Here is a 56,600-nt window from a genome sequence, read left to right on the forward strand (position 1 = left end):
CGGCGACTTCGTCCCAGACCTCGGCAAACGGATCTGGGCGTGTACGCCAATCCCTCGACTTGCCGCCACCGACGGGCTCGCCGGCGTCAATCCGCCGGGCAGTGCGTTCAGAAATGCCGGCCTTGGCGGCCGCCGCCGTCTGCGTTGTGCCTTTGGATCGCTGTGTCATGAAGACTCTGACCTGTTGCTCGGTGACCGCCATCCCCGCCCCTTGTGGGTCGCATGGAAGAGCAGTCCAGCTTAGTGGCAACCGGCCAAAGTAGTTGTCGTCGACCGGCCAGAGTAATTGTCGTTAGATAATCCTGTTCAGTCGCCGTAGGGTGCGGTTGAGCGTAGCGAAACGCACCATGTCCCACGCCCTGTGTGACCCCCTGATGCGTTTCGCTGCGCTCAACGCATCCTACGAGCTCACGCCCTTCCCGCAGTCCCTGTGGCAGCGTGCCTGCGCGCGAATGTGGTGCCTGTGCCAGCGCCTACCGCCGGTTCGCGGCCAAGGCCGCTCCCACATGGTCTTCAGCGGGCGAGCCAGTGAGTGTTGAGGGGGGTGTGGAAGGTCTCCTCGATGCGGCGGAGGTAGTAGAGCATGTCGACGGGCAGGTTGATGCCGTCGTGCATCTGTAGCGGGTAGAGGTCGGCGGCGATTACGCAGTCGGCGATCGACGGCTGCCCGAGGTAGAAGCGGTTGGCGGCCAGGTGCTTGGCGAGTTCCGGCAGGTGACTCAGCTTGGCGAGCTGGTTGTAGCCGTCGTAGCGGTCGTTGGCGAGTTCCTCCAGCGACAGGCCGAAGCGGTGCTGCACATGCGCCTTGAAGTCGGCCAGAGCCTCGGCGCTCTCGCCGATGCCGTGAAAGCCCGGCGCCAGCGGGGCGTAGAGTCGGTCCAGCACGATCTCCACCTTGGCGCGCCAGTCCACCAGGGCCTGCCAGGCGTCCTCGGCGATGACGCCATCGGATAGTGGCTCGCCGGTCGGGAACAGGTGGTCGATATCGCGCAATGCGGTGACCGTGTCGGTGTGCAGCGTACCGTCGTCGGTTTGCAGGATCGGGGACTGGCGGGCCACGCCCAGTTCGAAGAAGGTCTCGTCGTCGAACCAGTCCAGCGCGCGGGTCTCCAGCGCGACACCCTTGTAGCCGCAGGCCAGGCGCAGGCGGTCGGCCTTCGCGTCGTGCGGGAAGTGGTAGAGCGTGGCCACGCGGTTACTTGCCGCGCTGGGCGTGGCTCAGGATGAAGTCCCACTGGTCCTGGGTGATGGGCATTACCGACAGGCGGTTGCCGCGGCGTACCAGCGGGCAGTCTTCGAGCTGTGGCTGCTGCTTCAGCCAGTCGAGGGTGATGATGTCGCCGAATTTTTCCTCGAAGGCAACGTCCACGCGCAGCCAGCGCGGGTTGTCCGGGTCGCTCTTTGGGTCGTAGTGCGGATCTTCGGGGTCGAAGGCGCAGGCGTCCGGGTAGGCCTCTTTCTCGATGCGCAGGATGCCGACGATGCCCGGGGGCTTGGCATTGGAGTGGTAGAAGAAGGCGAGATCACCCTTCTTCATCTCGTCTCGCATCATGTTGCGCACCTGGTAGTTGCGGATGCCGTCCCACGGCTCCACGCCGACGCGTTCCAGGTCGTCGATGCTGAACTCGTCGGGTTCGGACTTCATCAGCCAGTAGGCCATGCGGGCTCCTTCAGGGGTTTCAGTCGAGCGTATTGTGCCGCGCGCGGTCTGGAAGCGCATGCCAGCCCTGTTCTGTGACAACGCCATCCAGCGGGACGTCCCAGGGCTGGGTTGGCAGCGCCGGGACGCCCTGCAGCGAGTGGGCCACGCCGATCAGTTTCGGCCGGCGGGTGCCGAAGCGGCGCCGGGCGAAGTAGCGATCGTAGTAGCCCGCGCCCATGCCCATGCGGTTGCCGGCAGTGTCGAATGCCACCAGCGGCATCAGCACCACCTGCATCTCGCGGCGCCAGATGCGCGGGGCGTCCGGGCAGGGCTCGGCGATGCCGAAGCCGTTGTGGCAAAGCGGCTCATCCGGGGCCCAGGTGTGGAAATGCATGTGCCCGGGGCGTTTGTCGTCCATCACCGGCAGGGCGATGCGGGTGCCGCGCCGGGCCAGGGCGATGGTCAGTGGGGTCAGGTCGACCTCGCCGCGCAGGCCGCGATAGGCGCCGACACAATGCGGCTGCCAGCGCTCGAACCAGCGCAGCAGGTGTCCGCAAATGGCGGCAGAGTGGTGGTCGAGCTGGGCGTCCGACAAAGCCGCCCGCGCGCGGCGCAGGCGCAGACGCAGGGCACGCAGATCGTCGGGCGATAGCGAATCTTGAACGGAGTCGGTTTCCGCAGACATAGAAGGAAATCGGGATCAATAAAGAAGTGGACGCGCCCCGCAGGCGCCGGCGTGGCCCTTGACCTTGAACCTAGGGCTCAGGTGGGAGAAGTCTCCGGATCTTTAGGCTTTCCGCTCGAAGACGGACATGCACAGCGAAACGGAAGTACTCGGTCCCGTGGTGAAAAATTAAGGCTCAAGGGTACCACCGGGCCACAATCGAACGCCGCAGTGACGCGTCCGAGTTCATTATGAACCAAACCCCCCGGGGTGCGCGCAACCCCCGTGGCTGTAGGGGATCCGTCGCGGGCCTCAGCACTGCTCCCAGGGCAGGCCGTGGTAGCGCCAGCCGCTGCGGGTGGAGCGCTGGTGGTTCTCGTCCAGCGGCCCTTCAAAGCCCTCGTCCACCGAGAAGACATGCTCGATGCCGGCGTCCACCAGGGCCTGCCCGGCATCCAGCGTGCGCTTGCCGCTGCGGCAGATCAGGTACAGGGCCGGGGCTTCTTCGCTGTGATCGCTGACGCCGCCCAGCAGCAGCTTGCGCACCTGGGGCACGAACTGTGGGTTCACGGTCCAGTCGGGTTCGTCGATCCACGGGATGTGGATGGAGCCGGTCGGATGGCCGACGAACAGATACTCCATGGTCGAGCGGACGTCGATCAGCAGGTCGCGCGGTCGTGCCTGCAGACGCTCGTAGGTCTCCACCGGCGAGATGCGTTTCGGGGCGGGGCGGGGGGTGTCGGTCATGGTGTTTTCCTGGGGGCGGGCGCCGTTCCCTGGCACCCGCAATGCTTACATGGCGAAGTCGAGGCGTTCCTGGACCCGGTCGATCCCGGCCTGGGCGCATTCCTCGTCGAGATCGCCGCCGGGCGCACCGGACACGCCGACCGCTCCGAGCATGCTGCCGGCCGCTTCGATTGGCAGGCCGCCGGCCAGCATGATGATGCCATCCACGTGGTTCATCTCCATGCGGATGTCTTCGCGGTTGTCGCGGAAGTTGGCGGAGGTGGTGCCGGACATGGTCACGGCCCGGGCCTTGTCGCCGGCAATCTGGATGGTCTGCACGCCGGCCATGCGGTCGCGCAGGACCACCTGGTCGTTCCCGGCGCGATCAACCACGACCACCGCGGTCTGGTGGCCCATTTCGCGGCAGGCCTCGACGGCGCCCATGGCGATGTCGTTGGCCAGTTCCAGGGTCATGAAGCGCTGGGTGTAGACATCGGCCTGCGCGCTGCTGGCGAGGCCAAGGCACAGGGCCGCGGCGGTGCCGGTCACCAGGCGGGTCAGGGAATTCGTCATGGGTTCCTCCTTTCTGGTTATGGGTGCTGCACGTCGATCATGGCAGATAGGGGACGTGGTTGCCGAGCGTGCCATTCCGCCCGTCGCCGACCGGCCGCCGGGTGGGGGAACAGGCGACAGCCGGCGCGGCCGCGGATACACTACGCGCATGTCGGGAAACAGCTTTGGGCGACTGTTCGTCGTCAGTACCTTTGGTGAAAGTCACGGGCCGGCCCTGGGCGCGGTGGTGGACGGTTGTCCGCCCGGTCTGGAGCTTTGCGAGGCGGATCTGCAGTTTGACCTGTATCGCCGCCGGCCGGGCCAGTCGCGCCACACCACCCAGCGTCGCGAGCCGGATCAGGTCCGTATTCTGTCGGGGGTGTTCGAGGGGCGTACCACGGGTACGCCGATCGGGCTGCTGATCGAGAACGTCGATCAGCGCTCCAAGGATTACGGCGACATCCAGGACCGCTTCCGCCCGGGGCATGCGGACTACACCTATCACCAGAAATACGGCGTGCGTGATTACCGCGGCGGCGGGCGCAGTTCTGCGCGCGAGACCGCGCTGCGGGTGGCGGCCGGCGGCATCGCGCGGCGCTATCTCGAGCAGCGCTACGGGATCACCATCCGCGGTTGGTTGTCGCAGCTCGGCCCGATCGAGCTGGAGCCGAAGCAGCCGGAGATCGCGAACGACAACCCGTTCTTCTCCCCGGATCCGGACAAGGTCGCGGAACTGGAGGAGTACATGGACGCCCTGCGCAAGTCGGGCGATTCCATCGGGGCACGGGTGACGGTCGAGGCGACCGGGGTGCCGGCTGGCTGGGGCGAGCCGGTGTTCGACCGCCTGGACGCCGACCTGGCGCACGCGCTGATGAGCATCAACGCGGTGAAGGGCGTGGAGATCGGCGCAGGTTTCGAATCCGTGACCCAGCGCGGCACCGAGCACCGCGACGAGATCACCCCCGAGGGCTTTCTGTCCAACCACGCCGGCGGCGTGCTGGGCGGGATCAGCACCGGTCAGGCGGTGCAGGCCAGCATTGCCATGAAGCCGACGTCCAGCATCCGTCTGCCCGGGCGCAGCATCAACACCGCCGGCGAGCCGGTGGAGGTGGTCACCAAGGGGCGGCACGACCCCTGCGTGGGCATCCGCGCGACCCCGATCGCCGAGGCGATGATGGCGCTGGTGCTGATGGACCACGCCCTGCGTCACCGTGCGCAGAACGCCGATGTCCCGGACTCGGGGCTGGAGCTGCGCGACCATCCCGGCGAATGACGCGGCCTTCGGCCGTGTCGTCCTGATCGTGTAGCGGTCCCCTCATGGCAGTGACGCAGAACGCGCGCCTGTCCGCGGTCTACTTCTTCTATTTCGCCAGCCTCGGCGCCTTCATGCCGTTCTGGGGGCCGTACCTCTCCGAGGAGGGGTTCAGCGGCGCCCAGATCGGCGAGCTGATGGCGATCGTGCTGGCGACCAAGATCATTGCGCCCAACGTCTGGGGCTGGCTGGCGGATCGCGCCGGCGCGCACATGCCGATCGCCCGCTGGGGCGCGCTGGGCGGGGCGGTCGCCTTCACCGGCGTGCTGCTGTACACCGGTTACTGGTGGCTGGCCGTGGTGATGGCGGCCTACAGCTTTTTCTGGAACGCGATCCTGCCGCAGTTCGAGGCGGCCACCATGCGATCGCTGGGGCGGGATGCGCATCGGTATGCGCTGGTCCGGCTGTGGGGATCGGTCGGCTTTATCGTCGCGGTGGCGGTGCTGGGCTGGGCCTTCGACCGGATCGCCGTGGCCTGGCTGCCGTGGATCGTGTTGGCGGTGCTGATCGCGGTGGTGGCCGCGTCGCAGTTCGTGCGCGAGCCGGCGCGCAACCTCGACGAGGACAATAACGCCCCGCCCCTGCTAACCGTGCTGCGCCGCCCCGAGGTGATCGCGCTGTTTGTGGCCTGCTTCTTCATGCAGGCCAGCCATGGGCCGTACTACGCCTTCTTTACCCTGTACCTGGAACAGGCCGGCTACTCGCGCTCGGTGGCCGGGCAGTTGTGGGCGCTGGGGGTGGCCGCCGAGGTGGTGCTGTTCCTGTTGATGCCGCGGCTGATCCTGCGTTTTGGGGCCTGGTTGCTGGTGTCGGCGGCGCTGGTGCTGACCACGCTGCGCTGGGGGCTGCTGGCGGCGGTGCCGGATTCTCTGCCGATGCTGCTGTTCATCCAGATCCTGCATGCGGCCAGCTACGGGGTGTACCACGCGGCGGCGATCTCGCTGATCCACTATTTCTTCCCCGGGCGGTTGCAGGGGCGCGGGCAGGCCCTGTATTCGTCGCTGGCCTTCGGGTTGGGCGGTGCCTCGGGATCCCTGGTGGCCGGCTATCTGTGGGATGGCATCAGCCCAGCCTCGGTGTATGTGTTCGCGGCGTTCCTGGCCGCGGCCGGGGTGATCGCCTCGGTGTATGGCGAATGGCGTTTCCGCACCCCGGTGCGAACCCTGTAACTGGCGTGCCCGCGCAAAGCTTCGTAGGGTGCGCGTAACCCGATGGACCGATAGCACTGGATGGAACAAAGATGATTCGAATTGCGATTGCGGGCGCCGGCGGGCGCATGGGCCAGAACCTGGTGCAGGCGGTGGACGAACACCCCGATGCCCAGCTGGGGGCGGCCAGTGAGCGCCCCGGCAGCGAGACCATCGGTCAGGCGGTGGGCGCGGAGGGCCGGGTGCGCCTGGTCGAGGATCTGGCGACGGTTACCGACGATTTCGATGTGCTGATCGATTTCACCTCGCCGCAGGCGACCATGCAGCACCTGGAGCTGTGTGCGAACGCCGGAAAGGCACTGGTGATCGGCACCACCGGGCTGGATGCGGAGCAGGAGCAGCGCTTGCAGGCGGCGGCAGGGGATCTGCCGATCGTCTATGCGCCGAACATGAGTGTCGGGGTCAATCTGACCTTCAAGCTGGTGGAGCTGGCCGCGCGGGCGCTGGGCGACAGCGTGGATGTGGAGATCCTGGAGGCCCATCACCGGCACAAGGTGGACGCGCCCTCCGGTACCGCGCTGAAGCTCGGGCGTGTGGTCGCGGAGACCCTGGGCCGCGATCTGGAGCAGGACGCCGTCTACGGGCGCGAGGGCCAGACCGGAGCCCGTGACCGGCGCACCATCGGTTTTGCCACGGTGCGCGGCGGCGACATCGTCGGCGAGCACACGACCCTGTTTGCGGGTGATGGCGAGCGTGTGGAGATCACCCACAAGGCCTCCAGTCGCACGGTGTTTGCCTCCGGTGCAGTGCGTGCGGCGGTCTGGCTGGCCGGCGCTGGCAATGGGCTGTTCGACATGCAGGATGTGTTGGGGCTGCGCGACCTCTAGCCGGTTGGGGCTCCGTTTGGCGAAGGCTAGGCCTGGTTCGTCATCCGGTGTTTACGGTGCTTTCGTCGAGCCGCCTGCCAGGCGCTGACTCGCCAGCGCGCCGCGAGGTACTTTCTTGCTTGCCCAAGAAAGTACCCTTCGAGGCGCACCCGGATTCCGCCCGGGAACCTTGCTCCAGGGCCCTCGGGCCGGCGGCGCTGAACTCGCTGCGCCTTCGGCTTCGCTCAGACATCCAGCGCCTTCTCCCGGCCCGAGGACCCTTCCGCAAGGGGCTCCATACGGGGGGGGAGGTCAAAACAGAAAGTATCCCGTAGGGTGCGGTTGAGCGCAGGGAAACGCACCGTTCTCCACGCCGTGCGACACCCTGATGCGATTCGCTGCGCTCATCGGCATCCTACGAAAGCCCCCGGCGCCCGCTACGCGGGCGCGGCACGCCATGGCCGAAGGCCGAGCGTGCCGAAGATGTCCGAAAGCCTAGCCATCATCCACTGGCAACAACGCTGGGACAGCCGTTGTTTGGACCTGCCTCCCCGTTGTCGTCGCGCCGAGTGGAGAGGCTTTTCGCGGGATCAGAGGCGCTGGATGTCTGAGCGGAGCGAGCGGAGCCGCAGGCGCAGCGAGTTCAGCGCCGCCCGCGAAAAGCCTCGGAGCGAGGGAAACCCCGGCCAGCGCAGCGGGCCGGGGTCGCGGCAGTCGGGCGTGTTTCTTGGGCACTTCTTTGCACGAGCAAAGAAGTGCCTCGCGGCGCGCTGGCGAGACAGCGCCTGGCAGGCGGCCGGACGAAGCCACCGTAAACACCGAGCGATGAACCAGGGCCAGCCTGAAAAGGCCAGGCTAGCCACGGAGCATCGGCTTCATACCTCGGCTGGGTAGGCAGTGTTTGGGCCCCGGAAAGCGGGCGGCGAGCGGCGGGCGGAGACGCCGGGCGTGGGGATCTCGTTGGACGCCGCGCGCGGCGCTCGCGTACACTTGAAGGCGTAATCGTATCCGTCCTCCGAGCACCGAATCGTTGCCGAAAAAGGGGTTCACACCCCGGTAGAATGGTGCGGACGAGGGCGGGTCGCAGATCCCGAACGAATCGCAGTACCGCCGCCGGCGAATCGCCTGGCGGCCCCGACCCAGACCACCCGGAGGTCCCCCTGTGTCCGCGCCTGCTCTGCTCGTCCTGGAAGATGGCACTGTGTTTCATGGTCAGGCGATTGGCGCCCTGGGCCAGACGGTTGGCGAGGTGGTGTTCAACACCGCGATGACCGGGTACCAGGAGATCCTCACCGATCCGTCCTATCACCGGCAGATGGTCACGCTGACCTACCCGCATATCGGCAACACCGGAACGAACCCGGAGGACGACGAGTCCTCGCGGGCCCATGCCGCGGGCCTGATCATCCGTGATCTGCCGCCGCTGGTGTCCAATTGGCGCTCGCGCGAGTCGCTGCCAGACTACCTGCTGCGCCATGGGATCGTGGCGATCAGCGGGATCGATACCCGCAAGCTGACCCGCATCCTGCGCGAGAAGGGCGCGCTGAACGGCTGCATTCAGGCCGGCGACGTGGACGAGGCCTCGGCCCTGGCGGCCGCGCGCGAGTTCCCCGGGATCAAGGGCATGGATCTGGCGCGCGAGGTGACTACGCGCAGCCGCTACGAGTGGCTGGAAGGGACCTGGCAGCTGGGTGAAGAACCGGCGCGGGTCGATGCGAAGGCCGCCGACTATCACGTGGTCGCTTACGACTTTGGCATGAAGCAGAACATCCTGCGCATGCTGGCGGATCGCGGCTGCCGCGTGACCGTGGTCCCGGCCGAGACGCCGGTGGACGAGGTGATGGAACTGAAGCCCGACGGGGTGTTCCTGTCCAACGGGCCGGGCGATCCCGAGCCCTGCACCTATGCGATCGAGGCGATCCGGGATTTCTGCGAGCGCAAGCTGCCGCTGTTCGGGATCTGCCTGGGGCATCAGTTGCTGGGTATCGCCAGTGGCGGCAAGAGCGTGAAGATGAAGTTCGGCCACCACGGGGCGAACCACCCGATCCGGCACGAGGCCAGTGGGCGAGTGATGATCTCGTCGCAGAACCACGGCTTCGCGATCGACGAGGACAACCTGCCGGAGACGCTGACGCCGACGTACCGGTCGCTGTTCGACGGCACGCTGCAGGGCATCGCCCGCACCGACTGCCCGGCGTTCAGCCTGCAGGGTCACCCCGAGGCGAGCCCGGGGCCGCATGACGTGTCCCCGGCGTTCGACGACTTTGTCGAGATGATGCGCACGGCGCGCAGCTAACGCCTTCCCCCCCCCGATTTTTCGACCGAATTTCCGATTTCGACAGCCTGCGAGAGCCGTCACATGCCCAAGCGTACCGACATCCAGAGCATCCTGATCCTCGGGGCCGGCCCGATCGTGATCGGTCAGGCCTGCGAGTTCGATTACTCCGGCGCCCAGGCCTGCAAGGCCCTGCGCGAGGAGGGCTACCGGGTGATCCTGGTGAACTCCAACCCGGCGACCATCATGACCGACCCCGAGATGGCGGATGCCACCTACATCGAGCCGGTGGACTGGCAGACGGTCGCCCAGATCATCGAGAAGGAGCGCCCGGACGCGGTGCTGCCGACCATGGGCGGGCAGACCGCGCTGAACTGCGCGCTGGACCTGTCCCGGGAAGGCGTGCTGGAGAAGTTCGGAGTGGAGATGATCGGTGCCAACGAGGCGGCGATCGATATGGCCGAGGACCGCGACCACTTCAAGGCGGCGATGGCTGATATCGGTCTGGATACGCCGACCGCGATGCTCGCGCACTCCTGGGAGGAGGCGCAGGAGATCCAGCCGAAGATCGGCTTCCCGGTGATCATCCGGCCGTCGTTCACCCTCGGTGGTTCGGGCGGCGGCATCGCCTACAACCGCGAGGAGTTCGAGTACATCGTCAAGAACGGGATCGATCTCTCGCCGGTGAACCAGGTGCTGCTGGAGGAGTCCGCGCTCGGCTGGAAGGAGTTCGAGATGGAGGTGGTCCGTGACAAGGCGGACAATTGCATCATCATCTGCTCCATCGAGAACCTGGACCCGATGGGTATCCATACCGGGGACTCGATCACCGTGGCCCCGGCGCAGACCCTGACCGACAAGGAATACCAGATCATGCGCGACGCCTCGCTGGCGGTACTGCGCAAGATCGGCGTGGAGACCGGTGGTTCCAACGTGCAGTTCGCGATCAACCCGGAAAACGGGCGCATGATCGTGATCGAAATGAACCCGCGGGTGTCGCGTTCCTCCGCGCTGGCCTCCAAGGCGACTGGCTTCCCGATCGCCAAGGTCGCGGCCAAGCTGGCGGTGGGCTACACCCTCGACGAGCTGAAGAACGACATTACCGGCGGTCTGACCCCGGCCTCGTTCGAGCCGTCCATCGATTACGTGGTCACCAAGATCCCGCGCTTCACCTTCGAGAAGTTCCCGCAGGCGGATGCGCGCCTGACCACCCAGATGAAGGCGGTGGGCGAGGCCATGGCCATTGGCCGCACCTTCCAGGAGTCGTTCCAGAAGGCGCTGCGCTCGATGGAGACCGGCATGGACGGCCTCGACGAGCGCATCGATCTGACCGCCGATGACGTGACCGATCAGTTGCGCACGAAGCTCGCCAACCCCAGCCCCGAGCAGGTGCTGTACGTGGCCGATGCCTTCCGTGCGGGTTTCTCGATCCAGGATATCTTCGACCTGACCGCGATCGACCCCTGGTTCCTGGCCCAGATTCAGGAGCTGGTGGACGTCGAGAAGGGCGTGAAGGACCGCATCCTGGGCGAGATCAGCGCCGAGGAGATGTACCGTCTGAAACAGCGCGGATTCTCCGACCTGCGCCTGGCGAAGCTGGTGAACGATACCGAGAAGGCGGTGCGCAAACACCGCCATGGACTGGGCGTGCGCCCGGTGTACAAGCGGGTGGATACCTGTGCGGCCGAGTTCGCGACCACCACGGCCTACATGTACTCCTCGTACGAAGAGGAGAACGAGGCGGATCCCACCGACAAGCAGAAGATCATGGTGCTGGGCGGCGGGCCCAACCGCATCGGTCAGGGCATCGAGTTCGACTACTGCTGCGTGCATGCCGCGCTCGCGATGCGCGAGGACGGGTACGAGACCATCATGGTCAACTGCAACCCGGAGACCGTCTCCACCGACTATGACACCTCGGACCGGCTGTACTTCGAGCCGCTGACGCTGGAGGACGTGCTGGAGGTCGTGGCGACCGAGAAGCCGGCCGGCGTGATCGTGCAGTACGGTGGCCAGACGCCACTGAAGCTCGCGCGGGACCTGGAGGCCGCCGGCGTGCCGATCATCGGCACCAGCCCGGACTCCATCGACCTGGCCGAGGACCGCGAGCGCTTCCAGGCCCTGCTGAACAAGCTGGGGCTCAAGCAGCCGCCGAACCGCACCGCGCGCAGCGAGGAGGAGGCCGAGAAGCTGGCCGAGGAGATCGGCTACCCGCTGGTCGTACGTCCGTCCTACGTGCTCGGTGGGCGCGCGATGGAGATCGTGCGCGACCGCGAGGACCTGCGCAGCTACATGAAGAACGCGGTGTCCGTCTCCAATGATGCCCCGGTGCTGCTGGACCGCTTCCTGGATGACGCCATCGAGGTCGATGTGGACGCGATCTCGGATGGCGAGAACGTGATCATCGGCGGGATCATGGAGCACATCGAGCAGGCCGGCGTGCACTCGGGCGACTCCGCCTGTTCCCTGCCGCCGTTCTCGTTGTCCATGGAACTCCAGGACGAGATGGTCGAGCAGGTGCGCAAGATGGCACTGGGCCTGAAGGTCGTCGGCCTGATGAACACCCAGTTCGCGATCAAGGGCGACGATATCTACGTGCTGGAGGTGAATCCACGGGCCTCGCGCACCGTGCCGTACGTCTCCAAGAGCGTCGGACGGCCGCTGGCCAAGATTGCCGCGCGTTGCATGGTCGGGCAGACCCTGCCCGAGCAGGGCGTGGGCGATGCGGTCTATCCGGACTATTATTCGGTGAAGGAATCGGTGTTTCCGTTCGCCAAGTTCCAGGGCGTGGACCCGATCCTGGGGCCGGAGATGAAATCCACTGGCGAGGTGATGGGGGTCGGGCGCAGTTTTGCCGAGGCGTTCGCCAAGAGCCAGCTGGGAGCGGGCGTACTGTTGCCGTCCACCGGCAAGGCCTTCGTGTCGGTGCGCGAGATCGACAAGCCGCACGTGGCGGAAGTGGCCCGGCGCCTGGTGGAGTTGGGCTTCGAGGTCCTGGCGACGCGTGGCACGGCGAACGTGCTGGAGGAAGCCGGCATTCAGGTGACGCGCGTGAACAAGGTCACCGAGGGTCGCCCGCACATCGTGGACATGATCAAGAACGACGAGATCAGCTTCATCATCAATACCGTGGAGGGGAAGCAGTCGACCTCCGACTCCTACACCATTCGCCGCGAGGCGTTGATGCACAAGGTGGGCTATACCACCACGATCGCCGGGGCCAAGGCCACCGTACAGGCCCTGGATCACCTGGGGGCGAATGACGTCTTCCGGCTGCAGGACCTCCACCAGGAAAATCTCGGAGGGAAAAGCGCATGAACAAGACGCCCTTGACCGTGACTGGCGCGGAAAAGATGAAGGAAGAGCTGAAGAAGCTGAAGGGCGAGGATCGCCCGCGCGTGGTCAACGCGATCTCCGATGCGCGCGAGCACGGTGACCTCAAGGAGAATGCCGAGTACCACGCGGCACGCGAACAGCAGAGCTTCATCGAGGGCCGCATCCGCGAGCTGGAGTCGAAGCTCTCCAACGCCCAGATCATCGACGTGGCCACCCTGCCGCAGACCGGCAAGGTGGTGTTCGGGACCACCGTGGTGCTGGAGGCGACTGCGGACGGGCGCCAGGTCACCTACAAGATCGTTGGTGACGACGAGGCCGATATCAAGAACAACATGATCTCGGTGTCTTCGCCGATTGCGCGGGCGCTGATCGGCAAGGAAGAAGGCGACGTCGTGACCGTGCAGGCCCCGGGCGGGGAGACGGAATACGAGATCCTGGAGGTTCGCTACGTCAACTGATGACGCGGCGGGTCCCGGTCGCGCTCAGGGGCGCAACCGGGCGGTGGGGTCAGGCCGGGTCCAGGGAGACCTTCGGGTCATCCGGGTTGCGGCGGAACAGGGTGGCGACATAGCCGACGCGTTGCACTCGCGCGGCGCCGGTGCGTTCACAGAGCTCTTCCACGGTGCCGTTGCGGACCTCGCGGTCGCCGATGTTCACCTTGATCTTGACCAGCTCGTGGTGGGTCAGCGCCAGCTCCAGCTCCGCCAGTACGGCATCAGTCAGCCCATTGCGGCCAATGGTCACGATGGGCTTGCGCGGATGGGCGAGGCTGCGCAGATGGCGGCGTTGCGCGTCGGTCAGATTCACAGGAGGCCATTTTTCAGTGTTTAAACATCAAAATTGTAGCATGCCGTCCGCAGCTGCGAGGCCGCTCAATGCCCAAGCGTAGCCGCTCCAGTCAGCGCTGGTTGAAGGAGCATTTCGACGATCCCTACGTCCAGCGGGCCCAGCAGGAGGGTTACCGCGGGCGGGCGGTGTACAAGCTGCAGGAGATCGATGAGCGCGATCGGCTGCTGAAACCCGGCATGCGCGTGGTGGACCTCGGCGCGGCACCGGGCGGCTGGACGCAGTACGCCGCTCGGAAGATTGGCCGCAAGGGCGTGCTGATTGCCACGGACATCTTGCCGATGGACCCGGTGCCGGGCGCGGAGATCGTCACCGGCGACTTCCGCGAGGACGCCGTGCTGGACGCGATACTTGCCCTGGTGGGCGATGAGCGTGCCGATCTTGTGCTTTCCGACATGGCCCCCAACCTGACCGGGACGGGTGCGGTGGATCTGCCGCGTTCGATCCATCTTTGTGAACTGGCGCTGGACTTGGCGACACGCATTCTGAACCCCGGGGGCGCATTTCTGGTCAAGCTGTTTCAGGGTGAAGGTTCTGATGCCTATCTGGCCGAGGTGCGTCGGCGGTTCGGCTCGGTAAAGGTGCGCAAGCCGAAGGCATCGCGGCCACGGTCACGCGAAGTGTACGTATTGGCGCGTGAGCCCCGGGATGTGTAAAGCTGCCAAAAGCTAACGATTAAATGTTCTTCGAGGTGTCGTTTTGAACGGTCTGGCCAAGAATCTGATCATCTGGGCGGTAATTGCCGTCGTCCTGATGTCCGTCTTCAACAACTTCGGCCCGCAGCAGCAGACGCAGGATGTTCGGAGCATTACGTACTCCGAGTTCATCCGCGACGTGCAGGGCGGTCGCGTGGACAACGTGACCATCAAGGGCGAGAAGATCGAGGGTACGACGATCGAGGGCCAGGCGTTTACCACGGTGAACCCGAACGATCCCGGTCTGATCGGCGACCTGCTGCAGAACAACGTGGAGCTGAATGCCCACGAGGAAGCCGAGCGCTCCCTGCTGATGAGCATCCTGATCAGCTGGTTCCCGATCCTGTTGCTGATCGCCGTGTGGATCTACTTCATGCGCCAGATGCAGGGCGGTGGTGCCGGTGGCAAGGGCGCGATGTCCTTCGGCAAGTCCAAGGCCAAGCTGATGTCCGAGGACCAGGTCAAGGTCAGCTTCAATGACGTGGCCGGCTGCGACGAGGCCAAGGAGGAGGTGACCGAGCTGGTCGACTTCCTGCGCGACCCGTCCAAGTTCCAGAAGCTGGGTGGCCAGATTCCGCGCGGCGTGCTGATGGTCGGCTCTCCGGGTACCGGCAAGACGCTGCTGGCCAAGGCGATTGCCGGCGAGGCCAAGGTGCCGTTCTTCAGCATCTCCGGTTCCGATTTCGTCGAGATGTTCGTTGGCGTGGGCGCCTCGCGCGTGCGCGACATGTTCGCCGAGGCCAAGAAGCACGCCCCCTGTATCATCTTCATCGACGAGATCGACGCGGTCGGCCGCCAGCGTGGCGCCGGTATGGGCGGCGGTCACGACGAGCGTGAGCAGACCCTGAACCAGCTGCTGGTCGAGATGGACGGCTTCGAGGGCACCGAGGGGGTTATCGTGATTGCCGCGACCAACCGTCCGGACGTGCTGGATCCGGCGCTGCTGCGCCCGGGTCGCTTCGACCGCCAGGTGGTGGTGCCGCCGCCCGACGTACGCGGTCGCGAGCAGATCCTCAAGGTGCATATGAAGAAAACGCCGATCTCCGACGACGTGCGTCCGGATCTGATCGCGCGCGGCACGCCGGGTTTCTCCGGCGCGGATCTGGCCAACCTGGTCAACGAGGCGGCGTTGTTTGCGGCGCGCTCCAACAAGCGCCTGGTGGACATGTCCGACTTCGAGCGCGCCAAGGACAAGATCATGATGGGCGCCGAGCGCAAGTCCATGGTGATGTCCGAGGACGAGAAGAAGCTGACCGCCTACCATGAGGCCGGCCACGCGATTGTTGGCCTGACGGTGCCGGAGCACGACCCGGTCTACAAGGTCAGCATCATCCCGCGTGGGCGGGCCCTGGGCGTGACCATGTTCCTGCCCGAGGAGGACCGCTACAGCCACTCGAAGACGCGTCTGGAGAGTCAGCTGGCGAGCCTGTTTGGCGGGCGTCTGGCAGAAGAGATTATCTTCGGCAATGACAAGGTGACCACCGGAGCCTCGAACGATATCGAGCGCGCCACTCAGATCGCCCGCAACATGGTCACCAAGTGGGGCCTGTCGGAAAAGCTCGGCCCGCTGGATTACGGTGAGGAAGAAGGGCATCCGTTCCTGGGTGGGCAAATGGGCAAGTCGAAGCCGATGTCCGACGACACTGCGCGCCAGATCGATGCCGAGGTCCGTCACATCATCGATGCGAACTACCAGCATGCGAAGCAGATCCTGGTCGACAATATCGATACGCTGCACGCGATGGCGCGGGCACTGATGAAGTACGAGACCATCGACGACAAGCAGATCGCGGACATCATGGCCGGGCGCGAGCCCCGCGAGCCGGCGGATTGGGATAGCGGCGGCGGTTCCGGTGGCTCGGCGCAGGCCAGCGACGAGGCCGAGGGTGGTGCCTCGGATGCCGACGGCGACGCCAAGGACGGCTCCGATGGCCGGGGTGACGATGACAAGGGTGTGGTCGGCGGTCCTGCGCCGCAGTCCTGATCCGTCCACTTTGTGACCGGGCTTGGATCCGGTCGCCGCCACTGGCCGCCAGGCCCTCGTCCTGGCGGCCTTTTTCGTTGGGTACTCACAGGAGAACGCCGATCGTGCCGACTGACGCACCGGTACTGCAATGCGGGGGGCACGCCCTGGACCTTGGGCAGCCGCGCATCATGGGGATTCTGAACGTCACCCCGGACTCGTTCTCCGACGGTGGCCAGTACGCGCGGGTGGAAGATGCGCTGACGCGGGCCCGCGCCATGGTCGCGGAGGGGGCGGAGATCCTTGACGTGGGCGGCGAATCCACTCGCCCCGGTGCGGCGCCAGTGGCGCTGGAGGATGAGCGTCAGCGGGTGCTTCCGGTCATCGAAGCCCTGCGCGCGGAACTGGGTGTTCCGCTGTCCGTGGACACCATGAAGCCGGAGATGATGCGCGAGGCGGTTGCCGTCGGTGCCGGGATGCTGAATGACGTGAACGGCTTTCGCGCCGAAGGGGCGCTGGCGGTCGCGATGGGGGCGGCCCGCGAGCGTGGCGTAGCGCTTTGCGCGATGCACATGCAGGGCGATCCGCAGTCGATGCAGCGGGCGCCGCATTACGACGATGTGGTGGACGAGGTGCGCGCCTTCCTCGAGCAGCGGGTGGCGGAGTTGTTGCGTGGCGGCGTGCCGCGCGGCCAGATCCTGCTGGATCCGGGCTTCGGCTTCGGCAAGACCCTGGAGCACAACGTCGCGCTGTTTCGCGGCCTGCCGCGCCTGGCGGCCTCCGGCTTGCCGCTGCTGGTGGGCGTCTCGCGCAAGTCGATGATCGGTCAGCTGCTGGATGACCGTCCGGTCGCTGAGCGGGATCCCGGCAGTGCCGTGGCGGCCCTGTTGGCGGCACAGGCCGGTGCGCGTGTCCTGCGTGTGCACGATGTCTCGGCGACCCGTGATGCCCTGGCGCTATACTCAGCGTTGCGACCGGATGGTGGCGACGGACAGGACAATCGAGGGAACTGATGGGCAAGTATTTCGGAACCGACGGCATCCGTGGGCGCACCGGCGACTGGCCGATGACGCCGGAGTTTGCGCTGCGCCTCGGGTATGCCGTGGGCGAGGTGCTGGGCGAGAACGGCCACCGCCAGGGGCCGGTCCTGGTGGGCAAGGACACGCGCGTGTCCGGCTACATGTTCGAGTCGGCACTGGAGGCCGGGTTGTCCGCCGCCGGGCTGGACGTCGCGTTGCTGGGACCGATGCCGACCCCGGCCATCGCCTACTTGACGCATACCTTCCGTGCCACTGCGGGCGTCGTGATCAGTGCCTCGCACAACCCATTCCACGACAACGGGTTCAAGTTCTTCACCCCCGAGGGCGACAAGCTGCCGGATGCGACCGAGGCGGCCATCGAGGCGCGTCTCGATCAGCCGGCACAGCCCATCAACAGTGCGCGTCTGGGCAAGGCCGTGCGCATCCAGGATGCCGCTGGACGCTACGTCGAGTTCTGCAAGAGCGCGATCCCGGCACGTTCCGAGCTGCGCGGGATGAAGATCGTCATCGATTGTGCCCACGGTGCGACCTACAACGTCTCCCCGCACGTGTTCGAGGAGCTGGGGGCACAGGTCGAGATCCTCGGCGCCAGTCCGGACGGCTACAACATCAACGACGGGGTCGGCGCCCTGCACCCGGAGAACGTCGCCGAACAGGTGCGGGCGACCGGGGCGGATCTCGGCATCGCGCTGGACGGCGACGGCGACCGGGTGATCCTGGCCGATGCCGACGGCACCGTGGTCGATGGGGACCAGATCCTCGGTATCCTGGCGCTGGCGCGGCAACAGGCCGGGGGCTTCGACGGCGGTGTGGTCGGGACCCTGATGACCAACCTGGGGCTGGAGCAGGCCCTGGGGGGCGCCGGCATCCCGTTCGTGCGTGCGAAGGTTGGGGATCGCTATGTGCTGGAGGAGCTCCGCCGTCGCGACTGGACCCTGGGCGGCGAGGGGTCGGGTCATATTGTCTGTCTGGAGCACACCACGACCGGCGACGGTACGGTGGCGGCGTTGCAGGTTGCACACCTGATGCACCGTACCGGCCAGCCGCTCTCGGCGCTCGCAGCGGCCATTCCCAAGCTGCCGCAGTGCCTGATCAACGTGCCCGTCAGCGGTGCCGCGGCCGGCTGCCTCGAGGCCGAGCCAGTGCGCGCCGAGGTCGCCGCGGTGGAAGATCAGCTCGGCCAGCGTGGCCGGGTCCTGCTGCGTCCCTCCGGTACCGAGCCCCTGGTGCGGGTGATGGTTGAGGGCGAAGATGTCGACGAGACCCGCTCGGCCGCCGAGCGCATCGCGGACAGCATCCGGGCGGCGATCTGATTGCCGCAACCAAGCCTCGCCTGCGCGCCCCGCGACGGCTTGGTTGATTTGCTACCGGTGCGCCGGTAACATCCCGCCGCTCTAATCATCATGATCGGACCCCGTGTATCTGCGGGGTTCGGCCGATCGCAGGAGGAAGATCCGCATGCGCACGCCGCTGGTCGCCGGAAACTGGAAGATGAACGGTTCGCGGGACGCGAACCGCGCGCTCCTGTCCGCCCTGAAGGGCAGCCTGGGCGACATCCGGGGCGTGGACGTGGCGGTCTGCCCGCCCGCGGTCTACCTCGCCGAAATCGCGAACGACCTGTCCGGTGGCCCCATCGCCGTCGGCGCGCAGGATTGTTCCGACCAGGAAAAGGGTGCCTACACCGGCGAACTGGCCGGCTCCATGCTGGCCGAGGTGGGCTGTCGCTATGTGATCGTCGGGCATTCCGAGCGCCGCGAGCGGCAGAACGAGGACAATGCCTGGGTGGCAGCCAAGTTCGTTGCGGCGCAGGCCGCCGGGCTGACCCCGATCCTGTGTGTGGGCGAGCAGAAGGCCGACCGCGAAGGCGGGCGCACCGAGACTGTGGTGGCCGAGCAGCTCGATGCGGTCCTGGATGCGGCCGGAGTCGAGGCGTTCGACCGCGCCGTGATCGCCTACGAGCCGGTTTGGGCGATTGGCACCGGTTTGACCGCCACGCCGGAACAGGCCCAGGAAGTGCATGCATTCATCCGCAACCGTGTTGCGGGTCGCGACCCGCAGGTCGCAGCCGATCTTCGGATCCTCTACGGTGGCAGCATGAAGGCCGATAATGCGGCCGGCCTCCTGGCGCTCGAGGACATCGACGGCGGTTTGATCGGCGGTGCCTCGCTGGATGCCGACGCATTTTCCGCCATTGCCCGCGCCGCGGGCGAGCAGGTCGCGGCATGATTTACGGCCTGCTCCTGGTGGTCCAGGTCGCGGTATCGCTTGGCCTGATCGCGCTGATCCTGATGCAGCACGGCAAGGGCGCCGATGCCGGCGCGGCCTTCGGCAGCGGCGCTTCGGCGACGGTGTTCGGTGCGGCCGGGTCGGCCAACTTCCTGAGCCGCTCGACGGCCGTGCTGGCGGTGGTCTTTTTCCTCAACAGCCTGACGCTGGCGTATCTGGCGGCATCCAGCCCGGAGGCCGAGAGCCTGCTGGACCAGATGGAGGCGATGGAAGAAGAGGGCGATGGTCCGCCGGACCTCCCGGCCGAAGTGCTCCCGGGGCAAGAGCCCCCGGGTGGCAGCGGCCCGCAATCCGGCCGGCCGGCCGATGTGCCCGATTGAGATCCGGTACCTGTACGAATTGGCAGATGTGGTGGAATTGGTAGACACGCTATCTTGAGGGGGTAGTGGCGCAAGCCGTGTGGGTTCGAGTCCCACCATCTGCACCAAATACTCGTTGCCCCGGGCCGCTGAATATCTGTCGGCGCCCGGGGTAATTAACAATAAAAACAGCATCTTATAAAATTACGAATACTTGACACCGTTTTTGGGCATCACCTAGACTCCGTGCCCGGTGTACGGCTCTGCCGCGTCTGTGCGGGACCGAGTCGTACCCGCGCTTTCAACCAGCAACGCTGAACGGCTCGCCGGCGCGCTCGATCCACGCGACGCCTCGCGAACCTGCCCGCCTGAGGCGGCGTACGGGAGAGAGAAATGCTGGAAGGTTATTTACCCATCCTGCTGTTCATCGCAGTAGGCATCGTGATCGGCGTCGTGCCGCTGGTGGTCGGTATGGCCGTGGGTCCGCACAAGCCGGACGCGGCGAAGAATTCGCCCTACGAGTGCGGCTTCGAGGCCTTCGAGGATTCGCGGCTGAAGTTCGATGTCCGCTTCTACCTGGTTGCGATCCTGTTCATCATCTTTGATCTCGAGATCGCGTTTCTCTTCCCGTGGGCCGTGTCGCTAGACACCATTGGGCTGTTCGGGCTTCTTGCGATGGCCCTGTTTCTTGTCATTCTGGTCGTCGGTTTCATCTACGAGTGGAAGAAGGGGGCGCTGGAATGGGAATAGAAGGCGTTCTTGAGAAGGGCTTCGTCACCACCTCGGCGGACAAGCTCATCAACTGGGCCCGCACCGGGTCGCTCTGGCCGATGACCTTCGGTCTCGCGTGCTGCGCGGTGGAGATGATGCATGCCGGTGCCGCGCGCTACGACCTCGACCGCTTCGGGATCATCTTTCGGCCGAGCCCGCGCCAGTCGGACGTGATGATTGTGGCCGGCACCCTGGTCAACAAGATGGCGCCGGCTCTGCGCAAGGTCTACGACCAGATGCCCGAGCCGCGCTGGGTGATCTCCATGGGGTCCTGCGCCAACGGGGGCGGGTACTACCACTACTCCTACGCGGTGGTGCGCGGTTGCGACCGCATCGTGCCGGTGGATGTCTACGTGCCGGGGTGCCCGCCGACGGCGGAGGCGCTGCTCTACGGCATTATCCAGCTGCAGAACAAGATCCGGCGCACGAACACGATCGCGCGCTGACGCACCCGGGGTAGCAGATGGCTGAACAAGACAACTGGACCGACGCCCTGCGGGCGGAACTGGGCGATGCCCTGGAAAGCCTGCACGAGGCGAACGGCGAGATTACTGTCGATATCGCACCGGGCTCCTGGCGCGAGGCGGGCGAGAAGCTGCGCGACGCCCTGGGCTTCGAGATCCTGATCGACCTGTGCGGGGTGGACTACCTCGAATACGGGCAGGACGAATGGGGCACCGACTCCGCCACCAATACGGGCTTTTCCCGCGGTGTCGAAGCGGCGACCTCCGGGCGTTTCACCTTCGATGATGCGCCGGAAGATTCCAACTGGGACGGCCCGCGGTTCACCGTGGTGGCTCACCTGCTGTCGCTCGAACATAACCGCCGCGTGCGGATGCGCGCCTGGCTCAGTGACGAGGAGTTCCCCGAGGTCGAATCCCTCGTGGACGTCTGGGCCTCGGCCAACTGGTTCGAGCGCGAGGCCTTCGATCTGTTCGGCATCCTGTTCTCCGGGCATCCGGACCTGCGCCGCATCCTCACGGACTACGGCTTTGTGGGGCATCCGTTCCGCAAGGACTTCCCGCTGATCGGGCATGTCGAGATGCGTTATGACGCCGAGCAGGCCCGTGTGGTGTACCAGCCGGTGACGATCGAGCCGCGCGTGCTGGTGCCCAAGGTGATCCGCGCCGACCATCGCTACAGCGAGGGCGAGAAGCCGGGCGAAGGAGCCGAGAATGCCTGAGATTCGCAACTTCACCCTCAACTTCGGGCCGCAGCATCCCTCCGCCCACGGCGTATTGCGCCTGGTGCTGGAGATGGATGGCGAGGTGGTGCAGCGGGCCGACCCGCACATCGGCCTGCTGCATCGCGGCACCGAGAAGCTCGCGGAGAGTAAGCCGTACAACCAGTCGATCGGCTACATGGACCGTCTGGACTACGTGTCCATGATGGCCAACGAGCACGGCTATGTGCTCGCGATGGAAAAGCTGCTGGGCATCGAGGCCCCGCTGCGCGCGCAGTACATCCGGGTGATGTTCGACGAGATCACCCGCATCCTGAACCACCTGATGTGGCTGGGGGCGCATGCGCTGGATATCGGCGCCATGGCGGTGTTCCTGTACGCCTTCCGTGAGCGCGAGGACCTGATGGACTGCTACGAGGCGGTCTCGGGTGCGCGCATGCACGCGACCTATTACCGCCCTGGCGGTGTCGCGCGGGACCTGCCCGGCACGATGCCGAAGTATCAACCGTCCTCCTGGAAGTCGCAGGAGGTGGTGGATGACCTGAACAAGATCCGTCAGGGCTCGTTGCTGGACTTCATCGAGGCGTTTACCGAGCGCTTCCCCGGCTGCGTGGACGAGTACGAGACCCTGCTGACCGATAACCGGATCTGGAAGCAGCGCACCGTCGGGATCGGCGTGGTCGACCCGGATCGTGCGAAGCAGCTGGGCTTCACCGGCCCGATGCTGCGCGGCTCGGGCATCGAGTGGGACCTGCGCAAGAAGCAGCCCTACGAGGTCTACGACCGTCTCGACTTCGACATCCCGGTGGGCACCAACGGCGATTGTTACGACCGCTACCTGGTGCGCATCGAGGAGATGCGCCAGTCGAACCGCATCATTCGTCAGTGTGTGGACTGGCTGCGCCAGAATCCGGGCCCGGTGCTCCTCGAGGATCACAAGATCACCCCGCCGAAGCGCGAGGAGATGAAGGCCGATATGGAGGCCCTGATCCACCACTTCAAGCTGTTCACCGAGGGCATGTGCCTGCCGGAAGGCGAGGCCTACGCCGCGATCGAGCATCCGAAGGGCGAGTTCGGGGTCTACCTGGTCTCGGATGGTTCCAACAAGCCCTATCGTCTGAAGGTCCGTCCGCCGGGCTTTGTGCACCTGTCCGCGCTGGACGAGATGGTGCGCGGCCACATGCTGGCCGACGTGGTCGCCATCATCGGGACCCAGGACATCGTATTCGGGGAGGTCGACCGCTGATGGCTGCCGAACAGAAAACCGTCGCCTTCCACAAGCACGCCGCGAAGAAGGTCGAGCTGAGCGCTCACGAGCGCGAAGAGATCGACGCCTGGCTGGCGCGCTATCCCGAGGATCAGAAGCGCTCGGCCGTCCTGGGTGCCCTGCGCGCGGTGCAGCACGAGGACGGCTATCTTTCCACCGCGAAGATGGACGCCGTGGCCGCGTATCTCGGGCTGCCGGCCATCGCGGTGTACGAGGTGGGCTCGTTCTACTCCATGTACGAACTGGAGCCGGTGGGCAAGCACACCATCATGGTGTGCGACAACATCTCCTGCATGTTGCGCGGCGCGGAGCCGATCATCGAGCACCTCGAGAACCGTCTGGGCATCAAGCGCGGCGAAAGCACACCGGACGGCAAGTTTTACCTGAAGCTGGAAGAGGAGTGCCTGGCAGCCTGCTGCGGCGCGCCGATGATGCAGGTGGACCACAAGTACTACGAGAATCTCACCCCCGAGCGGGTCGACGAGATCCTCGACGGTCTGGAGAAGTAGCATGGCCAACCAGATCTGCTTTGCCACGCGTTACCTGGACGACCCCGCTTCGCTCGAGACCTACAGGAGCATCGGCGGCTACCAGGCGCTGGAGAAGGTCTACAAGGGCAAGATGGCCCCCGAGGACGTGATCGAGGAGGTCAAGACCTCCAACCTTCGCGGCCGCGGTGGCGCGGGCTTCCCGACCGGTCTCAAGTGGTCGTTCATGCCGCGCAACAGCCCTGGGCAGAAGTACATCGTCTGCAACTCGGACGAATCCGAGCCGGGTACCTGCAAGGATCGCGAGATCCTGATGTACAACCCGCACGCGCTGATCGAGGGTATGGCGATCGCCGGCTACGCGATCGGTGCGACGGTGGGCTACAACTACATGCGCGGCGAGTTCATGGACGAAGTGAACACGCGCTTTACCGTCGCGCTGCAGGAGGCCTACGAAGCCGGCTATCTCGGCAAGGACATCTTCGGCTCCGGGGTGGACTTCGATCTGCATCCGTCGCTGGGCGCCGGTGCCTACATCTGTGGCGAGGAGACCGCGCTGCTGGAGTCGCTGGAAGGCAAGAAGGGCCAGCCACGCTTCAAGCCCCCGTTCCCGGCCAACTACGGCCTGTACGGCAAGCCGACCACGATCAATAACACCGAGTCGCTCGCCTCGATCCCGTCGATCATCCGCAACGGCGGCCAGTGGTTCGCGGATCTGGGTGTGCCCAAGTCCGGGGGCGAGAAGCTGTTCTCGGTGTCCGGGCACGTGAACAAGCCGGGCAACTTCGAGATCCCACTGGGCACCCCGTTCAAGGATCTGCTGGAAATGGCCGGCGGTGTGCTGAACGGGCGCAAGCTGAAGGCGGTGATCCCGGGCGGATCATCGGTGCCGGTGGTACCGGGCGACGTGATGCTGAAGGCCAACATGGACTTCGACTCCATCGCCCATGCAGGCTCCATGCTGGGTTCCGGGGCGGTGATCGTGATGGACGAGACCGCCGACATGGTCAAGGCCCTGCAGCGCATCTCGCGGTTCTATTTCTCCGAGTCCTGCGGCCAGTGCACGCCGTGCCGCGAGGGCACCGGCTGGCTCTATCGCATGCTCACTCGCATCGTCGAGGGCCAGGGCCGTCCCGAGGACCTGGAACGCCTCGACGACGTGGCGAGCAAGATCGAGGGGCACACCATCTGCGCCCTGGGCGACGCGGCCGCCATGCCGGTGCGCAGCTTCGTCAAGCACTTCCGCCACGAATTCGAATACTACATCCAGCACGGCCGGAGCCCGGTGGCAGATGCCGCCTGACGCTTCGCCGCGCCATCGCATCAGGAATCGAGCATGAGTCAGGATCAGAAACAGGATCTGGTCAGCATCGAGATTGACGGCCGTACGGTGGAGGCGCCCAAGGGCGCCATGCTCATCGATGTCGCCGATGATGCCGATATCCGCATTCCGCGGTTCTGCTACCACAAGAAGCTGTCGGTGGCGGCCAACTGCCGTATGTGTCTGGTCGAGGTGGAAAAGGCACCCAAGCCGCTGCCGGCCTGCGCCACGCCGGTGATGGACGGCATGAAGGTGTACACCCAGTCCCCGCTGGCGCTACGCGCGCAGAAGGGGACCATGGAGTTCCTGCTGATCAACCACCCGCTGGACTGCCCGATCTGCGACCAGGGCGGCGAGTGTGAGCTGCAGGACGTGGCCATGGGCTACGGCGAGAGCGTCTCTACCTACACCGAAGCCAAGCGCGTGGTGAAGGACAAGGACATTGGTCCGCTGATCGAGACCGAGATGACCCGCTGCATCCATTGCACCCGCTGCGTGCGCTTCGGCGAGGAGATCGCCGGGGTGCGCGAGCTGGGTGCGACCGGACGCGGCGAGCACCTGCGCATCGGCACCTACGTCGAAAAGACCGTGGCCCACGAGCTCTCCGGCAACGTGATCGACCTGTGCCCGGTGGGCGCACTGACCGCCAAGCCGTCGCGCTACAGCGCGCGCGCCTGGGAGTATTCACAGGCGGCGACGATTGCCCCGCATGACGCGGTCGGCTCCAACCTGTTCCTGCATATCGACGACGGCCGTGCGATGCGGGTCGTCCCGCGCGAGAACGACGCGGTCAACGAGACCTGGATCTCCGACCGCGATCGCTTCAGCTACACCGGTCTGTATGCGGCGGATCGACTGACCCGCCCACGGATCAAGGTCGACGGCCAGTGGCAGGAGGTCTCCTGGGAGACCGCATTGAGCTACGCCGTCGAGGGCCTGAAGGAAGTGGCCCCGGCGCGCGTGGGCGCGTTGCTCTCGCCTGCACTCTCGCTGGAAGAACACTACCTGGCGCAAAAAGTGCTTCGGGGCATGGGTGTCACCGACATCGATCACCGCGTGAATCAGCGCGATTTCCGCGACGAGGCGGCGGCCCCGCTGTTCCCGTATCTGGGGGCCGCGATTGGCGAGCTCGAAAACGCGGATGCCGTTCTGCTGGTGGGCAGCAATCCGCGCCGCGAGCAGCCGTTGCTGGCACACCGCCTGCGCAAGGCGGCCTCGCGCGGGGCGCAGGTCAGCCTGATCAACGACATGCTGCTGGAGCTGACCTATCCGGTGCAGGCCCAGCTAGTCGGCGACGAGCACGACCAGGTCCTGGCGCTCGCCGGGATCGCCGGGCAACTCGTCGCGGCCGGCAAGTCGCTGCCGAAAAAGTTGGAAAAGATCGTCAAGGCGGCCGCGACAGACGACGGCGAGACGCGGGAAGCTTTCGAACGCGCAGCCCGTGCGCTGCTGGACGGGAAGCGGGGCCATGTGCTGCTGGGCGCCGCCGCAATCAATGGGCCAGCTTTCGCCACGTTGCGGGCCCTGGCAGGCTGGATCGCCAAACATACCGGTGCCAGCCTGGGCTACCTGCCGCAGGGCGCGAATGCCGCGGGTGCCTGGCTGGCTGGCGTCCTGCCGCATCGTGGCCCGGGTGGGGCGGAGCTGGATGTCGCCGGTACGAATGCCGCCGAGATGCTCGAACAGGGACGCGATGCATTCGTGATCGCCGGGCTGGAGCCGGGCCGCGATGGGGTCGATCCGGCGGCCTTCCAGGCAGCCCTGGAGCGTGCCGGTCTGGTGGTCGCCCTGAACAGCTTCGCCACGCCTGAACTGGAGGCTGTGGCGGATGTGCTGCTGCCGATCGCCACAAGCTTTGAGCAATCCGGGACCTTCGTGAACGCCGAGGGCCGCTGGCAGAGTTTCCGCGCCGCCTCGCGCGCCCCGGATGACGCCCGGCCGGGCTGGAAGGTCTGGCGCGTGCTGGGCAATCTGTTCGACCAGAGCGGCTTCGATTACCTGGATTCGCCCGCAGTGCGGGACGAGCTGAAGGGCCAGCTGGCGGAAGCCAGCTTCGATACCGGTGTCAACCTCAACAAGGTGCAGGTGGAGGTGCCCGAGGCCGGCGCGGGCGACGGTCTGTACCGTGTGCAGGCGGCCGCACTCTACAGCGGCGATCCGCTGGTGCGCCGTGCCGAGCCGCTGCAGACCAGCCCAGAAGGGCTGCTGGCCGAGAGCGTGCTGGTGCATCCCGAGTCCGCCGGCGAGCACGCCCATGGCAGCCGCGTGCGACTGCGTCAGGGCAAGGCCGAAACGGAATTGACCCTGTTGCTGGACGATTCGGTGCCGCCGGGTCTGGCCGTGACCTTTGCGGGCTCCGCGGCCATGGGGGCCCTCGGCCTGCCGAACACCACGGTCACGCTGGCGCGGGCCTGAGGGACTTAAGACATGTTCGACTGGATGATGAACCTCTTCTACAGCCTTCCGACGGTCATGCAGATCCTGATCGGCATTCAGCTGATCGTGATTCCGCTGATGCTGGCCGTGGCCTACACGACCTTCGCCGAACGCAAGGTCATCGGTTACGCCCACGTGCGCATCGGCCCGAACCGGGTGGGCCCGCGCGGCTGGTTGCAGCCGATCGCGGACGCCCTGAAGCTGTTGACCAAGGAGGTCATCCTCCCGACCAACGCCAATCGCTTCCTGTTCCTCAGCGCCCCGGTGCTTACGATTGCGCCGGCTTTGGCGGCCTGGGCGGTGGTTCCGTTTTTCGACGGCGGGGCCCTGGCGGACGTGAACGCCGGCCTGCTGTATCTGCTGGCGCTGACCTCCCTCGGTGTGTACGGCATCATCATCGCGGGCTGGGCCTCGAACTCGAAGTACGCGCTGCTGGGCTCGCTGCGCTCGGCCGCGCAACTGGTCTCCTACGAGATCGCGATGGGCTTCGCCCTGGTGGGCGTGCTGATGGCTGCCGGCACCCTGAACGTGGGCGGGATTATCGAGGCGCAGTCCGGGAGCATGTACCACTGGTTCCTGCTGCCGTTGCTGCCGATGTTCTTCGTGTACTTCATCTCCGGGATCGCGGAGACCAACCGTGCGCCCTTCGACGTCGCGGAGGGCGAGTCCGAGATCGTGGCCGGGTTCCATGTGGAATACTCCGGCATGGCGTTCGCGGTGTTCTTCCTGGCCGAATACGCCAACATGATCCTGATCTCGGCGCTGACTGCGATCCTGTTCCTGGGGGGCTGGCTGTCGCCGTTCCAGGGCATCCTGCCGGCCGCCGTGTTCGACTGGCCGGTGATCGGGGCGCTGCTGGATCACGGGATTCACTGGTTCCTGTTCAAGACGGCGGTGTTCCTGTTCGCCTTCCTGTGGTTCCGCGCCACCTTCCCGCGCTATCGCTATGACCAGATCATGCGCCTGGGCTGGAAGGTCCTGATCCCGGTGACCATCGTCTGGCTGTTTGTCGAGGGCGTGCTGGTCGCGTTCAACGTCGGCCCGTGGTTCGCCTGAGGAGATCGTGATGAAAGCCGTGCGCCGTTTCTTCAAGAGTTTCCTGTTCTTCGAGCTGCTGCTGGGGCTGCGCCTGACCGGGCGTTACCTGTTGAGCCGCAAGTTCACCGTGCAATACCCGGACGAGAAGACGCCGATGTCGCCGCGCTTCCGCGGACTGCACGCCCTGCGCCGTTATCCCAACGGCGAAGAGCGCTGCATCGCCTGCAAACTGTGCGAGGCGGTGTGCCCGGCGCTGGCAATCACCATCGACTCCGAGGAGCGCGACGACGGCACGCGGCGGACCACGCGCTACGACATTGACCTGTTCAAGTGCATCTTCTGCGGCTTCTGCGAAGAGGCCTGTCCGGTGGATTCCATCGTCGAGACGCACCTTTTCGAGTACCACTTCGAGAACCGGGGCGAGCAGATCATGACCAAGGACAAGCTCCTGGCCATTGGTGACCGCTTCGAGAAAGAGATCGCGCAGGCCCGCGCGGTCGACGCCCCCTACCGGTAACGCAGGGAACGCCTCATGACCTTCGAGCTTGTCCTTTTCTACCTGTTCGGTGCGATCCTGCTGGGAGGCGCGCTGGCGATGATCAGCGTGCGCAACCCGGTGCATGCGGCGCTGTTCCTGGTGCTTTGCTTTGTTGCCGCCGCGGCATTGTGGGTCATGGCGGAGGCCGAGTTCCTGGGCATCGTCCTGGTGCTGGTGTACGTCGGCGCGGTCATGGTGCTGTTCCTGTTCGTGGTGATGATGCTGGACATCAACCTCGCCAAACTGCGCGAGGGCTTCGCCGAGTATCTGCCGGCGGGGATCGTGGTGGCGCTGGCCATGGCCACCGTGCTGGTGCTGGTGATTACCCGCTACATCACCATGGACGCCCCCGAGCGCGCCGGCCCCGAGTACGCCAACACCGAGGCCCTGGGCGCGATCCTGTACACCGAGTACGTCTATCCGTTCGAGATTGCCGCGGTCATCCTGCTGGTCGCGATCATCGCCGCGATCTCGCTGACCATGCGCAAGCGGCCGGACAACAAGTCGATCGACCCGGGCAAGCAGATGGCGGTCTCCCGCGAAGGGCGGGTGCGCATGGTCGCCATGCCGTCGGAGAAGAAAGAAGCCCCGCGCCGGGGTGCGCAGGGGTCCGGGGCGAACGCCCCGGGCAGGGACGACGGCTCGAAGTAGGCACACCGAGTACACAGGCATCCCGGCCGCGCGCCGGGACCCGGACACCGGGGGCGGCCAACGTCCCCGAAAGAACTCAGGGCTAGAACATGATTACGCTAGAGCACTACCTGGTGCTGGCCGCGCTTTTGTTTTCCATTAGCGTGGCCGGGATCTTCCTGAACCGGAAAAACGTGATCGTGCTGTTGATGTGCATCGAGCTGATGATGCTCGCGGTGAACATCAACTTCATTGCCTTCTCGTTCTTCCTGCAGGACCTCGCGGGCCAGGTGTTCGTGTTCTTCATCCTGACCGTCGCCGCGGCCGAGGCGGCCATCGGCCTCGCCATCCTGGTGTTGCTGTTCCGTAATCGCGGAACCATCAACGTCCAGGACATGGATGCAATGAAGGGATAAACGGCCATGGATACGATCTATCTGCTCATTGTTCTGGCGCCACTGTTCGGCGCGATCGCCGCCGGCCTGTTCGGTCGCCAGATTGGCCGTGCCGGGGCGCACACCGTCACCATCCTGGGGGTGGCGGTGTCGTTCATCCTGTCTGTGGTGGTCTTCTGGGCGCATGTCTTCGGGGATGCCGGGGTCTACAACGAGACCCTCTACACCTGGCTGGTGTCGGACGGCATCCAGTTCGAAGTCGGGTTCCTGGTCGACAACCTGACCGCCATGATGATGCTCGTGGTCACCTTCGTCTCCCTGATGGTGCACATCTACACCATCGGGTACATGAAGGACGATCCAGGCTATCAGCGCTTCTTTGCGTACATCTCGTTGTTCACCTTCTCCATGCTGATGCTGGTGATGGCGAACAACTTCATGCAGCTGTTCTTCGGCTGGGAGGCCGTGGGGCTGGTCTCCTATCTGCTGATTGGCTTCTGGTACAAGCGCCCGACCGCGACCTACGCGAACATGAAGGCGTTCATCGTGAACCGCGTCGGGGACTTCGGTTTCCTGATCGGCATCGCCGCGCTGGTGTTCTATACCGGCAGCCTCAACTACACCGAGGTGTTCGCCGAAGGCCAGGCGATGAGCGAGGCCACGATCACCATCTGGCCGGGCTGGACCTTCGGCCTGCTGGACCTGGCCCTGATCTTCCTGTTCATCGGTGCGATGGGGAAATCCGCGCAGGTGCCGCTGCACGTCTGGCTGCCGGACTCCATGGAAGGCCCGACGCCGATCTCCGCGCTGATCCACGCGGCCACCATGGTGACCGCGGGCATCTTCATGGTCGCGCGCATGTCGCCGCTGTACGAGTTCTCGGTCGCGGCGCTGTCGTTCATTCTCATCATCGGCGCGATCACTGCGTTCTTCATGGGCCTGATCGGTCTGGTGCAGAACGACATCAAGCGCGTGGTCGCCTATTCGACGTTGTCCCAGCTGGGTTACATGACCGTGGCTCTGGGTGCGTCGGCGTACGCCGCGGGGCTGTTCCATCTGATGACCCACGCCTTCTTCAAGGCGCTGCTGTTTCTGGCGGCCGGCTCGGTGATCATCGCCATGCACCACCTGCAGGACATGCGCGCGATGGGCGGCCTGCGTCGGTACATGCCGATCACCTACGTGACGGCGCTCATCGGGTCCCTGGCGTTGATCGGCTTCCCGTTCTTCTCCGGGTTCTTCTCCAAGGACGCGATCATCGAGGCGGTGGGCTATTCCGAAACCCCGGGGGCCACGTTCGCCTACTGGCTGGTGCTGGCCGGGGTGTTCGTCACCGCGCTATATACCTTCCGCATGTTCTTCATGGTGTTCCATGGCGAGGAGCGCTATGACCAGGCACACAAGTACATGCCGGACCACGGCGACGAACACGACGATGAGCATGGTGATGACCACCACCACGGTCCGTTGCAGCCGAAGGAGTCGCCGTGGGTGGTGACCGTGCCGCTGATCCTGCTGGCGATCCCGTCAGTCGTGGCTGGCTACTTCATCGGTCCGATGTTGTTTGGCGACTTCTTCGCCAACAGCCTGTTCGTGCTGCCGGAGCAGGATGTGCTGGCGACCAAGGGCGAGACCTACACCGGGGTCATCGGCTTTGTACTGCACGGTCTGATGCTGCCGGCGTTCTGGCTGGCAATGGCTGGCCTGGCGACCGCCTGGTACCTGTACATGAAGCGCCCGGAACTGCCGGCGTTGATCGCCGAGCGCCTGAAGCTCGGGGTGCGCATCCTCGAGGACAAGTACGGCTTCGACCGCTTCAACGACTGGTTCTTTGCCGGCGGGTCGGTGCGTCTCGGGCGGGCGCTGTGGCGCTATGGTGACGCGCTGATCATCGACGGCTTGCTGGTCAATGGCACGGCGCGCTCGATCGGCTGGATCTCGTCGCGTGTCCGCCACATGCAGTCCGGCTTCCTCTACCACTACGCGTTCGTGATGATCATCGGCCTGCTGGTCCTGATGTTCGCCTTCGTGATCTGAGCGGCTTCGACACCCATGCGCTCGAAGCCCATCGCTGTTTCAAGGAACGACCATGTTTGCTGACTGGCCTATCTTGAGTCTGTTGATCTGGCTGCCGATTCTCGGTGGCTTCCTGGTGCTCGCCGCCGGGCGCGACGCGCCCCATGTGGCGCGTCGGCTCGGGCTCGCGGTGGCCGTAGCGACCTTTGTCGTCAGCCTGCCGCTCTGGTTCGTGTTCGAGCGGGGGACCGCCGAGATGCAATTCCAGGAGCTGGCCTCCTGGATCCCGGCGTTCAACGTGAACTACCACCTGGGTGTGGACGGCATCTCCATGCCGCTGATCCTGCTGACCACGCTGATCACCGTGGTCGTGGTGGTTGCCGCGTGGGAATCGGTGAAGGACCGCATCGCCTACTACATGGCCGCGATGCTGGTCATGGAAGGCCTGATGATCGGCATGTTCGCATCGATGGATGCGGTGCTGTTCTACGTGTTCTTCGAGGCGATGCTGATCCCGATGTTCCTGGTGATCGGGATCTGGGGCGGTCCGCGGCGCGTCTATGCCACCCTCAAGTTCTTCCTCTACACCTTCCTCGGTTCGGTGTTCATGCTGGTCGCGCTGATCTGGATGTACATCCAGTCCGGCAGCTTCCTGATCCAGGATTTCCATGCCCTGCAGATCGGCCTGACCGCGCAGATCCTGATCTTCCTCGCGTTCTTCATGGCGTTCGCGGTGAAGATCCCGATGTTCCCGGTGCATACCTGGCTGCCGGATGCCCACGTGGAAGCGCCCACCGGCGGCTCGGTGATCCTGGCCGCGATCATGCTGAAGATCGGGGGCTATGGCTTCCTGCGCTTCTCGCTGCCGATCACCCCGGATGCCAGCGCCGTGCTCGACACCATGATGATCGTGCTGTCGCTGATCGCGATCGTCTACATCGGCCTGGTGGCGTTGATCCAGAGCGACATGAAGAAGCTGATCGCGTATTCGTCGATCGCGCACATGGGCTTCGTGACCCTCGGCTTCTTCCTGGCCTTCTACATCTACTCCAACACCGGGGACTGGGAAGGCGCCTCGCTGGGTATCGCCGGCGGCATGGTGCAGATGATCTCGCACGGCTTCATCTCGGCGGCGATGTTCCTCGCGGTGGGGGTGCTGTACGACCGCCTGCACAGCCGGCAGATCGCCGATTACGGCGGCGTGGTGAACACCATGCCGTGGTTCGCCGCGTTCTTCGTGCTGTTCGCCATGGCCAACACCGGCCTGCCGGGCACGTCCGGGTTCGTCGGCGAGTTCATGGTCATCCTGGCCGCGTTCAAGGCGGATTTCTGGATCGCCTTCCTCGCCGCGACCACCCTGATCCTGGCCGCTGGCTACACCCTGTGGCTGGTCAAGCGCGTGATCTTCGGCGCGGTGGCCAACGAGAACGTGGCCGGTCTTTCCGACATGAATCGCCGCGAGTTCTTCCTGATGGGCGTGCTGGCCTTCTTCACGCTGCTGCTGGGCGTGTGGCCGGCCCCGCTGCTGGATGTGATGAACGCGACCATCGACCACCTCGTGGCGCATATCGCGCAGTCGAAGCTCTGAAGGGGCGCCTGACATGAATTTCGAGATCCCCAATTTCCTCCCCGCCGTGCCCGAGATGTTCGTGCTCGGGATGGCGTGCCTGATCCTGGTGATCGACGCGTTCCTGCCGGATTCGCGGCGTGATGTCACCTACGGCCTGGTGCAGGCGACCCTGGTCGCGGCGGCGGGTCTGACACTGTGGATGATGGGGCCGGAGACGGTCCTGACCTTCTCGGATACCTTTGTGAAGGACCCGATGGCCGACATCCTGAAGGTGGCGGTGTACGTGACCAGCTTCCTGGTCTTCCTGTATGCCCGTCCGTACCTGATGGAGCGCGGTATCCACAAGGGCGAGTTCTACGTGCTGGGCCTGTTCGCGGTGCTCGGCATGATGATCATGATCTCGGGGCACAACCTGCTCACCCTGTACCTGGGCCTGGAGCTGCTGTCGCTGTCGTCCTACGCGCTGGTCGCGTTCTGGCGCGACAACTCGCGCGCCACCGAGGCGGCCATGAAGTACTTCGTGCTGGGTGCGCTGGCATCCGGTTTGCTGCTCTACGGCATGTCCATGATCTATGGCATGACCGGTTCGCTGGATATCGCGGTGATCGCCGCCGAATTGGTGGCTGCGGACGAGAGCATGAACGTCCCGCTGGTCTTCGGTCTGGTGTTCCTGGTGGTCGCCATCGCGTTCAAGCTGGGGGCGGTGCCGTTCCATATGTGGGTGCCGGACGTCTACGACGGTGCCCCCACCGCGGTCACGCTGTTCATCGCCACGGCGCCGAAGATTGCGGCATTTGCCTTCCTGATGCGGCTGCTGGTGGAAGGGATGGGCCCACTGCACGCCGACTGGCAGGGCATGCTGATTATCCTCGCAGTCCTGTCGCTCGCCGTGGGCAACGTGATCGCGATCGCCCAGACCAGCATCAAGCGCATGCTGGCCTATTCGACCATTGCCCATATCGGGTTCCTGTTCATGGGGATCCTGGCGGGCACCGACAGCGGGTACGCCTCGGCCATGTTCTACGTGATCGTCTACGCGATCACGGCCGCCGGTGGTTTCGGGATGATCGTGTTCCTGTCGCGCAAGGGGTACGAAGCGGACCAGATCGATGACTTCAAGGGGCTCGCCAAGCGCAACCCCTGGTTTGCGTTCATCATGCTGCTCCTGTTGTTCTCCATGGCCGGTGTACCGCCGACGGTCGGCTTCTACGCCAAGCTGGCGGTGATCCAGGCCGCCGTGGGCGCGGAACTGGTCTGGCTGGCGATCGTCGCGGTGATCTTCTCGATCATTGGCGCCTTCTACTACCTGCGTGTGGTCAAGATGATGTTCTTCGACGACCCCCAGGAAGGTGCCGAGGAGCCGGTCCAGCCGTCCGGTGCGCTGGCCGCTGCGCTTAGCATTAATGGGCTTGCGGTGCTGCTGTTGGGAATTTTCCCGGGTCTGCTGCTGTCTTTAACCCACTACGCAATTATCGGGTAACTCGTGACACAGTGGATTCCGTTTGATGTTCTAGTCTGGGGGTTTGTGGTGGTGGCGTTTATCAGCGCCAACCTGCCCTGGCTCAGTGATCGTATCGGCCTGATGGTGGTGCCGGAGAGTGGCATCAAGGGGCCGTGGACCCGCATTGGCGAATGGCTGGTGCTGTATATCGTGATCGGCGCCATCGGGAAGGGGCTGGAGTTCCAGGCGACCGGCGGTATCCATCCGCAGGGCTGGGAGTTCTACGTGATCACCCTGTCGCTGTTCGCGATGTTTGCCCTGCCCGGATACATCTGGCGCTACGACCTGCGTCCACACCTGCGGGCTGGCCAGCGCCGGGCACGGTAGTAAATAATCGGCGACAGCCCTTGCGGGGCGGGTCGCCGCTTTGGTATAGTTCTGCGTCTCGGATGCGGGGTGGAGCAGTCTGGCAGCTCGTCGGGCTCATAACCCGAAGGTCGCAGGTTCAAATCCTGCCCCCGCTACCAATTGTCAGAGAGGCCCCGTACGGGGCCTTTTTGTTAAGGGTCTTCGCCCGGTGTGGTGAATCGCCCTTGGGCCGCGCTCCCGCGCGCCTCGCAGCACCCAAGGTGTTGCTGTCATCTGGAGAGGTGTACGAGGGGCGTTCGGCGCCCTTTTTTTGTTTCCGGGTCCCGCCAAAGGGACGGAGTCGATCGAGACGCCCTTGTCGCAGAAGGCTGAACAACTGAAAACACTGCTGACCCCGGTTGTCGAGGGGGAAGGCATGCAGCTGTGGGGGCTGGAGTATCACTCCGGTTCCACGCCGCCTGTCGTGCGGATCTATATCGATGGCGAGAATGGCGTCACGGTGGACGATTGCGCGCGCGTCAGCGATCAGGCCGGTGCGGTCATCGAGGTCGAGGAGGCTCTGAAGGGGAACTACACCCTGGAGGTGTCCAGCCCCGGTATCGAACGCCCTCTGTTTACCCCCGAGCAGTTCCGGACCTACATCGGTCATCCGGTGAAGGTGCGTCTGGCATGGCCGGAGCATGACCGCCGCAATTTCCGTGGCGTACTGCTGTCGGTGGAAGATCCGATGATCGAGGTGGAAGTGGACGGCATGGCCTACGAGCTGCCGCTGGCCGCGATCCACAACGCGCGTGTCCTTGAGCAGCTATAAAAAATAGCTGTAGTCCGGGGCGCTGCTACGCTTTTTGTTGAATCGGCAGGCAACTGCCGAGTGCGGAGAGGCAAGACATGAACAAGGAGATCCTGCTGGTCGCTGATGCCGTGGCGAACGAGAAGGGAGTGGAGAAGGGCATCATCTTCGAAGCCCTGGAATCGGCCCTGGCGATGGCGACCCGCAAGTACCACGGCGGCAAGATGGACGTTCGCGTGAGCATCGACCGCGAGGAGGGTGATTACGAGGCCTTCCGGCGCTGGACCGTGGTGGACGACGAGGACCCCGAGTTCGAATCCCCGGAATACCAGACGCTGCTGTCCTATGCCCAGCAGAAGAATCCGGATGCCCAGGTCGGCGACGTGATCGAGGAGCCGGTCGAGGCCGTGGACTTCGGCCGCATTGCGGCCCAGGCCGCGAAGCAGGTCATCGTGCAGAAAGTGCGCGAGGCCGAGCGGGCCAAGGTCGTCGCGGAGTACCAGGATCGCGTTGGCACGCTGGTCATGGGGATCGTCAAGCGTACGGATCGCAATGGCACCTATGTGGACCTCGGGAGCAACGCCGAGGCCCTGATCCCGCGCGAACACATGATCCCGCGCGAGACCGTGCGTACCAATGACCGGCTGCGCGGCTATCTCAAGGAGATCCGCCCCGAGGCTCGTGGTCCGCAGTTGATCCTCAGCCGCACCGCGCCGGAGTTCCTGATGGAGCTGTTCAAGCTCGAGGTGCCCGAGGTCGGCCAGAACATTATCGACATCATGGGTGCGGCCCGTGACCCGGGTATGCGCGCCAAGATTGCAGTGCGCTCCAACGACCCGCGTCTGGATCCGGTCGGCGCCTGCGTCGGCATGCGCGGCTCGCGTGTGCAGTCGGTGTCCAACGAGCTGGCCGGCGAGCGCATCGACATCATTGTCTGGGACGAGAATCCGGCTCAGTTCGTGATCAATGCGATGTCGCCGGCGGAGGTCCTGTCGATCGTGGTCGACGAGGACAAGCAGTCGATGGATATCGCGGTCGAGGAAGACAAGCTGTCACTGGCCATCGGCCGTGGCGGCCAGAACATCCGCCTGGCCTCCCAGCTGACCGGCTGGGAACTGAACGTGATGACCGAGGAACAGGCCGCCGAAAAGAGCGACGCCGAGGCCCAGCAGTTGGTCGCGTTCTTCATGGAGGCCCTGGATGTCGACGAGGAAGTTGCCAGCATCCTGGTTCAGGAAGGCTTTACGACCCTGGACGAAGTGGCCTATGTGGAAGAGGCAGAACTGCTGGCGATCGAGGAGTTCGACGAGGCCATGGTCGAGGAGCTGCGCAATCGTGCGAGCGACGCGCTCCTGACCAAGGCCATCGCGGCCGAGGGTGGCGATGGCTATCAGCCCGCGGAGGATCTCCTCGGCATGGAAGGCATGAGCCCGGCGCTGGCGAACAAGCTGGCGTCACATGGCGTGTGCACCATGGAGGACTTGGCGGAGCAGGCATCCGACGACGTGGTCGAGATGACCGGCCTGGATACGGAAGAGGCGTCGGCGCTGATTATGACGGCGCGCGCCCCGTGGTTCGAAACCGGGGAGTAAGCCCCGGTCGCTCGTCTCGCGGACGCGTATCACAGGCTGTCGGTTGGCCTGAAAAGAATCTGGAATGGAGGTAGGCGCCATGGCGCAAATGACAGTGCAGCAATTCGCGGAATCGGTGGGAACACCGGTTGACCGCCTCATGGTTCAGCTCAAGGAGGCGGGCGTCGAGGTCGATGGTCCGGAAGCGGCGATCACCGATGCCGAAAAGCGCAAGCTGCTCGATCACCTCCGTCAGGCGCATGGCGAGGGCGACGCAGGGCGCGTGACCCTGAAGCGCCGGACCCAGGCGCAGACCCTCAAGGTCAGCTCCGGCCAGGGGCGCTCCAAGACGGTTAACGTCGAGGTGCGCAAGAAGCGGACCCTGAAGCCCAAGCCCGCCGAGGCGCAGCCCGAGGCCCCGGTGGAAGAGGCCCCGGTGGCCGAAGAGCAACAGGCCCCGGCGCCCGAGGCCCCGGAAGAAGTCCGTGCCGCCGACCCGGCGGAAGAGACGGCCCCCGAGGCCCCGGTCGAGGACGAGACCCCGGTAGCCGAAGAGGTGCCGGTCGAGGAGCCCAAGGCCGAAGAGCCGGTTGTCGAGACCCCGGCCGAGCCGGAGCCCGAGGTGGCCGAAGAGGCCCCGGTCGAGGAGCCCGCTGCCGAACCGGAGCCCGTGCCCGAGAAGCCGAAGCGTGCACTCAGCCGTACCGAGCAGCTGGCGCTGCAGGTGGAGGCCGAGCGCGAAGCCCAGCGCAAGGCGTCCGACGCGCGCAAGCAGGAAGCCGTTGAACGCGAAGAACGCCAGAAGCGTCGGGCGAAAGAGCTCGAGGCCCAGGAGGCCAAGCGCGAGAAGGAAGAACAGACACGGTTGGAGCGCGAAGCCGCAGCGCGGCAGGCCGCTCCGGCAGCTGCCCCGGCAGCCGATGCCAAGGCCGGCAAGGGCGCCCGCAAGGGTGGCCGCAAGGACGAGCGCAAGGAACTGCATGTCGCCGGGGACCGCCGCGGTCGCCGCAAGAAGGGCGAGAGCCGCAAGGCCCAGTCCGCAGCGGCTCAGGCCGTGACCAGCAAGCACGGCTTTGCCAAGCCGACCGCGCCGGTGGTGCGGGATGTCGAGGTGCCGGAAACCATTACCGTGGCCGACTTGGCCCAGGCGATGGCGATCAAGGCGCCGCAGCTGATCAAGGCCCTGATGGGCATGGGCGTGATGGCGACCATCAATCAGTCGATTGATCAGGACACCGCGATGCTGGTGGTCGAGGAGATGGGGCATAACCCGATCGCCGCGAAGGAAACCTCGGTCGAAGACGAGATCGATACCGGTCTCGAGCAGAATGCCGAGGCCCGTCCGCGGCCGCCGGTGGTGACCGTGATGGGTCACGTCGACCACGGGAAAACCTCGCTGCTGGACTATATCCGCAAGGAGAAGGTCGCCTCTGGCGAGGCAGGCGGGATTACCCAGCACATCGGCGCCTACCACGTGAAGAACAACCACGATGGCGTGACCTTCCTGGATACGCCGGGGCATGCCGCGTTTACCGCGATGCGTGCCCGTGGCGCCCAATCCACCGACATTGTGATCCTGGTGGTTGCGGCGGATGACGGCGTGATGCCGCAAACCATTGAGGCGATCCAGCATGCGAAGGCTGCGGGCGTGCCGATGGTCGTGGCGGTCAACAAGGTCGACAAGCCCGAGGCCGAACCGGATCGGGTCATGAACGAACTGGCCCAGCACGAGGTAATCCCCGAGTCCTGGGGCGGCGATACCCAGTTCATTCAGGTCTCCGCCCATACTGGCCAGGGGATCGACGATCTGCTGGAGTCCCTGGGGCTGCAGGCCGAGGTGATGGAGCTGAAGGCCCCGGACGAGGGTCCGGCGCGTGGTGTGGTCATCGAATCGCGCCTGGAGAAAGGCCGTGGTCCGGTGGCGACCATTCTGGTCCAGTCCGGCAAGCTCAAGCACGGCGACATCGTGCTCTCGGGCAAGGAATACGGCCGCGTGCGGGCGATGTTCGACGATACCGGCACGGCCGTGAAGGAAGTCGGCCCGTCGATGCCGGTCGAGGTCCTGGGCCTGTCCGGGGTGCCGGACGCTGGCGACGAGGTGCTGGTGGTGGCCGATGACAAGACGGCCCGCGAGGTCGCAGAACATCGCGACACCAAGCAACGCGAGCGTAAGCTGGCCGCGCAGCAGGCGTCGAAGCTGGAGAACATCTTCAACCAGATGCAGGACGGCCAGATCGCGACCGTGAACATCCTGATCAAGGCGGATGTGCAGGGCTCGGCCGAGGCCTTGCGCGAGTCGTTGATCAAGCTGTCCACCGACGAGGTCCGCGTGAAGGTGGTCTCCGCCGGCGTGGGCGGGATCTCCGAGTCCGACATGAACCTGGCGATGGCCTCCGAGGCGATCGTCATCGCGTTCAACGTGCGTGCCGATGCGGGCGCGAAGCGCCTCGCGGCGGAGAACGAGATCGACGTGCGCTACTACTCGGTGATCTACGAGGCGATCGACGACGTGAAGCAGGCGCTGTCCGGTCTGCTGTCGGCCGAGATCCGCGAAGAGATCGTCGGCCTGGCGCAGGTGCGCGACGTGTTCAAGGCCTCGGGCTTTGGTCAGGTGGCCGGCTGTCTGGTGATGGAGGGCGCGGTCAAGCGGGGCAACCCGATCCGCGTGCTGCGCGACAACGTCGTAATCTACGAGGGCGAGCTGGAGAGCCTGCGTCGCTTCAAGGACGATGTGAACGAGGTCAAGGCCGGTACCGAATGTGGTATCGCGGTGAAGAACTACAACGACGTGAAGGCGGGTGACCAGATCGAGGTCTTCCAGCGCGTCGAGGTGGCCCGGACGCTCTGATGCCCGGTAACCGCGACTTCCATCGTTCCGACCGAGTCGGGGAGCAGATCCAGCGCGAGCTGGCCGAGCTCATCCGCATGGAGGTCAAGGACCCGCGGGTCGGCATGATCACGCTGGCCGGGGTCGAGGTGTCGCGCGATCTGGCGTATGCCCGAGTGTATTTCACCCAGCTCGGCGGGGCCGAGAAGGGCCAGGAGGCGCAGAAGGGCTTGAACAGCGCCGCCGGTTTTCTGCGCCGGGCCCTGGGGCAGCGCATGCGTCTGCGCTCGGTGCCGCAATTGCGCTTCATCTATGACGATACGCCGGAGCGCGGCGCGCACCTGTCGTCATTGATCAACCAGGCGCTGGCCGAGGATCGGGCGCATCATGCGGACGATCTCGAGGCCCCGGATGGGGACGGCGCGGCAGATGACGGTGGCTCCGACGAGCGACGCGATCCGGACGAGGGGCCGGAACGCGGGGCCTGAGCCCGGGCGTTTGCGGCCGGGCGGTTCATCCATGGCGAGCAAGCGGCGCGAGGTCGACGGCATCCTGTTGCTGGACAAGCCGCGGGGGCGCAGCTCCAACCAGGCGCTGGGCCGGGTCAAGTATCTGTTGCAGGCGAAGAAGGCCGGTCATACCGGGGCACTGGACCCGCGGGCGACGGGCCTTTTGCCGTTGTGCTTCGGGCAGGCCACCAAGGTCTCCGGCTGGCTGCTGGATGCGGACAAGCGCTATGTCGCCGAGGCGCGCCTGGGGGTGGAGACGGACAGCGCGGACCTCGATGGCGCAGTGATCCGCGAGGCGGCGGTGCCGCCCATCGAGCCGGCCACCCTGCGCGAGCTGGAGCGGCGGTTCAGTGGCGACCAGGCGCAAGTCCCGCCAATGGTCTCGGCCCTAAAGCATCAGGGCAAGCGCCTGTATGAGCTCGCGCGTCAGGGTGTGGAGGTGGATCGCCCCCCGCGTCCGGTGCAGATCCATTCCCTGGAGATCGAGCAGATCGCGGCGGACGGCCTGCGTTTGACGGTGCATTGCTCCAAGGGGACCTATATCCGTTCGCTGGTTGCCGACATCGGGCATGCGCTCGGTTGTGGAGCGGCGGTGGATACGTTGCACCGGGTCGGGCACGGCCACTTCGACGCCGCCGCGATGGTCTCGCTGGATGCCATTGAGGCGGCCTTCGAGGCGGGCGGGGTCGCCGCCATCGAGGCCTTGCTGCAACCGGCGGAGGCGGCGCTGGCGCACTGGCCGTCGGTCACGCTCGACGCCGCCGCCAGCGCCGCCATGCGCCATGGCAACCCGGCCGCGCCGACCGCCGTGGTCGGGCAGGCCCCAGGGGCGGCGGATGCGCCGTACGAAGGGGATACTGGCTGGCCCCTGGTGCGGATTTTTGATGATGGTGGCCGCTTCCTGGCGGTCGGTGTTCGCGACCCCGACGGGCAGATCCGGGCGCGGCGTTTGTTCGTGCCGGCGGCGCACGCGCCGGCCTGAGCGTGCCCGGTCTCTTTCTGTTCACGTCGTCGTGCGTCGTGCTACCATTGCCCGCCTATCGCCAGCGCCACTGGTCGGTTAACGGTTTAGAAATTTTTCAGGAGTCAGGTTTTCATGTCGCTCACCACCGAAGAAAAATCGGCCATCGTCGAGAAGCACAAGCGCGATCCCAACGACACCGGTTCGCCGGAAGTCCAGGTCGCGCTGCTGACGGCCCGCATCCAGCATCTGATGGGGCACTTCGACAAGCACAAGCAGGATCATCACTCGCGCCGCGGCCTGTTGAAGATGGTCAGCACGCGCCGCAAGTTGCTGACCTACCTCAAGCGTCATGACCAGGAGCGCTATCAGGCCCTGGTTCAGGAGCTTGGGCTGCGCCGCTAAGGCCGGCATGACGGGCCCGCGCCATTGGTGCGGGCCCGTTCGCTTTCGGGCCCGCACCAATGGGTCGCGAGAGCCAGAATTCAGGCATCAAAGTCGCAAGAACACGGGAAACGGGAAATAACGTGGCATACAAGAAGTCATTCCAGTACGGAAACCATACGGTCACCTTCGAAACCGGTGACATCGCTCGTCAGGCCAGTGGCGCCGTCATCGTCAATATGGCCGAGACCGTGGTGCTGGTCACCGTGGTGGCTCGCAAGGAAGCCGACCCGGGCCGAGACTTCTTCCCCCTGACCGTGAACTACCAGGAACGCACCTACGCGGCCGGCAAGATCCCGGGTGGATTCTTCAAGCGCGAGGGGCGTCCGAGCGAGAAGGAAACCCTGACTTGTCGCCTGATCGACCGACCGATCCGTCCGCTGTTCCCGGAAGGCTTCAAGAACGAGACCCAGGTGGTCGCGACGGTAATGTCGATCAACCCCGAGGTGGATCCCGATATCCCCGCGATGCTCGGGACCTCGGCCGCGCTGGCGCTCTCCGGCGTGCCCTTCGCCGGGCCGATTGGCGCCGCGCGCGTCGGTTACCGCGCCGGTGAGTACCTGCTGAACCCGACCTACAGCGCCCTGGCGGATTCCGACCTTGATCTTGTCGTGGCGGGTACCGAGAACGCCGTGCTGATGGTCGAATCGGAGGCCAACCAGCTCTCCGAAGAGGTGATGCTGGGTGCGGTGATGTACGGCCACGAGCAGATGCAGGCCGCGATCCAGGCGATCAAGGAACTGGCGGCCGAGGCCGGCAAGCCCGCGTGGGAATGGCAGCCGGCGGCGTCGCTCGAATCGCTCGAGGAGCAGATCCAGGGCGTGGTCGGCGAAGAACTGGTGGAGGCGTACCAGATCGCCGAGAAGCAGGCGCGCACGCAGCGCATTGGCGAACTGCGCGGCAAGGCCGTGGAGGCCCTGGTCCGTGAAGACGAGTCCGGGCCGAGCCTGGATGACGTGAAGACGGCCTTCCACGACCTGGAGTACCGCCTGGTCCGTGATCGTATCCTCGACGGCAACCCGCGCATCGATGGCCGCGACACCAAGACGGTACGCCCGATCCACGTGGATACGGGCGTGCTGCCGCGCGCGCACGGCTCCGCCGTGTTTACCCGGGGCGAGACGCAGGCAATGGTGGTGGCCACCCTCGGCACCGATCGCGATGCCCAGATCATCGATGCCCTGGAAGGCGAGCGCCGCGACCGTTTCATGCTGCACTACAACTTCCCGCCTTACTGCACCGGCGAAACCGGCTTTGTCGGGTCACCCAAGCGCCGCGAGATCGGCCACGGGCGCCTCGCCAAGCGTGGCGTGCAGGCGGTGATGCCGAACGAGGCGGACTTCTTCCCCTATGTGCTTCGCGTGGTCTCCGAGATCACCGAATCCAACGGGTCCAGCTCCATGGCCTCTGTCTGCGGTACCTCGCTGGCGCTGATGGATGCCGGCGTGCCGCTGAAGGCTCCGGTTGCAGGTATTGCGATGGGCCTGATCAAGGAAGGCGATCGCTTCGCCGTGCTCTCCGATATCCTCGGCGACGAGGACCATCTGGGGGACATGGACTTCAAGGTGGCCGGTACCAACGACGGCGTGACCGCGTTGCAGATGGACATCAAGATCGACGGGATCACCCGCGAGATTATGGAGCGGGCGCTGGCCCAGGCCCGTGAAGGCCGCATGCATATCCTCGGATGCATGAACGAAGTGCTGCCGCATCATCGTGACGAGATGTCCTCGCACGCGCCGCGCTTCATCACCATGAAGATCAACCCGGACAAGATCCGCGACGTGATCGGCAAGGGCGGGGCGACCATTCGCGCACTGACCGAAGAGACCGGCGCGACCATCGACATCCAGGACGACGGCACGGTGAAGGTCGCCTCCACCGATCAGGCGGCGGGCCTCGAGGCCAAGCGCCGTATCGAAGAGCTGACTGCGGATATCGAGGTCGGGCGCCAGTACACCGGGAAGGTGGCGAAGATCATGGACTTCGGGGCGTTCGTCTCGATCCTGCCGGGCCGTGACGGTCTGGTCCACATCTCGCAGATCTCCGACGAACGTGTCGAGAGCGTCGGCGATTTCCTCTCGGAAGGGGATTCGGTGACGGTGCGGGTCCTGGAAGTGGACAAGCAGGGCCGCATCCGTCTGAGCATGAAGGCGGTCGAACCCGAGTCCTGATCGGACTCGCTTCGATCACGGGCGTTGCTTTTTCCGGCGCCCGGCCATTCAGATTCGGGACGCGTGGGCATGGACCTCGTCAGTATTCGCAAAAGTTACCGGCGCTACGCTCGCCACTACGACGCCACCTTCGGTCGAGTGTTCGCGACCGGGCGCGCCAGTGCGCGGGAGACCCTGGCGCCGGTCTCGGGCAAGCGCATCCTGGAAGTCGGGGTCGGCACCGGGATCTCGCTGCCGGATTATCCGGATGACTGCGAGGTGGTGGGGATCGATGTATCCCGCGAGATGCTGGAGGTTGCGCGTGGGCGCCTGAACGGCGGTCTGCCGGCGGTATCCGGCCTGTGCGAGATGGATGCCGAACAGCTCGGCTTCGCCGACAATAGCTTTGATGCGGTGGTCGCGATGTATGTGGCCACCGTGGTACCCAACCCCGATGCCCTGTTCGCCGAGATGTGGCGAGTCTGCCGCCCCGGGGGACGCCTGCTGGTGGTCAACCACTTTGCCTCGCAGCAATGGTTGTTGCGCGGCGTCGAGCGCTGCCTGCGGCCGCTGTCGAAGGCCGTTGGGTTCCGGCCGGACATGGAATACGAGGACTTCGTGCGCGTGACCGGGCAGGAGCCCTGCATGGTCGCCCCGGCCAGCCTGTTCGGCTACTGGAAACAGGTCGAATTCCGCAAGCCTGTCTGAACGTTCGTCCTCGCAGGGCTCAGCCACGAGCACCGTCATCGCGAGGAGCGCAGCGACGTGGCGACCGCCATGGGCGGTCCCGGGACCGATCCGAACGAAACGCAGGGGTTACGGACGGAGGTTGCTTCGTCGCTTCGTTCCTCGCAATGACGGTGCTTGTGGCAACACCATGGTCGGTCAGCGGCGGGTGAACAACGGCAGCTCGTGGCGCCGCGCATTGGCGGCGAGAAACTGCCCGCGGCCGTCCCGCTCGGCATCCAGCCCGGCCTGTTCCGTTGAAGGTTCCCCCAGGATTGTTGCCAGGAACACCTCCAGTTCCCGCCCGTCTACCCGCAAGCTGCCGAAGGGCGTGCCGTCTGCGGCCGCATGCCAGAACAACCGTGGTTGCCAGTTGCATCCCTGGATCTTCGGGTGGCGGTAGAGTTCGATCAGGCGCTGTTCGAGTGCGTCGGACATGGGAACCTCGGTCGGGGCGGGCCGGACGAAACGCTGTAGGCAGAAACGTCGGCTAGCGCGAAAAGACGTTACTGTAGAACAACACCATCCCCGCGTCAGAGGACCCGACGAATGGCCATCGACTGGAAGCATTACGATTCCGCCCCGTTTTACGACGAACTGATCGAGAAACCTGGCCAGCCGCGCGCTCCGGCTCGGGCACTCGCGGAATACCTGGCCTCGCTGGACGAGGGCGAGATCCACAGCCGCAAGCAGGCCGCGGACAGCGCGATTCTCGAGATGGGTATCAGCTTCACGGTCTACACCGAAGGCGAGAACATTGACCGCGCCTGGCCGTTCGACATCATCCCGCGGGTCATTGCGCGCAAGGAATGGGATCAGGTCACGGCCGGCCTCGAGCAGCGCCTGAATGCCCTGAACCTGTTCATCGACGATATCTACAACGAGCAGCGGATCTTCCAGGACAAGGTGATTCCGCGCTATGTCCTGAATCAGTCGAAGAATTTCCGCGAACAGTGTGTTGGTATCAAGCCGCCGCAGGGCGTCTGGGCACACATCTGCGGCTCGGACCTGGTGCGCGACGGCTCGGGGCAGTTCTACGTGCTGGAGGACAACCTCCGCGTGCCCTCCGGCGTGTCGTACATGCTGGAGAATCGGCAAGTCACCAAGCGGGTGTTCCCGGAGCTGTTCGAGAGTTCCAGCATCCTGCCGGTGGATGAATATCCCACCCAGCTGTTCGACATGCTCGCCTCGATCTCGCCGCGCCCGCAGGATTACCCGGAGATCGCGGTGCTGACGCCGGGGATCTACAACTCGGCCTACTTCGAACACTCCTTCCTCGCCCAGCGCATGGGCGCGGAGCTGGTGGAGGGCGCGGATCTGGTGGTCGGCGACGACGACTGCGTCTACATGCGCACCATCGATGGTCTGGAGCGCGTCGACGTCATCTACCGGCGCATCGACGACGAGTTCCTGGATCCGGAGGTCTTCAACCCGGATTCGATGCTGGGCGTGCCCGGGCTGATGCGCGCATGGCGCCAGGGCAACGTGGGGCTCGCCAACGCGCCGGGCGCGGGCGTGGCCGACGACAAGGTGATGTATGCCTTTGTGCCGGACATCATCCGCTATTACCTGGATCAGGAACCGATCATCCCCAACGTGCCGACCTATCTCTGCGTCAACGAGAAGGATCGTGCCTACGTGCTGGATCACCTCGACGAGCTGGTGGTGAAGCCGGCCAACGAGTCCGGTGGCTACGGCATGCTGGTCGGCCCGCACGCAACCAAGAAGCAACGGGCCGAGTTCGCCCAGCTGATCAAGAAAGACCCGCGCAACTACATCGCCCAGCCGACGCTGGACCTTTCGGTGGCCCCGACGCTGTGCGGTGACGAGATCGAACCGCGGCACCTGGATCTGCGCCCATTCGTCCTGCAGGGGGTGCGCACCGACGTGACCGCCGGCGGGCTGACCCGCGTGGCGATGCGCAAGGGCTCGCTGGTGGTGAACTCCTCGCAGGGCGGGGGCAGCAAGGACACCTGGATCGTGGACGAGGAGAACTAAGATGCTCTCGAGAGTCGCAGAACGCGTGTACTGGATGGCGCGCTACGTTGAGCGTGCCGAGAACACGGCGCGCATGGTCATGGCCTTCAATCTGCTGGCGCTGGACATGCCGAAATCGGTGCAGCTGTCCTGGAAGGGGCTGGTGGACGTCACCGGTAACGAGGCCCTGTTCGACAACCACTACCAGCGCGAAGATGAACGGAACTGCGTGAAGTTCCTGCTGGCCGATGCCGATAACCCCAGCTCCATCCTCAACTCCCTGCGCGCCGCGCGCGAGAACGTTCGCACCACGCGCGATCTGGTGCCCTCCGAGGCCTGGGAGGTGATGAACGAACTCTATCTGTTCGCGCGCGACCATATCGATCAGGGTATCGGCAAGCGCGGGCGTTTCGAATTCCTCTCGGACGTCATCCAGCGCTGCCAGACCCTGACCGGGCTGCTGGCAGGCACCATGAGCCACGATGCCGCCTACGACTTTATCCGCCTGGGGCGCAACCTGGAGCGGGCCGACATGGGGACGCGGCAGATCGACGTTGGCGCACTGCGCCACCTGAAGAAGGATGGTGAGGACCCGGGGCCCTACGAGGGACTGCTGTGGACCAGCATCCTGCGTTCGGAGAGCGGCTTCCAGATGTATCGTCAGCATGTGAAGCGGCGCATCAACGGCGTGGATGTGGTGCGCTACCTGTTGCAGGACACCGCCTTCCCGCGGTCGGTTACCCACGCCCTGACCCAGGTACAAGACGCGCTGGAAAAATTGCCGAACAACGAACTGCCCCTGCGCCTGGTGATCCAGGGGCGCCGTCACGCGGCCGATGCCCACGTGGACGAATTGATCAAGGAAGAGGCCCTGCACGCCTTCATCGACGTGCTGCAGCGGGATATCGGAGATATTCACGGCGCGAACGCCGAGACCTGGTTCCTGGCCTCGCCGGCGCAGGTGCAGACTCAGGCGGCGTAGCTTCGCCGCGCTGCGGTGTTCAGCGCCGCGGCTTTTTCGTCTTGGCCGAGGAAGACCCCGCCGTCTTGCCGGAGCCGCGGCTGACGCGCGTCCCGCGCTGCTTGCGTTCGTGGGCGGATTCCCAGTCGAAGCGCGGCAGGTCGGTGAAGGCCTTCTTGATGTTCATGTCCCAGGCCTGGGTGAGCGACCGCAGATAGTCGTCGTCCGTCTCCAGGCACAGGTAATGGTCGAAGGTCAGGGTGCCGCGCTCATAGACCATCACCTCGATCGGTGGCCCCACGGTCAGGTTCGAGCGGATCGTCGAGTCGATGGAGACCAGGGCACAGCGCGCGGCATCGCCCAGCGGGGTGGTTGGGTCGATGATGCGGTCCAGAATGGGCTTGCCGTATTTGCTCTCGCCGATCTGCAAGAAGCGTGTCTGCTGCGAGGTGGTGATGTAGTTGCCCTGCGGGTAGACCATGAAGATGGCCGGCGCGTCCTGGCCGATCTGGCCGCCGATGATCAGTGTGGCCTCGGCCTTGATGCCGGAGCGGGACAGCGCCTCGGAGTGCTTTTCCGCCTCTTCGCGGTTGAGGCGCCCCAGATAGTCGGCCGCATCCGACATGCGCTCCACGGTTGCCAGGCTCTCGTCGGCACCTTCTTCCATGTCCCGTTTGAGCTGCTGTACCACCGATTGAGTGGTGGCGAGGTTGCCGGCAGCGAGGACCACAAAGACCCTCTGACCCTCGATCTCGAAGGTGTGCATCTTGCTGTAGGTGCTGACCTGGTCGACGCCCGCATTGGTGCGGGAGTCGGAGGCGAAGACGAGACCGTCGTCCAGATCGATGGCGACACAATAGGTCATGGGGACGCGGGTTTCCGGGCAAGGGGGTGACGGCATACTAGGGCTAGGGTCGGGGGGCGTCAACGCGCCGGGCGGATGGTCGCGCCCAGAACATGCATCGAACCGATTCCCTTTTATGACGGTCTCTTGCTCCGTTGAACCCTGTTTTTACTGGAGGCCCCGATGCTTCGGCGCTGGTTTTTGTTCCTGATCATCCTTGGATTTTCCCCCGTAACCGCGAGCGCCGACACACTGGCGTCGGAGGCCCTGATCGAGCGCATGCAGGCGGGTGGGCTGGTGATTTACTGGCGGCATGCGGCCACCGACCGCAGCCAGCGGGACACTGGCCTGTCCGACATGAGCCGTTGCGAGGCGCAGCGCAATCTCGACGACCGCGGGCGCGAGCAGGCTCGTCAGGTGGGCGAGGGCTTCGAGCGCCACGCGATTCCGGTAGAGCGCATCCTGAGCTCGCCCTTCTGCCGCAATGTCGACAGCGCCCGGATCGCCTTCGGCGAAGATTCCTGGGAGGTCCGTGACGACCTGTTCAACGTGCCGCCAGTGCGTGACCGTCAGCGCCAGCAGGAGCTGGTCGAGGCATTGCGGCGCTATCTGGTTACGGCGCCGGAGGATGCCGGGAAGAACGTGGTGATCGTCGGCCACAACATCAATCTTCAGCAGGCCGCCCGGGTTCGCATCGACGAGGGTGAAATCGCCGTGTTCGAGCCCGGCGGCGACTCGCCCCGTGTACTCGGGATGCTGACGCCCGAGGACTTCGACTGAGCCCCGGGATTCCTTGAGGCACGTGCCCGGTGTGGATGCCGGGCACCGCGGCCGCAGATCGTCTACGCCCAAGGGAAACACCGAATCCATCACCTGCGAGGAGGACGGCATGCGAACTGGGATGCTGGGCGCAATCCTGGGCCTGTTGCTGGTGGCGTTCGCTACCGCGGATGCGGAGACGCTGGCACCGGATGCGCTGATTGAGCGCATGCAGACTGGCGGGCTGGTGGTGTACTGGCGGCATGCGGCGACGGATCGCTCGCATGACGACTACGATCTGTCGGACATGGACGACTGCGAAGGGCAGCGCAATCTCAGCACGCACGGGCGTGAGCAGGCGCGCCAGGTGGGCAAGGGCTTCGAGCATTACGCGATCCCGGTGGAGCAGGTGCTGACCAGCGAGTTCTGCCGCAACTGGGAGACCGCGCACTATGCCTTCGATGACTACGAGATTCGGACCGAGCTCTACAATCTGCCGATTATCCAGGATGACGAGCGCCGCGAGGACCTGATCGAAGGCCTGCGGAGGCATCTGAATACTCCGCCCAAGGATCCGAAGAAAAACATCGTCGTTGTGGGCCACGACCTGAACCTGCGCCACGCGGTGGAGGTCGAGATCGAGGAGGCCGAGATGGCGGTGTTCGAGCCACACGCCGACGGCCCGCGTCTGCTGGGCACGCTGAAGCCGGACGATCTCGGTAAGCGCTGAGAGGTGTTTGTTCCGGTCGGTCGCACCCTGGCCCCGCCATGCGGGGCCAGGGCTGGGGTGTGACTAGTAGAGGAAGTCGGGCAGGTGCTTGCGCAGGGTGGTGGCGTCGATGGATTTGGTGATGTTCTTGGCGACCTCGGCAGTGACGTTATGGGCCACGGTCGGGTCCAGCATTTCGCGCAGGGCGCCCAGGAACGAGGGTGCGGCGACGATCACCAATTTCTTGTAGGTGCCGTCGTTATGGGCGGACTTGAGGCGTTCGGCCACCTGACGGGCAAAGCGGTTGCGTTCGTTGGCGGCGGGGTCGGTGCTGTCCTGCATCGCGTGGCGTGCGTCCCCGCTGGCACTGCTCCAGCTGCGCCCGGGACGATCCGAGACGAGATCCTGATTGTGGGCGCGGGATTCGCTGTGCGAGAGCGTCTCGCTCTCGTGCATCCCCTGGCAGGCACGGCCCTCGCAGGTAAAGATGCGGGCTCGTGCGGCGTCGGCGACAACGATCCAGACTGTATCCATGCAGATCCTCCTGTAGCGTATTCGGTGGCCCGACCGCCCGTTTCCGGGCGTACCAGGCCGCTATGGGGCCGGCCCGACAGGCATCGGCCCCGTCTTCGAGTGTAGATGCTTTGCCGGTTCACGGGTGGGGCTTTGCACGACGAAACCAACGTTCCGTGCGGGCGCGCACGGCTTGCCGCGCGGTACCCTGAAGCCTCTCTCGTTCGTGCGCAGTGTTGCCCAAGGAAAAGACCCCATGAGTGTCCTCACCTGGCTGGGTATCCTCGTCTGCCTGTCCCAATCGGCGATTCTGTCCGGGCTCAATCTCGGACTGTTCTCGCGCAGCAAGCTGGAGCTGGAGGTCGAGGCGCAGAAGGGCGACTGGCGCGCGGAGCGCCTGCTGGCCTTGCGCGCCGATGCTAACTTTGCCCTGGTAAGCATTCTCTGGGGCAACGTCTCCGTCAACGTGCTGCTGGCGTTGTTGTCTGGCTCGGTGATGGGCGGCGTGGCGGCGTTCCTGTTCTCCACCGTGGTGATCACGATCTTTGCCGAGATTCTGCCGCAGTCCTATTTTTCGCGGCATGCCCTGCGGGTGGCCGGGGCGCTGTATCCACTGCTGCGCTTCTACCAGATCCTGATGTACCCGGTGGCACGGCCCACCGCCTGGGTGCTGGACCGCTGGCTGGGGGGCGAGGAGATTCGCTTCTTCCCCGAGCGCGACCTGCACTACCTGATCGATCTGCACATGCAGGCCCACGGCAGCGAGATCACCCGGGTCGAGGGGCGGGGCGCGCGGAATTTCCTCGAGCTGGACGACATCCTGGTGCAGCACGAGGGCGAGGCGCTGGACCCGGACAGCGTGATCACGCTGGACTTCGAGGCCGGGCGTCCGGTGTTTCCGGAGATCGAGCCCCGTACCGATGATGCGTTCCTGCGCCGACTCAATCGACCGGGTCGAAGCTGGATGGTGGTCAGCGATCCCGAGGGCGAGCCGCGCACGGCTATCCGGGTCGCGGATTTCACCCGCGGGGCGCTGTTTGCGCCGGAGCGGTTCGATCCCCACCATCACTGCCATCACCCGCTGGTCGTGCGTGATGGCAGCCACCGGCTCGGCAGCCTGGTACCCCATTTCCGCGTGCGCCCGGCCAGCAGCGGCGACACGGTGGTTGGGGACGACGTGATCCTGCTGTGGACCGATAGCCAGCGCCGCATATTGAGTGGGTCGGATATCCTTGGGCGCCTCTTGCGCGGTGTCGGCCGGGAGGCCCCTGCGGACACGCCGGCGTCGGTTTGATTGCGATCCCGGGGGGGGCGAGACGAATGGAGTACAGGATCGTGGGAGGGGCGGGGATGGCCCCATACCTGGAGGATGTTGCACGCCTGCGCATCGCAGTGTTCCGCGAGTGGCCGTATCTTTACGACGGCAGCGCGGAGTACGAAGAGCGGTATCTGCAGGACTACGTGGACTGCCCGGACAGTACGTTGGTACTCGCGCTGGAAGGTGATCTCGTCGTGGGGGCCTCCACTGCGCTGCCGCTGGCCGCGGCCGAGGCGGAGTTCCAGGCCCCGTTCCTTGAGCAGGGACTGGACCCGGCGGCGTATTACTACCTTGCGGAATCGGTGCTGGAGCTGGACTTCCGCGGCCAGGGCGCGGGGCATCGGTTCTTCGACGAGCGCGAGGCCGCGGCGCGGCGCCTGGGCTTTGCCCATGCCACCTTCTGCGCGGTGGTGCGCCCGGATGATCACCCGCGACGCCCGGCCTGTTACCGGCCCTTGGACGGGTTCTGGGAAAAGCGCGGCTACCGTCGCGCCGAGGGGCTGGTCGGCCACTTCCCTTGGCCGGATATCGGCGCGAGGCAGGAGAGCCTCAAGCCATGGAGTTCTGGTGCCGCCGGCTCTGACACAAAGCCGGCATCCAGCCCGGAGTCGCTCTACGTTTTCGAGTCGTCGCCGCCCCGGTCGTTATCGTTAAGCAACCCAGCCAGCCCGGCAAAGGGGTTGTGGGTGGCCGAGTTGGTACCCGCCGTCTGGCCGCTGCCCGGGGTGGCGTCGGTGTAGCGCTGGTGTTCGTTGTCGTGGCAGTACAGGCACAGCAGCTCCCAGTTGCTGCCGTCGGATGGATTATTGTCGTGGTTGTGGTCGCGGTGGTGCACGGTCAGCTCGCGCAGGTTGACGCGGGTGAATTCGCGCGCGCAGCGCCCGCACACCCACGGATACATCTTCAACGCTTGCTCGCGGTAGCCCTGTTCCCGTTCCGCCTGATCGCGGCGGCTGCGGGCAACCAGGTCGTCGAGGCGGTTGGGGGTCGAGTGGCTCATGGGGCGTTCTCCGAAGGTTGGCTGGGTCCACCGTAGCGCCAGCGCGCGGTGGTGGCCAGAGAAACCCGAGTCAGTGCTTTTCGCGCAGGTACTGTGCCAGGGCGTCGGGCGAGCGCTCGTGGCCCGAGGGGAGGCTTCCTTGGGGGTCCCGCAGCCAGGCGGCGATGTCGTCGAACGTGGTCTCGGCCCCGGTATACCGGGTCAGCATGTGATAGCCCTCGGGGTAGAGCGCGGCCCGATGGTCATCGGATCCCTGGGCGGTCAGGGCCTCCAGCAGGCGCGCCAGCGGCAAGGGTGGCACCAGATCGTCGCGCGCTCCGTACAGCGTCAGGCTCGGTGGGGGCAAAGCCGGGCCCGCCTCCAGCGCGTGGGTCATCAGGGTGGTCAGGCCGTCCAGGGCATCGATGCGGGCATCACGCAACACCAGCGGGTCGTCACGCATCTGTTGTAGCACCGCGGGGTCATCGGTGGGGTGGATGTCGAGGTCAGCGGCCATCTCGCCGTCCAGGCGCCAGCCGGGCGCCAGGCGCGCCCCCAGCCACAGGCCGAAGCGCTGATACCAGGGCATGTCGCCACGGCTCCAGACCGCCGGGGCGATCAGGACCGTGCCGGCGACCCGGGGCGATGCAGTGGCGGAATCGGTCGTTTCCTCCATGGCCAGCAGCGCGACAGCGCCGCCCATGCTCTTGCCGATCAGGTAGGGCGTCTGGTCGGGGTAGCGCTCTTGCAGCAGCCGGAGTGCGGTGCGGGCGTCCTCGGCCAGCAGTCGGTGACCGGACCAGTAGCCGGCGTTGCGCGTGGCTCCGAAGCCGCGCTGGTCATAGGCATACACCGCAATGGCGTGCCCGGCCAGCGCCTCGCCCAGCGCCTGCATGCTGCCACCGTGGTCGTTGAAGCCGTGCAGGGCCAGCACAACCCGCTCGGGGGTGTCCGGCCCCCAGCGGTGCAGCGGCAGCCGGTCGCCATCCGTCGTGTGGATCACCTCGGAGGCGATCAGCGGGGTGCGGGTCTCGTCACCGGACGGGCTGGGTACCGTCCCGGCACAGCCGGCGAGCGATAGCGCGAGTGTCGGCGCCAGCAGACGCAAGGCCCTGCTAACGAGCATCGGACTCGTCGTCGCCTCCGTTGGTCGTGGTCTGCGCGCCGGGCGGGAACAGGAATTCGCCCGGACGTTCGCGCAGGTGGCGACCATAGGCGCGAACGACGCGGCCAAAGGTCCCGATGCGCACGCCACGGGCGCGCAGCGCAACGTACAGCGCGAGCCCGAAGCTGACCCACAGGTTAACTGCCCCGATCAGCAGCACGAACACCAGAAACAGGACGAACATGCCCAGCCCGGGCGCTTCGCTGGCGGTGACATAGCCGAGGTTGGCCGAGGCAAAGGCGACGTGCTGGATGTCCAGTGGCAGGTTCAGCAGGTAGCCGACATATCCGGTCACTCCCAAAAGCACGCCGAACAGGAAGTTGCCGATCAGTGCACCGTAGTTGTGGCCGATCCAGTCGGCCAGGCGGTGGCGCGCCCCGGTCGGCAGCAACCGGCGCAGCAGCGGATGCTCGCGCAGGCGGCCGGGCAGGTCGAGGTAGGCGCAGCGGTTGTCGAAGAAGCCCGCAATCAGGCCGGAGACGAACAGCCAGACCCCGGCGATCGCGGCAAAGAATAGCGCCAGGCCCATGATCGGGTGCAGCCCGTCCACCAGGTAGTCGACCTCGCGACCGGACAGGACCGGAGCGTTGAACAGACCCGCCGCAAACAGACCGATCAGGATGGCGGTCGGCAGCGCGATGCCCACGTTGCCGAGTACTGCGGCGAACTGCGAACGGCCCACCCGCATCAGGAGATCTGCCATGGTTCGTGGATCGGCTGTGCCGCGTTCGCTTTCTTCGATGGCGGCGGCCAGACGCGCGGCGGTCATTGCCGGCTGCTTGGTGGCCACGGTGAAATGCAGGATGTGGATCAGCACAAAGCCGAGGCCGTAGTTCAAGCTCACCCACAGGGTGTTGACCGCGTGGGACAGTCCCAGGGATTCAATCTGGATTTTGATCAGGGCCATGACCGCGATGATCAGCCCGGCGCCGGCTCCGGAGCGCAGCATCTGGAAGTATTCGCCGCGCGACTGCGTGATGTAGTGCTCGCCGGTGTCGCTGACTTGCTGGGTGATGCTGCGCGAGACCAGCTTGATGTTGTCCTGCCACAGCGCGCGTACGCCGTGCTGGCGGGCGCTGATGGTGATGAGTTCGCGGAACACCCCGACCGAGGCCGCGCGCGTGTCGCGGTCCGCGTCCGGCTCCAGCAGGTCCAGTAGCTTGTGAATGCGGCCGAGGGTCTGGTCCAGACGTTCCAGAAGGTGGGTGAGCGACAGGCTGTTGCCATGGGTGATGGCCAGCTGGCGCAGGCGCGCGATCTGCTCGCTGCACTGCTCCAGAAGCACCCGCGCGTGGCGGTCGTCCATGCGTTCGCGGTTGGGGTCCTCCAGGGTGGCGCGGTAGTCACGCACGTAGGCGGAGATCTCGCGCTCCTGGGCGACAAAGGCCGAGTTGTGCTCGGCGATCGATGGGTCCAGGCGCAGCAGTTCCGGCTCCAGCTCCTCCGCGGCCACCCAGATCGACAGCATCTCCAGGGCGTAGAGGATTTCTTCGCGTGCCCGTTGCAGGACCCCGGGGTGTTCCCCGGTCAGGCAGCCCAGGGCCTCCAGCAGGCGCCACCAGGCATCGTCCGGCAGGGCCGCAACCCAGGCGGCGTCATCGGTCTGGTGAAACACGTGATAAAGCACGTCTTTCAGGTCGCGCCGGTCCATCGGGCGCGGATTGATCCGCTCGTAGATCAGCTCCGCGGCCTCGCGGAAGAAACCCTTGCGCGAGAACAGCCCGATCCCGGTGTACAGCGTCAGGTGCCGGGCGTCCTCCAGCCCGTCCTCCAGGCGCTCACGCAGCCGGTCCTGCAGGCGCGGGTTCTCGCCCAGGGCGAGGGTTAACTGCTCAATACGGGAGATCACCGGCGCGACATTGCGCGGGTCCTCCGGGCGCAGCCAGTCCACGAGCTGGCGCAGGGTCTCGGCCAGATCGAGATCGGCGTCTTCCACGCTGGCGAGGAGGTGTTCCGCATCCTTCTTCGGCATGACAATCCCTGTGGCTGCGGGGTTGGCGTTGCATTATACGAGCGTCTTCCCGGGACGTGTGGCCGCCCGAAGGCCGGCCCGTGAAGGCACTCAACGTTGAGCTTGGGGCGCGCTGCGTTCACAATACGTCCTCCAATTCTCCCGCGTGTGCACGCGAGCCCGCCCATTTCGGGGCGGCTTGCATGAGGCGTGCGCGAATTCCCGCGCGGGTTCGGGCCGCGACGTGCGGGAACCATGGGCCGCAGGCCCTGGCCCAGAGCGAATCGATGATCCAGCTGCGCACCTACGTCTACATGGATTCCCTCCAGC

At 65.5% G+C, this 56,600-nt stretch carries 53 protein-coding genes, 2 tRNA genes, 1 other RNA gene and 2 pseudogenes (1 of these 58 running past the window's edge); 44 read left to right on the plus strand and 14 right to left on the minus strand.

Going from position 1 to position 56,600, the window contains the following annotated elements; genetic code table 11:
* From F618_RS16300 to F618_RS0102665, 7 genes and pseudogenes are all read right to left on the minus strand, one after another.
* A pseudogene (locus tag F618_RS16300) lies at positions 1-202 on the minus strand (IS21 family transposase); the annotation flags it as partial.
* 311 nt (positions 203-513) lie between these two features.
* Positions 514-1,191 carry a glutathione S-transferase family protein gene (locus F618_RS0102645; protein ID WP_019567692.1) on the minus strand — a complete coding sequence of 226 codons (678 nt, stop codon included), beginning with the start codon at positions 1,189-1,191 and terminating at the stop codon, positions 514-516.
* Between the two features lie 4 nt (positions 1,192-1,195).
* Positions 1,196-1,660: an EVE domain-containing protein gene (locus F618_RS0102650; RefSeq protein WP_019567693.1), complete on the minus strand. Its 465-nt coding sequence runs from the start codon at positions 1,658-1,660 to the stop codon at positions 1,196-1,198.
* A 19-nt stretch (positions 1,661-1,679) separates the two neighbouring features.
* Positions 1,680-2,327 carry a 5-formyltetrahydrofolate cyclo-ligase gene (locus F618_RS0102655; RefSeq protein ID WP_019567694.1) on the minus strand — a complete coding sequence of 216 codons (648 nt, stop codon included), beginning with the start codon at positions 2,325-2,327 and terminating at the stop codon, positions 1,680-1,682.
* Between the two features lie 31 nt (positions 2,328-2,358).
* Positions 2,359-2,544, minus strand: a non-coding RNA gene (gene ssrS, locus F618_RS15305) — 6S RNA.
* Between the two features lie 74 nt (positions 2,545-2,618).
* Complete coding sequence (locus tag F618_RS0102660; RefSeq protein ID WP_018937960.1) at positions 2,619-3,053, minus strand: rhodanese-like domain-containing protein; 435 nt, start codon at positions 3,051-3,053, stop codon at positions 2,619-2,621.
* A gap of 45 nt (positions 3,054-3,098) precedes the next feature.
* A complete protein-coding gene (locus F618_RS0102665) occupies positions 3,099-3,605 on the minus strand; it encodes a heme-binding protein (protein WP_018167912.1) in 507 nt (168 codons plus the stop codon).
* A 148-nt stretch (positions 3,606-3,753) separates the two neighbouring features.
* Here F618_RS0102665 and aroC point away from each other — a divergent pair, with 148 nt between their 5' ends.
* The 6 genes from aroC to greA all read left to right on the plus strand — a co-directional run bounded on the left by aroC (position 3,754) and on the right by greA (position 12,979).
* Positions 3,754-4,857 carry a chorismate synthase gene (aroC, locus tag F618_RS0102670; protein WP_019567695.1) on the plus strand — a complete coding sequence of 368 codons (1,104 nt, stop codon included), beginning with the start codon at positions 3,754-3,756 and terminating at the stop codon, positions 4,855-4,857.
* Positions 4,858-4,901: 44 nt separating this feature from the next.
* Positions 4,902-6,065 carry an MFS transporter gene (locus tag F618_RS0102675; protein ID WP_018176465.1) on the plus strand — a complete coding sequence of 388 codons (1,164 nt, stop codon included), beginning with the start codon at positions 4,902-4,904 and terminating at the stop codon, positions 6,063-6,065.
* Positions 6,066-6,136: 71 nt separating this feature from the next.
* Entirely contained in the window at positions 6,137-6,931 is a 795-nt protein-coding gene (gene dapB / locus F618_RS0102680; protein ID WP_018146247.1) for a 4-hydroxy-tetrahydrodipicolinate reductase, read from the plus strand.
* Positions 6,932-8,072: 1,141 nt separating this feature from the next.
* Positions 8,073-9,206: a glutamine-hydrolyzing carbamoyl-phosphate synthase small subunit gene (carA, locus tag F618_RS0102685; protein WP_018176464.1), complete on the plus strand. Its 1,134-nt coding sequence runs from the start codon at positions 8,073-8,075 to the stop codon at positions 9,204-9,206.
* 63 nt (positions 9,207-9,269) lie between these two features.
* Positions 9,270-12,503 carry a carbamoyl-phosphate synthase large subunit gene (gene carB / locus F618_RS0102690; protein ID WP_018146245.1) on the plus strand — a complete coding sequence of 1,078 codons (3,234 nt, stop codon included), beginning with the start codon at positions 9,270-9,272 and terminating at the stop codon, positions 12,501-12,503.
* Positions 12,500-12,979: a transcription elongation factor GreA gene (greA, locus tag F618_RS0102695; protein WP_018146244.1), complete on the plus strand. Its 480-nt coding sequence runs from the start codon at positions 12,500-12,502 to the stop codon at positions 12,977-12,979. Before carB ends, greA begins: the two co-directional genes overlap by 4 nt.
* Before the next feature lie 49 nt (positions 12,980-13,028).
* Here greA and yhbY read toward each other — a convergent pair whose 3' ends face one another.
* Positions 13,029-13,328: a ribosome assembly RNA-binding protein YhbY gene (gene yhbY, locus F618_RS0102700; RefSeq protein WP_018146243.1), complete on the minus strand. Its 300-nt coding sequence runs from the start codon at positions 13,326-13,328 to the stop codon at positions 13,029-13,031.
* A gap of 68 nt (positions 13,329-13,396) precedes the next feature.
* Between yhbY and rlmE the strand changes: the two genes are divergently transcribed.
* The 31 genes from rlmE (at position 13,397) to F618_RS0102860 (ending at position 45,076) form a co-directional block, all read left to right on the plus strand.
* The gene (gene rlmE, locus F618_RS0102705) at positions 13,397-14,023 is read left to right on the plus strand and encodes a 23S rRNA (uridine(2552)-2'-O)-methyltransferase RlmE (RefSeq protein WP_018167907.1); all 627 of its coding nucleotides are present in this window, start codon (positions 13,397-13,399) and stop codon (positions 14,021-14,023) included.
* Between the two features lie 43 nt (positions 14,024-14,066).
* Positions 14,067-16,046 carry an ATP-dependent zinc metalloprotease FtsH gene (gene ftsH, locus F618_RS0102710; RefSeq protein WP_018146241.1) on the plus strand — a complete coding sequence of 660 codons (1,980 nt, stop codon included), beginning with the start codon at positions 14,067-14,069 and terminating at the stop codon, positions 16,044-16,046.
* A 104-nt stretch (positions 16,047-16,150) separates the two neighbouring features.
* Positions 16,151-17,038, plus strand: a complete 888-nt coding sequence (gene folP / locus F618_RS0102720; protein WP_019567697.1) for a dihydropteroate synthase — start codon at positions 16,151-16,153, stop codon at positions 17,036-17,038.
* Entirely contained in the window at positions 17,038-18,378 is a 1,341-nt protein-coding gene (glmM, locus tag F618_RS0102725) for a phosphoglucosamine mutase (protein ID WP_018167905.1), read from the plus strand. Before folP ends, glmM begins: the two co-directional genes overlap by 1 nt.
* Before the next feature lie 145 nt (positions 18,379-18,523).
* The gene (gene tpiA / locus F618_RS0102730; RefSeq protein WP_018167904.1) at positions 18,524-19,291 is read left to right on the plus strand and encodes a triose-phosphate isomerase; all 768 of its coding nucleotides are present in this window, start codon (positions 18,524-18,526) and stop codon (positions 19,289-19,291) included.
* Positions 19,288-19,671 (plus strand): preprotein translocase subunit SecG, encoded by a 384-nt coding sequence (gene secG, locus F618_RS0102735; RefSeq protein ID WP_018146237.1) that lies wholly within the window; start codon positions 19,288-19,290, stop codon positions 19,669-19,671. The genes tpiA and secG overlap by 4 nt, the downstream gene beginning before the upstream one ends.
* Before the next feature lie 22 nt (positions 19,672-19,693).
* A tRNA-Leu gene (locus tag F618_RS0102740) sits at positions 19,694-19,778 on the plus strand.
* Positions 19,779-20,043: 265 nt separating this feature from the next.
* The gene (locus F618_RS0102745) at positions 20,044-20,400 is read left to right on the plus strand and encodes an NADH-quinone oxidoreductase subunit A (RefSeq protein WP_018146236.1); all 357 of its coding nucleotides are present in this window, start codon (positions 20,044-20,046) and stop codon (positions 20,398-20,400) included.
* A complete protein-coding gene (locus tag F618_RS0102750) occupies positions 20,391-20,867 on the plus strand; it encodes an NADH-quinone oxidoreductase subunit B family protein (protein WP_012982122.1) in 477 nt (158 codons plus the stop codon). The genes F618_RS0102745 and F618_RS0102750 overlap by 10 nt, the downstream gene beginning before the upstream one ends.
* Positions 20,868-20,884: 17 nt before the next feature.
* Complete coding sequence (locus F618_RS0102755) at positions 20,885-21,604, plus strand: NADH-quinone oxidoreductase subunit C (RefSeq protein WP_018146235.1); 720 nt, start codon at positions 20,885-20,887, stop codon at positions 21,602-21,604.
* Positions 21,597-22,850, plus strand: a complete 1,254-nt coding sequence (locus tag F618_RS0102760; protein ID WP_019567698.1) for an NADH-quinone oxidoreductase subunit D — start codon at positions 21,597-21,599, stop codon at positions 22,848-22,850. Before F618_RS0102755 ends, F618_RS0102760 begins: the two co-directional genes overlap by 8 nt.
* Positions 22,850-23,380 carry an NAD(P)H-dependent oxidoreductase subunit E gene (gene nuoE, locus F618_RS0102765; RefSeq protein ID WP_019567699.1) on the plus strand — a complete coding sequence of 177 codons (531 nt, stop codon included), beginning with the start codon at positions 22,850-22,852 and terminating at the stop codon, positions 23,378-23,380. The genes F618_RS0102760 and nuoE overlap by 1 nt, the downstream gene beginning before the upstream one ends.
* Before the next feature lies 1 nt (position 23,381).
* The gene (gene nuoF, locus F618_RS0102770; protein ID WP_019567700.1) at positions 23,382-24,662 is read left to right on the plus strand and encodes an NADH-quinone oxidoreductase subunit NuoF; all 1,281 of its coding nucleotides are present in this window, start codon (positions 23,382-23,384) and stop codon (positions 24,660-24,662) included.
* Positions 24,663-24,695: 33 nt separating this feature from the next.
* Positions 24,696-27,095 (plus strand): NADH-quinone oxidoreductase subunit NuoG, encoded by a 2,400-nt coding sequence (gene nuoG, locus F618_RS0102775; RefSeq protein ID WP_019567701.1) that lies wholly within the window; start codon positions 24,696-24,698, stop codon positions 27,093-27,095.
* Between the two features lie 12 nt (positions 27,096-27,107).
* On the plus strand, positions 27,108-28,172 hold the full coding sequence (gene nuoH, locus F618_RS0102780; RefSeq protein ID WP_018146230.1) for an NADH-quinone oxidoreductase subunit NuoH: 1,065 nt from the start codon (positions 27,108-27,110) through the stop codon (positions 28,170-28,172).
* 10 nt (positions 28,173-28,182) lie between these two features.
* The gene (gene nuoI / locus F618_RS0102785; RefSeq protein ID WP_018146229.1) at positions 28,183-28,671 is read left to right on the plus strand and encodes an NADH-quinone oxidoreductase subunit NuoI; all 489 of its coding nucleotides are present in this window, start codon (positions 28,183-28,185) and stop codon (positions 28,669-28,671) included.
* Positions 28,672-28,686: 15 nt separating this feature from the next.
* On the plus strand, positions 28,687-29,343 hold the full coding sequence (locus F618_RS0102790; RefSeq protein ID WP_018146228.1) for an NADH-quinone oxidoreductase subunit J: 657 nt from the start codon (positions 28,687-28,689) through the stop codon (positions 29,341-29,343).
* Between the two features lie 89 nt (positions 29,344-29,432).
* Positions 29,433-29,738, plus strand: coding sequence for an NADH-quinone oxidoreductase subunit NuoK (gene nuoK, locus F618_RS0102795; protein WP_018141813.1), 306 nt, complete (start codon positions 29,433-29,435; stop codon positions 29,736-29,738).
* Positions 29,739-29,744: 6 nt separating this feature from the next.
* Positions 29,745-31,754 (plus strand): NADH-quinone oxidoreductase subunit L, encoded by a 2,010-nt coding sequence (gene nuoL / locus F618_RS0102800; protein WP_018146227.1) that lies wholly within the window; start codon positions 29,745-29,747, stop codon positions 31,752-31,754.
* Between the two features lie 52 nt (positions 31,755-31,806).
* On the plus strand, positions 31,807-33,321 hold the full coding sequence (locus F618_RS0102805) for an NADH-quinone oxidoreductase subunit M (protein ID WP_018167897.1): 1,515 nt from the start codon (positions 31,807-31,809) through the stop codon (positions 33,319-33,321).
* Positions 33,322-33,334: 13 nt separating this feature from the next.
* A complete protein-coding gene (gene nuoN, locus F618_RS0102810) occupies positions 33,335-34,783 on the plus strand; it encodes an NADH-quinone oxidoreductase subunit NuoN (RefSeq protein WP_018167896.1) in 1,449 nt (482 codons plus the stop codon).
* Positions 34,784-34,786: 3 nt separating this feature from the next.
* On the plus strand, positions 34,787-35,131 hold the full coding sequence (locus F618_RS0102815; RefSeq protein ID WP_026287928.1) for a DUF2818 family protein: 345 nt from the start codon (positions 34,787-34,789) through the stop codon (positions 35,129-35,131).
* A 63-nt stretch (positions 35,132-35,194) separates the two neighbouring features.
* Positions 35,195-35,271: transfer RNA gene (locus F618_RS0102820), tRNA-Met, on the plus strand.
* A 197-nt stretch (positions 35,272-35,468) separates the two neighbouring features.
* Positions 35,469-35,924: a ribosome maturation factor RimP gene (rimP, locus tag F618_RS0102825; protein ID WP_018167894.1), complete on the plus strand. Its 456-nt coding sequence runs from the start codon at positions 35,469-35,471 to the stop codon at positions 35,922-35,924.
* A 77-nt stretch (positions 35,925-36,001) separates the two neighbouring features.
* Positions 36,002-37,495 (plus strand): transcription termination factor NusA, encoded by a 1,494-nt coding sequence (gene nusA, locus F618_RS0102830; RefSeq protein ID WP_019562675.1) that lies wholly within the window; start codon positions 36,002-36,004, stop codon positions 37,493-37,495.
* Between the two features lie 64 nt (positions 37,496-37,559).
* Positions 37,560-40,322: a translation initiation factor IF-2 gene (infB, locus tag F618_RS0102835; RefSeq protein WP_019562676.1), complete on the plus strand. Its 2,763-nt coding sequence runs from the start codon at positions 37,560-37,562 to the stop codon at positions 40,320-40,322.
* Positions 40,322-40,789 carry a 30S ribosome-binding factor RbfA gene (gene rbfA, locus F618_RS0102840; RefSeq protein ID WP_019567703.1) on the plus strand — a complete coding sequence of 156 codons (468 nt, stop codon included), beginning with the start codon at positions 40,322-40,324 and terminating at the stop codon, positions 40,787-40,789. The genes infB and rbfA overlap by 1 nt, the downstream gene beginning before the upstream one ends.
* Before the next feature lie 31 nt (positions 40,790-40,820).
* Positions 40,821-41,792, plus strand: a complete 972-nt coding sequence (gene truB / locus F618_RS0102845; RefSeq protein WP_018167891.1) for a tRNA pseudouridine(55) synthase TruB — start codon at positions 40,821-40,823, stop codon at positions 41,790-41,792.
* Positions 41,793-41,906: 114 nt separating this feature from the next.
* Positions 41,907-42,176, plus strand: a complete 270-nt coding sequence (gene rpsO, locus F618_RS0102850) for a 30S ribosomal protein S15 (protein ID WP_018146218.1) — start codon at positions 41,907-41,909, stop codon at positions 42,174-42,176.
* Between the two features lie 122 nt (positions 42,177-42,298).
* Positions 42,299-44,389: a polyribonucleotide nucleotidyltransferase gene (gene pnp / locus F618_RS0102855; protein WP_019567704.1), complete on the plus strand. Its 2,091-nt coding sequence runs from the start codon at positions 42,299-42,301 to the stop codon at positions 44,387-44,389.
* A 69-nt stretch (positions 44,390-44,458) separates the two neighbouring features.
* Positions 44,459-45,076: a class I SAM-dependent methyltransferase gene (locus F618_RS0102860; RefSeq protein WP_018146216.1), complete on the plus strand. Its 618-nt coding sequence runs from the start codon at positions 44,459-44,461 to the stop codon at positions 45,074-45,076.
* A gap of 177 nt (positions 45,077-45,253) precedes the next feature.
* On the opposite strand, the gene F618_RS0102865 is transcribed toward F618_RS0102860, so the two are convergent.
* Positions 45,254-45,532, minus strand: a complete 279-nt coding sequence (locus F618_RS0102865) for a hypothetical protein (RefSeq protein WP_018937948.1) — start codon at positions 45,530-45,532, stop codon at positions 45,254-45,256.
* A 111-nt stretch (positions 45,533-45,643) separates the two neighbouring features.
* Here F618_RS0102865 and F618_RS0102870 point away from each other — a divergent pair, with 111 nt between their 5' ends.
* Together F618_RS0102870 and F618_RS0102875 are read left to right on the plus strand one after the other, a co-directional pair.
* Entirely contained in the window at positions 45,644-47,092 is a 1,449-nt protein-coding gene (locus tag F618_RS0102870; protein WP_018937947.1) for a circularly permuted type 2 ATP-grasp protein, read from the plus strand.
* Between the two features lies 1 nt (position 47,093).
* Positions 47,094-48,053, plus strand: a complete 960-nt coding sequence (locus F618_RS0102875) for an alpha-E domain-containing protein (RefSeq protein WP_026313083.1) — start codon at positions 47,094-47,096, stop codon at positions 48,051-48,053.
* Between the two features lie 19 nt (positions 48,054-48,072).
* Here F618_RS0102875 and F618_RS0102880 read toward each other — a convergent pair whose 3' ends face one another.
* Entirely contained in the window at positions 48,073-48,897 is an 825-nt protein-coding gene (locus tag F618_RS0102880) for a proteasome-type protease (protein ID WP_018937946.1), read from the minus strand.
* Between the two features lie 162 nt (positions 48,898-49,059).
* On the opposite strand from F618_RS0102880, the gene F618_RS0102885 reads away from it, so the two are divergent.
* A complete protein-coding gene (locus F618_RS0102885) occupies positions 49,060-49,656 on the plus strand; it encodes a histidine phosphatase family protein (RefSeq protein WP_019567705.1) in 597 nt (198 codons plus the stop codon).
* 109 nt (positions 49,657-49,765) lie between these two features.
* The gene (locus F618_RS0102890; protein ID WP_026331124.1) at positions 49,766-50,365 is read left to right on the plus strand and encodes a histidine phosphatase family protein; all 600 of its coding nucleotides are present in this window, start codon (positions 49,766-49,768) and stop codon (positions 50,363-50,365) included.
* 63 nt (positions 50,366-50,428) lie between these two features.
* On the opposite strand, the gene F618_RS0102895 is transcribed toward F618_RS0102890, so the two are convergent.
* Positions 50,429-50,878, minus strand: a complete 450-nt coding sequence (locus F618_RS0102895; RefSeq protein ID WP_018948768.1) for a host attachment protein — start codon at positions 50,876-50,878, stop codon at positions 50,429-50,431.
* A gap of 235 nt (positions 50,879-51,113) precedes the next feature.
* Here F618_RS0102895 and F618_RS0102900 point away from each other — a divergent pair, with 235 nt between their 5' ends.
* Positions 51,114-52,151 carry a DUF21 domain-containing protein gene (locus F618_RS0102900; protein WP_019567707.1) on the plus strand — a complete coding sequence of 346 codons (1,038 nt, stop codon included), beginning with the start codon at positions 51,114-51,116 and terminating at the stop codon, positions 52,149-52,151.
* A gap of 26 nt (positions 52,152-52,177) precedes the next feature.
* Positions 52,178-52,758 (plus strand): annotated as a pseudogene (locus tag F618_RS14715) (GNAT family N-acetyltransferase).
* A 30-nt stretch (positions 52,759-52,788) separates the two neighbouring features.
* On the opposite strand, the gene F618_RS0102910 reads toward F618_RS14715, so the two are convergent.
* The 3 genes from F618_RS0102910 to F618_RS0102920 all read right to left on the minus strand — a co-directional run bounded on the left by F618_RS0102910 (position 52,789) and on the right by F618_RS0102920 (position 56,291).
* Complete coding sequence (locus tag F618_RS0102910; protein ID WP_018948765.1) at positions 52,789-53,175, minus strand: YajD family HNH nuclease; 387 nt, start codon at positions 53,173-53,175, stop codon at positions 52,789-52,791.
* Between the two features lie 70 nt (positions 53,176-53,245).
* Entirely contained in the window at positions 53,246-54,280 is a 1,035-nt protein-coding gene (locus F618_RS0102915) for an alpha/beta fold hydrolase (protein ID WP_196800398.1), read from the minus strand.
* The gene (locus tag F618_RS0102920) at positions 54,270-56,291 is read right to left on the minus strand and encodes a site-specific recombinase (RefSeq protein ID WP_018176448.1); all 2,022 of its coding nucleotides are present in this window, start codon (positions 56,289-56,291) and stop codon (positions 54,270-54,272) included. The genes F618_RS0102915 and F618_RS0102920 overlap by 11 nt, the downstream gene beginning before the upstream one ends.
* 266 nt (positions 56,292-56,557) lie before the next feature.
* On the opposite strand from F618_RS0102920, the gene F618_RS0102925 reads away from it, so the two are divergent.
* Positions 56,558-56,600 carry the beginning of a BMC domain-containing protein gene (locus F618_RS0102925; protein WP_018167879.1) on the plus strand. Its footprint extends 572 nt past the window's final position, so 43 of the gene's 615 nt are visible here — the first part of the coding sequence; its start codon is at positions 56,558-56,560; its stop codon lies beyond the right edge, outside the window.

This window comes from Thioalkalivibrio sp. ALMg13-2 (genome assembly GCF_000381185.1).
GTDB lineage: Bacteria > Pseudomonadota > Gammaproteobacteria > Ectothiorhodospirales > Ectothiorhodospiraceae > Thioalkalivibrio > Thioalkalivibrio versutus.

Excerpts from the sequence above, each read along its gene's own strand:
- F618_RS0102650 (WP_019567693.1), bottom strand. The coding sequence starts at position 1,660 with ATGGCCTACTGGCTGATGAAGTCCGAACCCGACGAGTTCAGCATCGAC.
- F618_RS0102655 (WP_019567694.1), bottom strand. The coding sequence starts at position 2,327 with ATGTCTGCGGAAACCGACTCCGTTCAAGATTCGCTATCGCCCGACGAT.
- F618_RS0102660 (WP_018937960.1), bottom strand. The coding sequence starts at position 3,053 with ATGACCGACACCCCCCGCCCCGCCCCGAAACGCATCTCGCCGGTGGAG.
- F618_RS0102665 (WP_018167912.1), bottom strand. The coding sequence starts at position 3,605 with ATGACGAATTCCCTGACCCGCCTGGTGACCGGCACCGCCGCGGCCCTG.
- aroC (WP_019567695.1), top strand. The coding sequence starts at position 3,754 with ATGTCGGGAAACAGCTTTGGGCGACTGTTCGTCGTCAGTACCTTTGGT.
- F618_RS0102675 (WP_018176465.1), top strand. The coding sequence starts at position 4,902 with ATGGCAGTGACGCAGAACGCGCGCCTGTCCGCGGTCTACTTCTTCTAT.
- dapB (WP_018146247.1), top strand. The coding sequence starts at position 6,137 with ATGATTCGAATTGCGATTGCGGGCGCCGGCGGGCGCATGGGCCAGAAC.
- carB (WP_018146245.1), top strand. The coding sequence starts at position 9,270 with ATGCCCAAGCGTACCGACATCCAGAGCATCCTGATCCTCGGGGCCGGC.
- greA (WP_018146244.1), top strand. The coding sequence starts at position 12,500 with ATGAACAAGACGCCCTTGACCGTGACTGGCGCGGAAAAGATGAAGGAA.
- rlmE (WP_018167907.1), top strand. The coding sequence starts at position 13,397 with ATGCCCAAGCGTAGCCGCTCCAGTCAGCGCTGGTTGAAGGAGCATTTC.
- glmM (WP_018167905.1), top strand. The coding sequence starts at position 17,038 with ATGGGCAAGTATTTCGGAACCGACGGCATCCGTGGGCGCACCGGCGAC.
- tpiA (WP_018167904.1), top strand. The coding sequence starts at position 18,524 with ATGCGCACGCCGCTGGTCGCCGGAAACTGGAAGATGAACGGTTCGCGG.
- secG (WP_018146237.1), top strand. The coding sequence starts at position 19,288 with ATGATTTACGGCCTGCTCCTGGTGGTCCAGGTCGCGGTATCGCTTGGC.
- F618_RS0102745 (WP_018146236.1), top strand. The coding sequence starts at position 20,044 with ATGCTGGAAGGTTATTTACCCATCCTGCTGTTCATCGCAGTAGGCATC.
- F618_RS0102750 (WP_012982122.1), top strand. The coding sequence starts at position 20,391 with ATGGGAATAGAAGGCGTTCTTGAGAAGGGCTTCGTCACCACCTCGGCG.
- F618_RS0102755 (WP_018146235.1), top strand. The coding sequence starts at position 20,885 with ATGGCTGAACAAGACAACTGGACCGACGCCCTGCGGGCGGAACTGGGC.
- F618_RS0102760 (WP_019567698.1), top strand. The coding sequence starts at position 21,597 with ATGCCTGAGATTCGCAACTTCACCCTCAACTTCGGGCCGCAGCATCCC.
- nuoE (WP_019567699.1), top strand. The coding sequence starts at position 22,850 with ATGGCTGCCGAACAGAAAACCGTCGCCTTCCACAAGCACGCCGCGAAG.
- nuoF (WP_019567700.1), top strand. The coding sequence starts at position 23,382 with ATGGCCAACCAGATCTGCTTTGCCACGCGTTACCTGGACGACCCCGCT.
- nuoG (WP_019567701.1), top strand. The coding sequence starts at position 24,696 with ATGAGTCAGGATCAGAAACAGGATCTGGTCAGCATCGAGATTGACGGC.
- nuoH (WP_018146230.1), top strand. The coding sequence starts at position 27,108 with ATGTTCGACTGGATGATGAACCTCTTCTACAGCCTTCCGACGGTCATG.
- nuoI (WP_018146229.1), top strand. The coding sequence starts at position 28,183 with ATGAAAGCCGTGCGCCGTTTCTTCAAGAGTTTCCTGTTCTTCGAGCTG.
- F618_RS0102790 (WP_018146228.1), top strand. The coding sequence starts at position 28,687 with ATGACCTTCGAGCTTGTCCTTTTCTACCTGTTCGGTGCGATCCTGCTG.
- nuoK (WP_018141813.1), top strand. The coding sequence starts at position 29,433 with ATGATTACGCTAGAGCACTACCTGGTGCTGGCCGCGCTTTTGTTTTCC.
- nuoL (WP_018146227.1), top strand. The coding sequence starts at position 29,745 with ATGGATACGATCTATCTGCTCATTGTTCTGGCGCCACTGTTCGGCGCG.
- F618_RS0102805 (WP_018167897.1), top strand. The coding sequence starts at position 31,807 with ATGTTTGCTGACTGGCCTATCTTGAGTCTGTTGATCTGGCTGCCGATT.
- nuoN (WP_018167896.1), top strand. The coding sequence starts at position 33,335 with ATGAATTTCGAGATCCCCAATTTCCTCCCCGCCGTGCCCGAGATGTTC.
- nusA (WP_019562675.1), top strand. The coding sequence starts at position 36,002 with ATGAACAAGGAGATCCTGCTGGTCGCTGATGCCGTGGCGAACGAGAAG.
- infB (WP_019562676.1), top strand. The coding sequence starts at position 37,560 with ATGGAGGTAGGCGCCATGGCGCAAATGACAGTGCAGCAATTCGCGGAA.
- rbfA (WP_019567703.1), top strand. The coding sequence starts at position 40,322 with ATGCCCGGTAACCGCGACTTCCATCGTTCCGACCGAGTCGGGGAGCAG.
- truB (WP_018167891.1), top strand. The coding sequence starts at position 40,821 with ATGGCGAGCAAGCGGCGCGAGGTCGACGGCATCCTGTTGCTGGACAAG.
- rpsO (WP_018146218.1), top strand. The coding sequence starts at position 41,907 with ATGTCGCTCACCACCGAAGAAAAATCGGCCATCGTCGAGAAGCACAAG.
- F618_RS0102860 (WP_018146216.1), top strand. The coding sequence starts at position 44,459 with ATGGACCTCGTCAGTATTCGCAAAAGTTACCGGCGCTACGCTCGCCAC.
- F618_RS0102865 (WP_018937948.1), bottom strand. The coding sequence starts at position 45,532 with ATGTCCGACGCACTCGAACAGCGCCTGATCGAACTCTACCGCCACCCG.
- F618_RS0102870 (WP_018937947.1), top strand. The coding sequence starts at position 45,644 with ATGGCCATCGACTGGAAGCATTACGATTCCGCCCCGTTTTACGACGAA.
- F618_RS0102875 (WP_026313083.1), top strand. The coding sequence starts at position 47,094 with ATGCTCTCGAGAGTCGCAGAACGCGTGTACTGGATGGCGCGCTACGTT.
- F618_RS0102880 (WP_018937946.1), bottom strand. The coding sequence starts at position 48,897 with ATGACCTATTGTGTCGCCATCGATCTGGACGACGGTCTCGTCTTCGCC.
- F618_RS0102885 (WP_019567705.1), top strand. The coding sequence starts at position 49,060 with ATGCTTCGGCGCTGGTTTTTGTTCCTGATCATCCTTGGATTTTCCCCC.
- F618_RS0102890 (WP_026331124.1), top strand. The coding sequence starts at position 49,766 with ATGCGAACTGGGATGCTGGGCGCAATCCTGGGCCTGTTGCTGGTGGCG.
- F618_RS0102895 (WP_018948768.1), bottom strand. The coding sequence starts at position 50,878 with ATGGATACAGTCTGGATCGTTGTCGCCGACGCCGCACGAGCCCGCATC.
- F618_RS0102900 (WP_019567707.1), top strand. The coding sequence starts at position 51,114 with ATGAGTGTCCTCACCTGGCTGGGTATCCTCGTCTGCCTGTCCCAATCG.
- F618_RS0102910 (WP_018948765.1), bottom strand. The coding sequence starts at position 53,175 with ATGAGCCACTCGACCCCCAACCGCCTCGACGACCTGGTTGCCCGCAGC.
- F618_RS0102915 (WP_196800398.1), bottom strand. The coding sequence starts at position 54,280 with ATGCTCGTTAGCAGGGCCTTGCGTCTGCTGGCGCCGACACTCGCGCTA.
- F618_RS0102920 (WP_018176448.1), bottom strand. The coding sequence starts at position 56,291 with ATGCCGAAGAAGGATGCGGAACACCTCCTCGCCAGCGTGGAAGACGCC.